The organism is Pyxidicoccus xibeiensis (assembly GCF_024198175.1).
In the GTDB taxonomy this organism is placed as follows: Bacteria; Myxococcota; Myxococcia; order Myxococcales; family Myxococcaceae; genus Myxococcus; species Myxococcus xibeiensis.
The window spans coordinates 54541-110537 of record NZ_JAJVKV010000019.1 but is presented as its reverse complement, the minus strand read 5'-3'; the positions used below and the strand labels follow the sequence as shown (position 1 = coordinate 110537).

Here is a 55997-nt window from a genome sequence, read left to right as displayed (position 1 = left end):
CTGCTCAGCCGCGTGCTGGAGCGGCCGGAGTTCGAGGGCACGAAGCCGGAGGAGCTCAACGCGCTGGTGGAGACGAGCGCGGTGCGGCTGGCGGAGGCCCGGGATCTGGAGGACGTGCTGGCCTCGCTGCGGCGCCGGCTGCCGGACCACAAGAACCGGATGCTGGCCTTCGGGCTGGCGGCGGCGGTGGCGCTGGCGGACCAGCGGGCCACGCGCAACGAGCTGGGCCTGCTGAAGACGTTCCAGGCCGCGCTGGGCATCTCCGAGGACGAGGTGGCGCAGATCATCGACGTCATCGAGAACGGCGGCAGCCTGGCGGAGGCGCTGGGTGAGCCGCTCGAGCGGCTGTTCGCGGAAGTCATGGTGCTGGTGAGCGCGGCGGACGGGCGGCTGAAGGAAGCCGAGGCCCGGGCGCTGGTGGAGAGCTTCGCGGCGGACCCCCTCTTCGAGAACGTCAGCCCGGAGCGCGCGCAGAGCTTCGTGAGCGAGTCGGTGGCGGCGCTGGCGGCCGAGGGGCTGCCGCAGCGGCTCCAGGTGCTGGCGCACGGGCTGAATACCCACCCCCAGCGGGTGAAGGCGTTCCGGCTGGCCACGAAGATTGCCCACGCGGGCGGCGAGCCGAGCCTGGCGGAGCAGCGCATCCTGGACATGCTCCAGGCCACCTTCGGTCTGGCCGACGACGAAGTGGCGCGACTGGGCAGGGAGGGGTAGTTAAGGGGGGGTATGACCCTGCAAGTCCCCTCCACGTCGCGACACTCCTTCCGCTTCGGGCTGCCCCCCTCGCTGGGCAATGAGACGGCGCGGGAGCGCGCGGAGCGGCTGGCGGCGTTCCTCCAGCGGGCCCTCGGCAAGCTGGTGGAGGTCAGTGTGGCGCCCAGCTACGAGACGCTCGCCAAGGACCTGCTGTCCGGGCGTGCGGACGCGGCCTGGGCGCCGCCCTTCGTCTGCGCGCGGATGGAGGCGATGGGCGTGCGGGTGGTGGTTCGCGGGGTGCGCCGGGGGATGTCGTCGTACCGCTCCGCCCTGGTGTGCCGGGCGGGCGCGGCGCTGACGGTGGACCGGCTGAAGGGCACCACGGCGTCCTGGGTGGACCGGGATTCGGTGGCGGGCTACCTGCTGCCCACGGCGTACCTCAAGGCGCAGGGGCAGGAGCCCTCGCGGGCCTTCTTCGCGCAGCACTTCACGGGCTCGTACCGGGGCGCGCTGGAGGCGGTGCTGGATGGCAAGGCGGACGTGTCGAGCGTCTTCTGCCCTCCGGCCTCCACGGGGCTGACGTTCGCCACGGGCGTGGAGGACGTGCTGGGCCCCGGGGCGGGGCGGCGCTTCGAGCTGATTGCCTACACGGACGAGTCACCCAATGACGGGGTGCCCGTGGCCATGGGGCTGCCGCCGGAGCTGGTGCAGACGCTGGAGGGCACGCTGCTGGGGCTCCAGGCGTCGCCGGACGGGGCCGCGCTGCTGAAGGACATCTTCAACGCGGACCGCTTCGAGCCGGCGCCGCGCATGGGCTACCGCGCGCTGTACCGCGTGGCGCTGGCGAGCCTGTAGGCGCCCTTCGAGTGGGCTCAGGCGGCTTGTCGCGCCGGGCCCAGGCTCGATGGACTTCGACCGCCTGCCAACGTGCGTCATGCGTGGCCGGCGCCTTTTCATTTTCCTGCTCAAATGCTCAGGGCAGGATTCGCGCATGACCGAGCTCAAGACGTACGAAGGCGGCTGTCACTGCGGCAAGGTGCGGTACGAGGTGAAGCTGGACCTGACCCAGCCGATGATTGCGTGCAACTGCTCCATCTGCGGGAAGACGGGCAGCGTGCTGGGCTTCGTGCCCGTCGACAGCTTCACCCTGCGCTCCGGGGAGCAGAACCTCACGGACTACCAGTTCAACAAGAAGGTCATCCACCACCTGTTCTGCTCGACGTGCGGCGTGCGCTCGTTCGCTCGCGGCACGGGGCCTGACGGCAAGGAGATGCGCGCCATCAACGTGCGCTGCCTCGACAACATCGACCTCGAAAAGCTGAACGTGATGAAGTTCAACGGCCGGGACCGCTAGGACCTCGGGCTCCTCCCGTCAGAGGAGCCGGTCCATTCCGCGTATGACTCCTGTGAACTCGCGCACCCTGCGAATGGCGAGCAGGGTGCCCGCGACGTAGGGGGTCGCCCCGGGGCCCCCGTCATAGGCCAGGGTCAGTCGCTCATCCTGCTGTCCGAAGCGGATCTCCAGGCCGATGGTGTAGCCGGGAAGGCGGACCGAGTGGATGCGGGACTGGTTCACCGCCGCTCCCCGCGCGGCGGCGTCACCCACGGTCTTCTCCACCGGCACTTCGACCTCGGGAGGCCGGACTTCCGAGAGCCGCCACGCCAGCTCTCGGGCCGTCCCGCTCGGGGCGTCCATCTTCCCCGCGTAGGCGCTGTCGATGATTTCCCACGATGGCAGGTGCCGCGCCGCCTCGATGGCGAAGCGCTGGAGCAGTGCGGCGGTGATGGCGAAGTTGCCCACCGCGAGCACGCCCAGCCTGGCGCTCCTGGCCGCCCCATCGATTTCGCGAATGTCCTCGTCGGTCAGTCCCGAGCTGCCAACGACCACGTGTCGGCCTGCACGGACCGCCGCCAGCACGTTGTCCTTCACGGCCGCGGCACTGGTGTAATCGACGAAGACGTCCGAGGGGACGGCCAGCGCCTCTTCGACGGAGCCGCTGATGGTCAGTCGCCCCAGGGGTTCTCCCCGGGCTCGGCGAGCCACCGCCGCCACCAGCTCGAGGTCCTCGGCGGCTTCGATGGCCGCCGCGAGTGGCTGTCCCACCCAACCCGTCACTCCCGCGAGGCAGACGCGAATCATCGAGCCTGAATACCGCGACTCGCACTCTCAGTGGCCGTCACTGCCAGAGATCGGTGCACTGCAGAACAAGGGCATCACGGACCCGCTGCAGAGGCGTACCGGGGCCGTTTGAGGCTGTGCCGGGCGTGGCGCCTATAGTGGGCCATGTCCGTCGAGTCGTCCGTCCACATCGCATCCCCTGACACGGGTCTCCCTGCCTCACCCGAGCCCCTCAGTCCCGAAGAGGCCCACTACCTCGGCTCACGACAGGCCTTCCTGTCCCTGTCCCCGTCGCGTGGCTCCTGGCTGGTTCTGCTTGGCTCGCTGGTGTTCTTCGTGCTCGTGGCGGCGCGTGAGCGCTCGGCCTGGCACGTGGCGCTACTCACGGCGGTGCTGTTCATCCACGAAGCCGGGCACTGGGTGGGCATGCGCATCTTCGGCTTCCGGGATGTGCAGATGTTCTTCATCCCGTTCTTCGGCGCGGCGGTGTCCGGGCGCAACGTGGGCGCGGTGAGCTGGCATGAGGCGCTGGTCCTCCTGCTGGGGCCGCTGCCGGGGATTGTCCTGGGCGCGGTGCTCGGGGCCGTGGGTGTGGCCACCTCCTCGGCGGACCTTGGCGCGGCGGGGTTGCTGTTCCTCGCTGTCAATGGCTTCAACCTGCTGCCGGTGGTGCCGCTGGACGGTGGGCGGCTCTTCCAGGTGTTGCTCTTCAGCCGTCACCGGCACCTGGAGGTCGCCTTCTCGGTCTTCGCGGGGCTGACGATGCTCGCGCTCAGCATCCCTCTGGGATGGGTGATGGGGTTGATGGGGATGTTCACCCTCTTCGGGCTGATGCCCCAGGCACGGCTGCTGCGCGAGGTGCATGCGCTCCGGCGCTCGGGCCTGGGCTTCCCGGCCGAGTCCTCCGCGCTGGATGAGCCCGCCATGCGCGCGCTGTATGCCTCTTCGGCGGCGCTGCTGACCGTCAGCGGCGAGCATGAGCAGCCCGAGGCCGTCTACAAGGAGCGGGCGCGGGCCATGCAGCGCCTCCACGAGCGGGTCCGCCAGCAGCCCCCGACCTGGGGAAGGAGCTTGCTGCTGGCCACGCTCTGGGGCGGCGGCCTGGTGGTGCTCTTCGTGGGCCTGGTGCTCTGCGCGGTCGCGATGAAGGGCTAGCCCGGCCGACACTCCCACTCATGCAGAAGCAGGGCCCCTCAAGCCACGGGAAGGCCGCTGCTTCTGCACGTGCAGAAGCAGGACGCTTGAGTCGCGCTCCCGTTGCGGAGGGGAGAACGGCGGCTGGCCGTCTCATGAATGAGACGATGAGACCAACCGCTGGACGAGTCACCGCCAACGTCGGTTGTAAACAGGCGTAACGACACGCGTCCAGCGCTGGCTCGGCACATGCTCTTCCAGGCTGCGTCGCAATCACGCGGCGCACTTGAGTAGGCAACCATGGAAACCAACAACAGCAGCATCCCTGCTCCCGCGCTCAACCTCTCCCTGGAGCAGGTCCACAAGCGCATCCTGAAACTGGCGGAGCAGGGGCATCGCAACGCGTACCAGATTGGCCGGCTCTACAACTATGTCGTGGACAGCGAACTGGCACAGGAGGGGGGCTTCAAGGACGCCAGGGATTTCTTCAGACAGCGGGTCAATGTGGTCAGCCAGGCAGTGCTGTCGCTGAACGGCGCCGTGGCGCGGGTCTTCACCGAGGAGCTCGCGTTGAAGTACGGGATGCGCAATCTCTATACGTTGTTGGCATATGCGAAGCTGGCGGGCCTGACCGTGGCGCAGGATGAGCCGGGGGCCCTGCCCATCGCCGTGCCCCAGAAGGACGGGACGTTGCTGTCCAAGCCCTTCGCAGACTGCTCCGTGGAGGAGCTGCAGAATGCCATGAAGCACAAGCGGTCACCCCCGGTCCCTCTTCCGGAACAGGACGTGGCCCGCGTGCAGCGCTACCGCGACAACCTGCAGCGGCACTTCGCCGACAGGCTCAGCATTCGTGTGGATGCACGCAATCACCTGGGGGAACTGCTCATCACCCTGCGAGACATTCCGGAGAAGGACATGAGGCGGCTGGGACTGGTCCTGGTGGACGAGTCTGACCTGGCGATTCCTGGGTCGCAGGTCCACGGCTCGGCGCAGAACGAAAACATCCCGTCCCCAGCCTCTTCGGCGCAGGTGCAGGGCGCGGCGAATGACGGCAACGCGAGGGTTCCAGCCCTCTCGGTGGCTCAGGCGGATGATGGGACCGCCGCCTCTGCGGACGTGAAGGGCCAGGGGCCCTCCGCGGGCAGCCCCATGCCTCCCCCGCCTGCAAGGCAGGAGCGGGGCGGGCCGCGCACCGAGAAGCAGGGAATTGGCGGCTTCATCCGACGCATCGCGGGCGCATAGCGCAGTGGCGAGACTGCCGAGCGTTCTCGTTGTCTCGCCCGGCAATCAGCGGACGGCTGGGTGTGTCCCGGGACCGAGGCTGCGCTCGTTGCGTGGCCGACGTGGGCCGTCTCGCTAGCGGAACTCGTCCACGATGAAGACCCCTGCGCGGTAGGAGTCGAGGACGGCGGTCCCGGGCTTGGACTCGGGCCGCTTCCGCAGTTGCCCCAGTCCCAGGCGGGCGACCGCACACAGGGGCATCTTGTTGCCGCCCTTCACCTGCTGGGCCTCGTAGTACCGGATGGGGCTGCTCGATTGATTCGCGTCGATTTGAACCAAAGCAGCTTCGCCGACGAACATACGCAGGTAGTTCATCGCCTCCCTTGCCTTTTCGGAACACTCCTGCGGCCCAGGTGTCCCATCCGGGCGTAGAGCCACGCCGCTTGTCGCAGTGCCTGCGCAACCAGAGGACGCCACGCAGAGGACAGCGCAACCCAGGAACGCGAACTTGGTGGATTGTGAAGGGCGTCTGCACCACCGCGCCCGAGGCCAGCAAGGAGGCAAGAGCGTGGTCCTCCGAGGTCTCTTCCTTGCGGAAGCGCTCGACCTCCTCTGTCAGGGCCTTCTCCTGCTTGAGGGCATTGCTCAGTAAGCACACACGGGGAGGTTCCCCCCTCATGTGGAGTCACCCTATCGATAGACGGTTTGCGCGAGAGACGCGGGACGGCTGGCGCTACCGCTCGTCATCCCCGTGGCCGCCACTGCTCCGGGGAGGTGCGCGCCTCGGGGCAGGGGCATCCGCGGGCGCCGTCCTCGCGGGCTTCGCTGAAGCGGGCTTCGCGGCGGGAGCCGCCAGCGTCGGAGCCTTGCCGGGGCCGGCACCCTGGCCCTTGCCCTGCGCGGAAGACACTGGAGCCGCCGAGGCCGACGAGCCACCGCCCTTGCCGTGAGCAGCACCCACGGGCGAAGCCGAGGCCGACGAGCCGCCCTTCACGGGCGAAGCCGAGGCCGAAGAGCTACCGCCCTTCACAGGCGCTGCCGAGGCCGACGAGCCACCGCCCTTCACAGGCGCCGCCGACGGAGTCGACCCGCCACCCTTCACGGGCGCCGCCGCCGCCGAGGAGCCACCGCTCGGCCGTGCCGGCTTCGACTCCGCAGGGGGCGCCGCCGCTGCCAGCTTCGCCGCCAGCCGCGGGTCGTAGTGGATGACGGTGGGCTCGGCGGCGAAGCGCTCCTCCTCCAGTTCCTCCGCGTACAAGTCACGCATGAACGCGGCCAGGTGCGCGGGCGTGGAGTGCAGCTTCTGCTGCATGAGGAACTCCTCCAGCGCCAGCTGGACCTCTCCGGCGGAGGAGAAGCGCTCGTCGCGCTTGCGCGCCAGCGCCTTGAACACAATCGCGTCCAGCGCCTTCGGAATGTCCGGCACCACCTCCGACGGCGGAGGAATCTTCGCCCCCACCACCGCCTTGAGCGTGGCGAACTCCGTGTCGCGCTTGAACAGGCGCGTCTGCGTCAGCAGCTCGTAGAACACCGTCCCCAGGCCGAACACGTCCGAGCGGTGGTCCAGCGGCTCGCCCCGCGCCTGCTCCGGGGACATGTACGCGTGCTTGCCCTTGATGGTACCCACCATCGTCTGGGACAGCTTCCCGGACGCCTTCGCCACCCCGAAGTCGATGAGCTTCACACCGCCGTTGAAGCCCACCAGCACGTTCTGCGGCGACACGTCGCGGTGGATCAGCGCCAGCTTGCGTCCGGAAGGGCTGCGCGCGTTGTGCGCCGCGTCCAGCCCCGCAGCCGCGTCCGCGATGATGCGGCACTTGAGCCCCAGGGGGATGGTCACCTTGCGCTGCTGCGCCCGCTGGCCCAGCGGCCCCACCGCCTCGCCGTGCACGTACTCCATGGCGATGAAGTACTGCCCGTCCACGTCGCCCAGGTCGTAGATCTGCGCGATGTTGGGGTGGTTGAGGTGCGCGGCGATGCGCCCCTCGTCGAGGAACATCTCGATGAACTCGCTGTCCTCGGACAGGTGCGGCAGGAGCCGCTTGAGCACCAGCAGCTTCTGGAAGCCCACCGGGCCCTTCTGACGGGCGAGGTAGACGGCCCCCATGCCGCCAACGGCGATTCTCCGGAGGAGCTCATAGCGGCCGAACGTTTCCACGACGGCCGCCACGATAGCCGCGCCGGGCCCGGGGGAGGAAGCCCGCGGCGCGTCATTTCCCGCGCCGCCCGGACTCCCCTGTCAACCCCCGGGTCCGTGAATCCTCTACGGCGCGGTCGGCGGCACGCGGCACACGCTGCGGTAGCGCACCTCCACGGCCTGGCCGGGCGTGGGCACCGCGTCCGTGTTGAAGACCACGGAGTTGCTGCCCGCGTCATACGTCCACCGGGTCGCCGGCACCGCCTGCCCCTGCACGCGCACCGTCATCTCCGTGGTGCCGGTGGGCGCCGCGGTGAGCGGGAAGTCCGCCTGCAAGTCACCGGCGCGCTGGATGACCGACTCCAGCAGCGGGCGGTAGTCCGAGTCGCAGATGGAGGCCACCTTGCCGCCCGTGCCCGTCGCCACGGAGACGAAGCGGTCCGCCTCGTCGCCCGCGGTGGAGCAGCGGTTGTCCGTGGGCACCAGCGCGTAGAGCTGGCTGCGGTGGGACATGCCCGTGCCCTTCAGCGTCTGGAGGAACTGGATGTAGCTGTCCGGGCTGAAGCCGGAGTTGTCGTCCTCGTCCGCCAGCACCACCACCGCCATCCGGGCCGCCGCGCGGGTGAAGCCCGCGTTGCCGTCGTTCGTCTGCGCGGTGCGCGGGTCGTCCGCCTGCTCGGACAGCGGCGCGGACAGCGCCTGGCGCATCGTCTCCAGGCCCTGCACCAGGTTGTGGCACATGCCCACTCCCAGGTTGTCCTGGATGTCGACCGCCGCGGTGGCGCTGTTGCCGGACACCACGCGCGGGTTGCTGCCGTCCACCGGGAACAGGCGCCCGGCCTCGCCGCCGTTGGCCCCGCCGCCGCACTGCGCCCCGCGCGCCACCAGACCCGTGCTGGTGACACCGACGCGCACGTCCACGCCCCGGTCCTTCGCGTGCTGCAGCCAGGAGGGAATGGCCGCCCTCAGCCGCTCCTGGTACGGCGACATCGTCGTCGTGTTGGACACCACGAAGAGCACGTCCAGCTGGCTGTCGGTGCCCTGCGTGTAGCGGTCCACCTGGATGCCCTCGTGGTTCGTCTCACCCTGCAGGGCGATGAGGAACGGCTCGGGCTCGCTGTCGGCACGCACGTACAGCGGGGTGAAGTGCTGCCCCAGCACGTTGCGCGCGTAGTTCACCTCCAGCTCGAAGCCCTCGCCCGGCCCCAGGACGCGGGGCAGCGCGACGGGGTTCTGCACGGAGAACTGGCGGCTGGTGCCGTTGCCCAGCGACACGTCGGACACGGTAATCGGCTCGCTGCACCGGTTGGCCACGTACGTCGTGCGCGGCGCCGCGGCGCAGTCGTAGCGGATGGGCCCGAAGTCCACGAAGGCCGGCGTGGCCACCAGGCAGCTCGCCCGCGACACGCCCTTCAGGGGCAGCGTCACCGTGGGGTAGGCCGGGTTGTTCACCGTCATCCGCAGCTCGCCCGTGAAGGTGCCCTCCGCCGGAGGCCGGAAGGCCACCATGGCGCTGAAGGCCGTGTCGTAGACGACCACGCCGCCCGTCAGCCGGCCGCCCGGCATGAAGAAGGCGCCCCCGCCGTCATTGGAGATGTGGATGTCCTTCACCGCGCACTCGGCGCGGCCCGGGTTGCGGAAGTAGAAGCCCAGCACCGCGCCGCGCCCCGGCACCACGTTGCCGAAGTCCATCGCCGGCTGCGGCAGCAGCTCGTACACGCAGGGGCCGCTGGCGCGCGCCCGGCCGGTGAGGACAATCTGCCGCTCCGGGCTGAACATGTCGTCCGAGCGCACGTTCAGCGTCGCCGTCCAGACGCCCTCCGACTTGGGCTCGAAGTAGACCTTCAGCTCCAGCGCGTCGTTGCCGGGGGCAATGGTCAGCCCGGGCGAGTCCAGCGTGGGCCAGGTGCCGCCGCTCCACGCGTAGCGCTGGGTGCCGCGGGTGGGCACGTCCACGCTGAACTGGGCGCTGGCGCCGTCCGCGCGCACGCCGGTGAAGGTCAGGTTGCCGTTGCTGCCCGCGTTGGTGATGCGGATGACCTTCTCCACCTTGCCGCCCACCGGCAGCTCGCCGAAGTCCAGCGCTACGGGCGTCACCGCCAGCGTGGGCCGGCCGCCGCGCGCGTCCAGAATCACCTGCGACTGCCGCGCCTTGTCGGACGTGTAGTGCACGGTGAGGTCGCCCACGTTCGGGCCCGAGAAGCGGGCGGCGAACTCCATCTTCATCTCCACCGTCTCGCCCGGCTGCACCGTGGTGCCCTCCGGCTTGGAGAGCGGCACGAAGGCCCTGTCACTGGTGACGAGCTTGGAGATGCTCACCGGGCGCCAGGTGATGTTGCGCGCGCGGGTGTACGACTCCGTGCGCTCGTGCACCGGAATCTGGTCGAACGGCACCGGCGCCGGGTCGAACGCGAAGGCGTTGGCCACCGAGTTGCCCTTCAGGTCCACCACCGAGGGCGTGCAGTCCTCGCACGAGCGGACCTCCAGGCGCGCGCCCATGGCCCCCAGGCCCCGGGGCAGGTACTTCGTGCTCACCTTCGCCGACGCGTTCGGCGGAATGGTGATGGTGTCCGGAGTGAACGGGTCCGGGCTGTCGCCCCTCACCGCCAGCGTCAGCGGCAGGTCCACCGGGTTGGTCACCGTCACTTCCAGCGTGCGCTCGCTGTCCACCTCGAGCGTCTCGTAGTCCAAGAGCGGCGGGTACACGCCGATTGGCGTGGGCGTCCCAAGGCCCATCGCCCGCACCTGGGCCTGCGCGCCCTGGTTGGCGTCCGTCGTCACGCTGACCGTCTCCTCGGTCAGCCCTTCCCTCAGCGGGTGGAACCGCACGTGCACCAGGTGGGACTCACCCGGCATCACCCGTCCACCGCCCTCCCCGAGCTCCACCTGATAGGAGGGGTTGCCAGCGAGTCCCAGTGCGTCGAGCGCGAAGAAGGGCACGTACCCGACGTTCCGGATGCGCACCTGCTTCTCCCGCCACTCGCCCACCGGCACCTCGCCGAAGTCGAGCACGTCAACGTCCAGCACGGCCGTTGCCTGCACCGCGCGGGTCTCATCCCCCTCGTGGCATGCCACCCCGGTGGTGGCGAGCAACGCCAGCGCGAACACACGCCCCTTCAGCCCCATCCTCATCTTCCGCTCCCCACCCTTCTCCCCACACGCACCCAACAGGGTCTGGTGCGTGATCCACCGCGCCCTCCGTAATCAATTCGCGTACCAACCCGTCCGGGCCTGGAGGGGCTCGTGAAATCAGGGGGTTGGGGGAGCGCGCGCCGGGCGTGACGGGAGGAAGGAACTCTCTTGCCCTGGAGGGTGAAAGAGTTTTCCCGACCTTTTTGGAGGGTGTTCAGGGTCCGCGGATGAAGGCGGAGACGGCCTGGGCGACAGCTTCCGGCTGCTCCAGGTGGACGTGGTGGCCCCCGGGGATGACGAGCGGCGGCGGGACGAGCGTGGGAAGGGCCTCCAGCCGGCCGCGCAGCAGGGCCTCGTCCGGCGCGAGGCCGTCGGTGGCGCGCAGCAGCTGCACGGGGCAGGTGACGCCGGCCTGGAGCGCCCGCCACTGCGCCTCGTCATAGGCCTGGCCGAAGCGGCGGCGGTGTCGTGGATCAAACGTGAAGGCCACGCCGCCCTCGAAGGGCTCGGTGCCATGGCGGGCCAGGTGCAGCGCGGCCGGCTCCGGCAGGGACGGGTTGTTCTCGCGCAGGCGCGCGGCGGCGTCCTCCACGCTGGCGTAGCGCTTGCGGTTGGGGGGCCGGTGGACGTCGTCCAGGAAGCCGCGCAGCCGGTCCAGCGACGCGCCCGGCGTGCCTCCGGAAGGGCCCAGGCTTTCGATGAGGAACACGCTCTTCACGCGCTTGGGGCGCGCGGCGGCGTAGGCCAGGCAGACGATGCCGCCCAGCGAGTGCCCCACCAGGTGCACCGCGTCCAGGCCCAGCCCGTCCAGCGCGCACTCCACGTCCAGCACGTAGTCGCTGAAGTGGTAGGTGCCGCCGGGGCCCACGTGGCCGCTGCGCCCCATGCCCCGGAAGTCCAGCAGCGCCAGGCGCCACGCGTCGGGCAGGTGCGGCAGGACAGCGTCGAAGCTGTGCGAGTGGTCCAGCCAGCCGTGGAGGAACAGGACGGCCGGCGCGCCCGCGGGGTTGCGCTGGCGCACGTGCAGGGGCAGGCCCTGGGCGTCGACGGTGAGCGACTCGATGGGGTGGGGCACGGGCGTCTCCTGTCCCGTGCCTTAGCCGTTTCGAGCCCGAGTGAGAACCGCCAGGTGTGGCCGGCGGGGAGGTGGCGGGGTCTTCAGCGAGACTCGGCCGGCGCGCGCGGCGGGCCGCCCGTGTCCGGCCTGGAGAGAATCATCGCCAGCTGCTTCGCCTGGTTCTCCGTGGCGCAGCGGTACTCCTGCATCTTCCCGTTCTCCTTTTCGATCCGGAGAACCCAGACATCGTCCTCTTTCGTCACACTGGGTCGCTGAGACATTTGGCGGTTCCTCCCCACCGTGGGGTGGAAGCATGTTTCATGCCTCACACAGGCCTTGCGCCAAATACGCGGAATCCCGGCGCCGCACCCCACAGCTGTCGGGCGGGGTGACAAAAACTGTGCAGCGTTGCGACAATTTTTGGAGCCCGGGCTGCCATTCCTTGCGTAGTACCCCAGTGAGGGTCGGAATCGACCCCGGCCTGGGACGGATTGCCTTCTAGGGCACGTCTGGCCACTCCCAGGCGGAGCGGTAGCCGTCGGTGGCCTGGGTGCCTTCGATGAAGCGCGCGTAGAAGGGGTGGCCGCTGAGGGTGGCGGAGTCGCCCACGACGAAGAGGTGCCGGCGCGCGCGGGTGATGGCGACGTTGATGCGGCGCAAGTCGTTGAGGAAGCCCAGCTGCCCCTCCCCATTGGAGCGGGTGAGGGAGACGAGGACGGCGTCCTTCTCGCGGCCCTGGAAGGCGTCCACCGTGTCAACCTCGACGTCGGGGTGGAGGGCCTCCACGCGCTCGCGGAGCCGGTGGGCCTGGGCGCTGTAGGGCGTAATCACGGCCAGCTCGCGCGGGGCCAGGCCGGCGGCGAGCAGGGCGCGCACGCGGGCCTCGACGAGCTCCGCCTCGCCCGCGTTGAAGAGGCTCTTGGTGGTGGGCTCCACCTCCTCCTCGAAGCCCTTGCCGGCGGTGTCGAGGAAGAGGACGGGCGGGGCGTCCACCTCGGCGCCGGGCGTGAGGACGTCCGCCAGCGTGCGGTCCGCCACGGAGGGGTGGGCGCGCAGCTCGCCGCCGTACATCTCGCGCGAGGGGAAGTCCATGATGCGCGCGTTCATCCGGTACTGCTCGCGCAGCATGCGCTTGACGCCCTCGCCGTGGTCCTTGAGCAGCCGCTCGAAGAGGCTCACGCCGAGGCCGGCCTTCGCGGCCTCCTGGGAGAGGACGGTGGGCGGCAGCTGCTGCGGGTCTCCGGCGAGGATGACCCTGGGCGCGCGAAGGAAGCCGAGCAGCGTGAGGGGCTCGGTGGCCTGGGTGGCCTCGTCGAGCAGGGCCAGGTCGAACTTCTCGTTGGAGAGCACGCCGGTGTCGAGGCTGGCGAGGGTGACGCAGACGACGTCGGCGCGGGCGAGTACGGCGCGCACGGCCTTCCTCTCCAGGGCGCGGGCCTCGTCGAGCATGCTCTTGGCCTCGGTGGTGGAGGCGCGGGCATTGGCGAAGCGCTCGCGGCTGCGCCCCTGGGTGCGCTGGCGGCGCGCGTAGCCGAGCAGGGAGTACGCCTCGTCGAAGAGGTCTCGGGAGACAACGCGGTCCGGGTGGTCCTCCACGACGATGTCCAGGGTGTGCTCCTGGAGGCGCGGGGCGACGCGGGCCGGGTGGCCCACGCGGATGGCGCGCAGGCCCTTGTCCAGGCAGAGGTCCAGCAGGTGGTCCACGGCGGCGTTGCTGGCGGCGGTGCACAGCAGGCGCTGCCCGCGGGCCACGGCCTGGGCGGCGACCTCGGCGAGCACGGTGGACTTGCCGGTGCCCGGGGGGCCGTGGACGAGGAAGAAGTCCTCGGCGGCCAGGGCGCGGGCGGTGGCGTCCTGCTGCTCGGGGTTGAGGGGGCGGGTGGGCTCGAAGTCGCGGGGCGTGTCGAAGCGGGGGGGCTCGTTGCCCAGGACGACCTCGCGCTTGTGGCGCTCGGCGCCCTTGTCCAGGGCCTTGATGCGCTGGAGGCCGGCGCGCAGCCTGTCGTAGGTGACGTCGTTGGGGACGACGTCGAGGCGGAGCAGGCCCTCGTGCACGTAGGGCGGCGGGGACTTGTCGAAGGCAAGCTGGATGCGGGTGGCGGTGGCGCGCGAGACGAGGGCGCGGGCGGGCTCCTTCACCTCGGCGCGGCGGGGCAGGACGGCCACGAGGTCGCCGTTGTGCAGGCGGGTGGGCAGGGGGCGCCTGTCGGTGCGGCCCAGGGTGACGAGGAAGCGGCCGCCGAGGCCGACCTCCTCCTCGAGCGACTCGAGGTCGAGGACGGACAGCCCGTGCTCCTCGCGCTCCTGCAGGGAGAGGGACTCGGCGAGGGCGGCCAGGCGGGCTTTCTCGGCCTCGCGCTCCCGGGTGAGGAGCGAGCCGAGCTGGTCGAAGAAGGACACGTCACGGGCCATGGGCACGTCATGCCACCAGGCCGGCGCGGCGGCCAGCGTCACGGAAGGGCCGTGTCGCGGGCTAACGCTTCTTCTTTGTCCGGGATGATGCCTGGAGGTGGCGGCACAGCAGGTCCACGAGAGCGCGGAAGGAGGGGAGCTGCTGGAGGATGCAGTCGCGGACGGCGCGGAGCTGCTCGCTGGTCACGCTGGAGAGGATGGCGTCTCGTTCCAGGAGGTCCTTCTTCACCGTGGCGAGCTCGATGCGCTTCGGATCGATGCTCGGGTAGCAGGCGTGGGCCGCAGTGAGGACGCTCTCCATGTTCTGCTTGAGCAGGACGATGGAGAGCCGGCCCGACGGTGGGCTGCCTTTACGAATCTCCTGCTCCACGCGCTCGTCAGGTGCGGTCTTCGCGAGCTTGAGCAGGTGGCGGATCTTGTCGTTGTCAAAGACCGCGATGACCGGACGCCCATCCGGTGCGATGTCTTCCAGTTCCTCGCGGCACGCCTTCAGTACGTTGGCGTAGCCCTTCAGGGGACGGTAGTCCCTGAGTGCTGCCTCGATGAAGTGCCGCTCCTGGCTGGCGAGCCCATCGGCCACGCAGGCCTTCACGAGCGCATGCAGGCCGAAGCCCTGGCGCGGGCCGCGCTGGTCCTCGTAGAGCACGCACACGCGCTGCATCAGGCTCGCTCCTTACGAGTGAGCACGGAGGCCTCATGGCCCGCGCCGCGGATGTCGCCCAGGCCCCGGTAGCGCTCGAGCCACTTCGAGAGCGCGTTCGGGTCGGGCCGGTACAACCGGGTGGCCCGGTTCTCGTCCAGTTCACAGAGGACGACGGCGCGAGCGGGGTCGGACAGCCCGTCCAGCAATCGATCCGAGTGGGTCGCCACCAGCACGGGGAAGTCACGGGCCATGGCCTCGAACATGTCCAGCACGCGCATGAGCAGGCGTGGGTGCAGGTGTAGATCGGGCTCATCGAGCGCGACGAGCGCGGGAGGTGTCGCGCGCAGTCGGAAGAGCGCCACGTAGGCCAGGTAGGACAGCATTCCGTCCGAGAGCTGGGAGGCGGGAATCTGGCGGTCGAGGTTCTTCAGCTTGAGCGACAAGCTGATGCTGCCTCCGCCCGGGTCGGCCAGGGTGGCTACATCTTCAATGTCCTCACCCAGGCCTAGCCGGAGGTAGCCAAGCGTCCGTTGCCATTCCTCCTGGCTGTAGTTGTTCTTTAGTGCATGGAACGCATTGGCCAGGTTGATGCCCAGCTTTTCGAGCCGGCCCGCAGGTGCAAGCGGAGAGGGGATGCGCATCGCGGACTTGCGGTCGAGCGCGCGGGCTGCCCATGCCGGTGTGACCTCGAACGGCAGATGGACGTGAATCTCCCTCAGTGCCGCCGTCACGACCTTGACGGCATCGTCGCCTGTCGAGTCTGGGCTGTATAGCTCCGTCTGGGACAGGAGCGTCTTGTCGATGGGGATGTCACCACTGTCAACTGTGCCGCTGTCACCCTCGTAGAGTTCGTAGACGTCGACTTGGCGCCGTACCGCCAGCACTGATGGCTTGCTCCCGGTACTGCGCTTTGAGCCATGGGAAGAGCGCTGTGCGGCCCCAGTCCGAGCGCTCGAGGCCTTGCGAGGTTTGTAGCTGACCTCTTCTTGCAGGCTGGCGAATGAACCAGCAGGCGAGAGCGTGAGATCGTAGTCGACAGACGAATAGCGATGTCCACGCCATGAACTCGGGCCCAGCGTCACGCCCAGCCTCAGATGAGGAGCGCCCTGACGGAGGAGCCCCGGCAGTCCTCCATGAATACTGTAGAGTTCGTCCAGGAACCGCTCACTCGTGGCTCTGCGAAGGAGCTCGCAGGCCTCGATGATGCTGCTCTTGCCGCTCCCGTTTTCGCCAATGAGGACCGTGAGTCCGTCGAGCCTGAGGCGCAGCTTCTCGATGGTGCGGAGCCCTTCAATGCGGAGTTCGGTGATCGGCATGGGGGCGTGGCGTGGCTTGGAGAGAAAGACAGCTTGCGCCTCCCTTATTACACCAGCCGCCATGGTACGTCGCGCCTCCTGCGGTCGTACAACGAAGCTCGGGCGGATGGGACGGCGGGCCGCCCAGAGGGGGAACACACGTGACGGGAACCAACAGCCCGGCAGGCATCATCGAGGCCGTGCGCAAGCGGCCGGGCATGTACGTCGGCGACACGGGTGTCTACGGCCTCCACCACCTCGTCTACTTCCTCCTGGACGCGGTCTTCTCGGAGGCCCGACGAGGGGAGTGCGGCGACTTCTCGCTGGAGGCCGGTGTGGACGGTTCCATCTCCCTCTTCTCCACCAGTCGCATCGTGCCTCCAGGGGAGTTGGTCGGTATGGCGGTGGGACATGCCTTCTACATGCAGCCGGAGACCTACGATTGGGGCTGGAGCAACAGCGTTCCCGTCGCCCTCGCGCTTTCGTCCCGCTACCAGGTGGACCTGTGGAGCGAGGGGCGTCAGTGGTGCCTGCTCGGAGAACAGGGGCGTCCCGTGGACGAGCCCCAGGAGGTGACGCCCGCGGAACCGCTGCCCATCGAGGCCTCGCGGGGGATGCGCATCCGCGTCGTCCCCGATGCCACCATCTTCGACAAGCCCGCCTTCGACACCGAGATGCTCTCCCGCCGCTGCCAGGAACTGACGACCCTCGCACCCGGGCTTCGCGCCCGCTTCACGGACCATCGAACGGGCCAGCACGCCCTGCTGTACTACCCGCGAGGCCTCACCCAGTGGCTCGAGGAGCGCATCCAGGGCCTGCCGCGCGTCCATCCCGAGCCGCTGTCCTTCGACGTTCAGTGGGAGGGGCTTCGGGTCCGGTGCACGCTCCAGTGGTGCGAAGTGGACGGGAGCGTGTGGTCCTACGCAAACACGGTGCGGACGCGTCGGCAGGGGGTGCACGTGGACGGGGTCTTCCTGGCACTCCGAGGCGCGCTCTCAGAACTCTCGGGAGAGCGGGTCCCCGTCTTCTCCCGGCCCCGGTTGGAGCGCGGGTTGATGGCCATCATTTCCGCGGACGGTCCCGAGGAGCGCATGTCCTTCAAGGGGCCTACCAAGGACCTGCTCGCCACCGAGGGCCTGAAGTGGGCCGTGCGGAGGCTGCTCCGCCCCGTGCTCGTAGAGGCTCTCCGCGAGCATCCACTAACGCCCTGGCTGCTGGAGCAGGGGAGGGTGCCGCGACGGCGCGCATCTCCCTGAGCGCGGGCGCGTACGCCGGAAACGGCGGGGCCGGCGCTCCACGGAGGGAAGCACCGGCCCACGCCAGCCACGGTGACGACTACAGGAACTTGCCGCCGCTCACGACGAGGCCGTAGTCGGCGTCAATCGCCGTCGTCTCCAGGCGCGCGTCCTGGACGAGCTCGTCCGCCAGCACCTCCACCTTCCAGGTGCCCGCCGCCGGGTTCGCCAGGAAGACGTTCTCCACCGTGTCGACCTTGTTGGACACGCCACCGGCCGTGGAGACGTTGCCCGCCGTCAGGCCGTTGTTGCCCCAGTACACGACGCCCGAGGGCGACGTCACCCGCAGCGACAAGTCATTGATGCGCGCCCGGGCGGCGCCCACCGTGCCCGCGGGGTCGTTGTAGACCATGGTGACGTTCAGCTCCGTCTGCCCGGTGGCCACGGCGACGTTGTACGTCTTCGTCGCCAGCGGGGTGAGCACGTCCGTCTCGTTGACGATGCTCGTCACCGCCGCGCGGTCCAGCAGGCGCTTCACGTCCGCCGTGCCCCAGCCCTGCTTGTTGCGGTCCAGGTCGGCATTGCTGCCGCCCGCCAGCCAGTTGTAGCGGTGCGCCATGTTGATCATCAGCGCCTTCGCCGTGGCCATCTGCGGCCGGCTGGCGAAGACGTCCGCGCCGCCGCCGAAGCCGGCCCACACGCCGTTGTGCCACATCTGGAACAGCAGGCCGAAGTGGCCCGCCGTCTCCGGCGTCGCCGCGCTGGTGCCACCGAAGTTGGTGTAGGACGTGTTGCTCGCATTGCTGGCCGAGCGGATGGCGTCGTAGTAGTACGACAGATCCGGCTTGATGCGGCCGTCCGCCGCCGGGCCGATGCTGGCGCCCCCGTTCCACCGGTCATCCGTGCGGACGGCATTGTCGAAGTGGTACATGCCACCCACGGAGACGATGTTCTTCGCCCACGCCTGCGGGCGCGAGTTCCGCGTGCCGGAGTTGCTCTGCGACTGCGTGCTGAGGATGGGGTGCTTCAGCAAGTAGTCGTCCACCTCGGCGGAGATGGTGGTGTACGTGGTGCCCAGCGCGCTGCCCACGCTCGACGTCTGGAACACCGCGCGGTACGGGCCCGCGGGGTTGATGAGCTCCTGGTTGATGGTGTAGCGCGACTTGGTGCCGCCGAACTGCGTGGACTCGCTGTAGAGGAAGAAGATGCCCTGCCCGGACGGCAGGATGCCGCGCGCGGCCGGGTCCACGCCCCGGGCGAAGTTGATGCTGTAGCAGGACGTGCCGTGAGCACTGCCGGCGGTCGACGTGCTGTGGATGATGGGCGGGGTGGCCCACTCCTGGTGCGTGGTGCGCAGCTCGGTGTCGAAGATCTCCCCGCGCACGCCCTGGCCCGTCCAGCCCTTCACGGTCTCCAGGTGGTTCGCACCGCCCACGATGCGGACGTTGTTCACGTCCACCTCACCGGGCCCGCCCCACCGGTCGATGAACTGCACCGCGTTGGAGCGCACCAGCTTCTCCAGCTGGGCCTGGTTGAGGGACGCCTCCACGCGCCAGCCGCCCGGCTCCACCAGCTCCACGGTGCCGCCCAGCTTGCGGACCAGCTCGGCGACCTCCTCCTGCCGCTTCGCGCCGTGCTCTCCCACCATGATGGAGTAGCGCTGCCGCTCCAGCCGTGCCGTGCGGCCGAGCATGGCCTCGCGCAGCGGCGCCTCCACGCGGTACTCCGGGTGGTACGGGCCCACCCAGCGCACGTAGGGCAGCTCGCCCACGCGCTTCTGGGTATCCGGGCTCATCTCCACGAGGAAGGTGTGGTCCGTCAGGAAGCGCAGCACCTTGCCGCCCGCGGCCTCAATCTCCGAGCGGAACTCCGGCAGCGGCGTGCCCTGGAACTGCACCAGCTGCAGCGTGTTGTCCGGGTCCGCGGACAGCAGGCCCGTCACCAGCGGCCTCGCGCCGCGCACCGGGTCGAACCGCACGTGCTCCAGCTCCACCTGGTACGTGGTCGCCTGCACGCGGCCCATCAGCTCCACGCCGCCCCGGCTGTAGGCGAAGAAGTCCTGGCGCGCGCCGTCCGCGCCCAGCTCCTCCCACGTGTGCAGCTGCACCGCCGTGGAGGGCACGTCCACCGTGCGCAGCCCGCGCACCGCGCCGTCCGTGCGGTGGAAGACGAGCCCGGCGCCGGTGACGAGCGCGAAGCGGCCGGCTCCGCCCTCGAAGCCTCCGACGAGGCGGGCGCCTTCCGCCTCCGTGGCCTCGACGACGCGCGCGGGCGCCAGCGCGGAGGCCGGACTCGCCACGCCGGGACGGGCGTCCGGCTGCGACGCCGCGAGCGACGGCAGCGGAAGGACCAGGCCCCAGCCCAGGGCCAGGACGGAAAGCGGGCGCCAGCGGTCGGCATACGATGCGAAGGGAGTCTTCATCTCGGTGTCTCCTTTGCTGCGGGCGAGGTACGACAGCTCTAGAAAACCGGCAAAACAAGAATGAATAGATAATGCCGGCATTCCCGATGTGTCAACGCACGCAGGAGGTCGGGCCGCGGTGCGGACCCGTGTGGTGCGCTCGGGTGTCACGCGGGCCTGTCACGCCAGGTTGGCCCGCTGCCCTTCAGGGGCTCGCGAGGTGCGCGCGGGCGGAGCGATGACGTGCGAAACGGCCAGTCCTACTGAAGGAGCAGTGCGTCAGGCGCGTGCGTGGCGCGGCGTCCGGAAGGGCTCACCATGGAACTGGTCGTGTTCATCGGTCTGCAGGGCTCCGGGAAGAGCAGCTTCTTCAAGCAGCGCTTCACGGACACGCACGCGCTGGTGAGCAAGGACCTGTGGCCCCACGCGCGCCGGAGGGAGGCGCGGCAGCAGCGGTACATCTCCGAGGCGCTCGCGGCGGGACGCTCGGTGGTGGTGGACAACACCAACCCGTCGCCCGACGTGCGCGCGCCCCTCATCGCCCTGGGGCGGGAGCATGGCGCACGCGTCGTCGGCTACTACTTCGCCTCGGACCTGAAGCAGTGCCTCGCGCGCAACGAGCAGCGGCAGGGCCGGGCGCGGGTGCCGGAGGTGGCGCTGTTCGCCACCGTGAAGCAGCTGCGGCGGCCGAGCGCCGCCGAGGGCTTCGATGCCCTGTACCACGTGACGTTGACCCCGGAAGGCGTCTTCCGGGTCGAGGACTGGAAAGAGGAGAGCAATGGAACCGGATGAGCTGGCGACCCGCATGCGACAGGGTGAGGTGTTCCACGGCCTGCGCCTGCTGCCGGGGGCGTGGACGGTGCTGCGCGTGGATGGCCGCGGCTTCTCGCGCTTCACCGAGGAGCGCTTCGAGAAGCCCTTCGATGCGGCCTTCCACCAGGTGATGGTGCGCACCGCCAGCGCGCTGCTGGAGGACCTCCAGGGCGTGTACGCGTACACGCAGAGCGACGAAATCTCCGTCCTCTTCCCACCGGACTGGTCGCTGTTCGACCGCTCCATGGAGAAGCTCGTCTCACTGTCCGCGGGCCTGGCGAGCGCGACCTTCACGCACGCCGCGGGCGTGCCCGCCATGTTCGACGGCCGCGCGTGGCTGGGGACGAACGAGCGCGCCGTGCTGGACTACTTCCTCTGGCGACAGGCGGACGGCAGCCGGTGCGCGCTGCATGGCTGGTGCTACTGGACGCTGCGCAAGGAGGGGAAGACGGCGACCCAGGCCACGCGCGAGCTGGATGGCCGCAACGTGGGCTTCAAGAACGAGCTGCTCTTCCAGCGCGGCATCAACTTCAACGAGGTGCCGCTCTGGCAGCGGCGCGGCAGCGCCGTCTTCTGGGAGCACTACCTGAAAGAGGGCGTGGACCCGCGCAGCGGCCAGCGCACCCAGGCCTCGCGCCGGCGGCTCAAGGTGGACGCGGAGTTGCCGATGAAGGAGGCGTACGAGGACTACCTGCGCGGCGTGCTCGCCGCGTCACCCCCGGCCCCCGCCTAACCCGCGGTGCCCGTCCTCGCGGACAGCGGCAGCACCTTCCACAGCCGGGGCTTGTCGTACTGGGGAGGAATCATCCCCAGCGGCCAGCCCTCGGCCGTGACTTCCCCGTACTGGTAGCTGCGCCCGCCATGCTTCAGCCGCGTGCCGGTGCCGCCGGGCAGCCCCACGCCCACCGCCGCGTGCGCCAGCGGGTCCGAGTAGAGAATCACCGCGTCGATGCCGGCCTGGCGCAGCAGCATCACCGCCAGCACCGCCTTGGAGTCGCAGTCCCCGCTGTCCAGCGCGGGCACCAGCGCCGGAGGAATGATTCCGAAGGGCTCGTCCTTCGGCAGCTCGTAGCGGATGCGCTGCACGAAGCCGAGGATGAGCTTCGCGGCCTGCGAGGCGTCCAGTCCGCGCTCCCGGATGGAGGTGACGAAGCGGTCGCCCAGCTCGCGCACCGGCTCCTCGTTGGTGCGCATCAGCTCCTCGTAGATGCAGCGCATGTCCGCCGAGCACCCGGCCGGCGCGTGGTAGGTGAAGCGCTCGTTGCCCAGCGAGCGGTAGCGCAGCCGCCGGCCGAGGGACTGGTGTCCCTCGTCCAGCTCGGCGGTGAGCGCCTTGCCCAGCCCATAGGCCACGTGGTGCTCCGGCGGGCTGATGCCGTCCACCCGCCACTCGTAGTTCCGGGCGTCCTGCGGCGGCGTGCCGGGCGGCAGGAGCACGGCGCCCACGTCGACGACGCGCACGCTGCTGGGGAAGCCCGGCACCGGGGCGCGGACGTCCAGGTCCGCCAGCCGCCCGAGCATGCCCAGCCCGCAACAGCAGAAGCAGCTCGCGAGGCCGATGCCCACGAGCAGCAGCTTGAAGAGGGTCTTCCAGGGACTGGCGCTGGAGGAGGCCATGGGCGCACCCACCGTCACGTCACGCCGGCGCGCGCAGCGCCCCCTCGGGGAGCTGGGGGAAGGGGATGAGGCCGTTGAGCGCCGCCTGGAGCCCGGGGGCCGTCAGCAGCGCGAGCACCAGCAGGATGGCGGAGAGGATGAGCGCGGCGGCGAGGTTGCCCTTGCGCACCTCCGCCAGTTCGTCGATGCCGGGCGTCATCCGGTCGAACAGGAGGATGCCGAGCGCGAGCACCGCGACGCCCACGCCCAGCGACAGCCCCACGTGCAGCACCGCCACCGCGAGCAGCTTGCCCACCATCAGCGGCTGGAAGGGCGGGGTGCGCACGGTGAGGTCCACCGCGTCCGACGTCGCCTGCACCGCGTGCTGCACCAGCAGCCCCAGCGCCATGAGGCTGGAAGCATGGACGACACCGGCGGCGGTGTTGCCCTGGCGAAGCTCCTCCACCGGGTTGGTGCCGAGGATGCGGCTGAGGCCGCGAAGCCCCAGCCAGATGCCGAGCGCGGCGACGAGGCCGCCGAACACCACCTTGACGAGACCGACGAGCAGGAGGACGAGGTCCATGAGAGCGCAGGGTACGGGCGCGGCGGAAGGGCCGCCGCGCCGCGCACTCTATACTCTCAGGGCCTGCCGAATGCCTGCGTCCAGTAGTGCCGGTAGGTGCTGGAGGGCGCGTAGTAGTAGCCGACGCCCAGCTGGGTGAGGCCGGGGTTCATGATGTTGTTGCAGTGCCCGGTGCTCGACATCCACCCATTCACCACGGCCGCCGCGGTGGAGTACCCGGCCGCCACGTTCTCCGCGGCGCTCCGGTAGGTGTAGCCGGCCAGCGTCATCCGCTGCCACGGCGTGGAGCCATCCGAGCCCGTGTGGCCCATGAAGTTGTTCGTCCCCATGTCGCGCGAGTGCTTGCGCGCCGCGCAGCGCAGCCGCGTGTCCAGCGTCAGCGCGGGAGCGGCAGGCTTCGCCACGCCACCACAGGTGGCTCCGGCCGCGCGCCGCTGGTTGACGAGCGTGAGCACCTGGGCCTCCAGGTTCGCCCACGCCGGGTCCCACGTCGTCACGTCATCGCAGTACGCGAAGGCAGAGACGGCGCCGGACGGCTCGGCCGTCTCCACCGAGGGGACGAGCGCGCCCTCGCCTTCGTCGGAGGGAGTCTCGGGGGCACCGCAGCCACCGAGGACGGCGGCGCCAACCAGCAGCAGCGAGAGGGGGCGGAAAGCCATGTGCATTCCTGTCATGTGAGGGGTGGAAGTGGCCGCCTCGGGGGAGACGGCCACCTCCATCCTGCCTGCATGACGCCCTGCACGCGAAGAGGGACCCGCCTGGGGCCTGGATGCCAGGGTGGTTCGGTGACACCACCCGATTGCAGCCGCAATTCATTGTCCCCAGGCACCGCCACTACTCGGGCGGCCCACGCCTCGGAGGCGGTTCGTCCTTCATGCGCAGGTACTCCTCGTCTGTGAAGACGCGGCTGCGGGTGAGGAAGCGCACTCCGAGTGGCGCCTCCAGGCTGAAGCCCGCGCCGCGCCCGGGCACCACGTCCAGGGTGAGGTGCGTGTGCTGCCAGTACTCGAACTGTGCACCGCCGATGTAGACGGGGCAGCCCTCCACCTCGCCCAGGAAGACGTCCCGCTGGCCCACGCGGAACTCGCCCTGCGGGTAGCACATGGGAGCGCTGCCGTCACAGCAGCCTCCCGACTGGTGGAACATCAAGGGCCCGTGCGAGGCGCGCAGCTGGCGGATGACGGCCGCGGCCTCGGGCGTCACCTCCACCCGGGCCACCATCAGAAGAAACCCAGGGCCTTCGGGCTGTAGCTCACCAGGAGGTTCTTGGTCTGCTGGTAGTGGTTGAGCATCTTGAGGTGATTCTCGCGGCCGATGCCCGACTGCTTGTAGCCGCCGAACGCCGCGTGCGCGGGGTACAGGTGGTAGCAGTTGGTCCACACGCGCCCGGCCTCGATGGTGCGGCCCGCGCGGTAGGCGGTGTTGATGTCCCGCGTCCACACGCCGGCACCCAGGCCATAGAGGGTGTCATTGGCCATGCGCATCGCGTCGTCGAAGTCCTTGAACGTCGTCACGCTCACCACGGGCCCGAAGATCTCCTCCTGGAAGATGCGCATCCGGTTCTGGCCCTGGAACACGGTGGGCGCCACGTAGTAGCCGTCCTTCAGGTCGCCGGAGAGCTGCACGCGCTCGCCGCCCGTCAGCACCTTGGCGCCCTCCTTCTTCCCGATGTCGAAGTAGCCGAGAATCTTCTCCAGCTGGTCGCTCGACGCCTGGGCGCCCAGCGTCGTCGTCGGGTCCAGCGGGTTGCCGGGCTTGATGCGCTTGACGCGCTCGAGGGCACGCTCGATGAATGGGTTGTAGATCTTCTCGCTGACCAGCGCGCGAGAGGGGCAGGTGCACACCTCGCCCTGGTTGAGGGCGAACATCGCGAAGCCCTCCATGGCCTTGTCCAGGAAATCGTCGTCCTGGGCCATGACGTCGTCGAAGAAGATGTTGGGGCTCTTGCCGCCTAGCTCCAGCGTCACGGGGATGAGGTTCTCACTGGCGTACTGGAGGATGAGCCGGCCGGTGGTCGTCTCACCGGTGAAGGCCACCTTGGCCACGCGGGGGCTGCTGGCCAGGGGCTTGCCGGCCTCGACACCGAAGCCGTTGACGATGTTGAGCACGCCTTCCGGCAGCAGGTCCTGGATGAGCTCGGCGACGAGCAGAATGGTGACGGGCGTCTGCTCCGCGGGCTTGAGCACCACGCAGTTGCCCGTCGCGAGCGCCGGGGCGAGCTTCCACGCCGCCATCAGGATGGGGAAGTTCCAGGGGATGATTTGCGCGACGACGCCGAGCGGCTCGTGGAAGTGGTAGGCGATGGTGTCGTTGTCCAGCTCGCCCGCCGAGCCTTCCTGGGCGCGGATGCAGCCGGCGAAGTAGCGGAAGTGGTCGATGGCCAGCGGCAGGTCGGCGGCGAGCGTCTCGCGGACCGGCTTGCCGTTGTCCCAGCTCTCCGCCACGGCGAGCATCTCGAGATTCTGCTCCAGGCGGTCGGCAATCTTGTTGAGGATGTTGGCGCGCACGGTGGTGGAGGTCTTCCCCCAGGCGACGCGTGCGGCGTGGGCGGCATCCAGCGCCTTGTCGATGTCCTCGGCGGTGGAGCGCGGCACCTCACAGAACGCCTTGCCCGTCACCGGGCTGATGTTCTCGAAGTACTGCCCGCGCACGGGCTCCACCCAGCGACCGCCGATGAAGTTCTGGTAGCGGGACTTGAACTTCACCTTCGAGCCGGGCTGATTGGGGGCGGCGTACACCATGGTGCTCTCCTTCAGGGGTGGGCTGCGGGTGGATGCGCCGCCGTGCCAGAGCACCCTGCATGCCAGCGCACACTCCGCCGACGTCGCGGCGCGTCGTGTCCCGGTCTGCAACACCGTCGCGGACAGGAGTGGCGCAGGGTGCAACACATCTGCCTCGCGGGCGTGAGAGCCCGCAGCCAAAGGCGACAGTGGCGCTCACGAGCGGGGCGGCAGCACGATGCCGAAGCGCTCGACCATGCGATAGAGGGTGCTCCGGGCGATGCCCAGCCGGCGTGCGGCCTGCGCCACGTTGCCACCACTGCGCGCAAGCGCGTCCTGGAGCGCGCGGGCCTCCAGCTCTCTCAGGGCCCGGGGTGCATCCCCAGTGTTCGGAGCTGCCGCGGGAGCGCTCCAGTCGGCGACAGGCTCCGCGCCCCTGCTCGGCGGCACGGCCCCGGGAGCCTCCGGCTGCGACCTCCTGCCCAGCTCGGGTGGCAGGGCCGCCACATCCAGAATCGCGGCGCCCGCTGCCCGCACGAGCGCCAGGCGCAGCACCGTCTTCAGCTCGCGCACGTTGCCGGGCCACGCGTGAGAATGAAGCCGGTCTAGCGCGCTCAGCGACAGCACGGGCCGAGTCTGCCCGGCGGACTGCGCCAGCTCCGCGAGCAGCGCCCGGGCCAGCTCCGGGAGGTCCGAGCGCTCCCGCAGCGGAGGCAGCCGCAGCGTGGCGCCCTGGAGGCGGTAGTACAGGTCGGAGCGGAACGTGCCATTCCGCACTGCCGCCTCGAGGTCCCGGCAGGTGGCCCCGATGAGGCGGAAGCGCGCATGGCGCACGCGCGACTCACCGACGCGCGAGTAGCTTCCATCCTCGAGCACGCGGAGCAGCAGCACCTGGAGCGCGGCGGGCATCTCGGCGAGCTCATCGAGGAAGAGGGTGCCCCCGTCGGCCGCCGCGAGCTTGCCGTCCGCGCCGCCCGTCCGCGCGCCCGTGAAGGCGCCCGGGGCATGGCCGAACAGCTCGCTCTCCAGCAGCGCGGGCGAAAGCGCCCCACAGTTGACGGCCACGAAGGGGCCACTGGCCACGGCGCTGGCGGCGTGCAGGGCCCGGGCGAGCAGCTCCTTCCCGGTCCCCGTCTCCGACAGCAGGAGCACCGGAATGTCCGTGGGGGCGAAGCGCGCCGCCTCCGCCAGGGTGGCGCGCAGGTGCGGGTCGCTGCCCTTGAGTGAGACCCAGGGGCCCTTCTCCGGCGCGGCGGCCGGCGGCACCTCCACGCGAGGCGCCGGAGCAGGTCTCGCACGGGACACGAGCGGCTCCATCCGCGCGAGCACCGCCAGCGCCGCGCCGTCCCCGCCCTCGCTCACCGTCTCGGCATGCACGCGCCAGGGCGTGCCACGGACGTTCGCCTCCAGCGGCGCTCCCCGCAGCGACGCTTCCTTCAGCTCGCGCCAGGAGAGCCCGAGCACCGCGGCCCACGCCCGGTCCGCGCCGGACGTGGCCTCGTCACCCAGCAGGGCTCGCGCGGCGCCGTTGGCCTGGCGGACCCGCCCCGGTGACTCGATGAGGAGGACTGGCCCATCCTCACGCGACAGGCGTGACTCCACGCCACTCCTGGCCGTGGCGGCCACGCGGGCCCAGGCCAGCTCGCGCAGCCGGGCCTCGACGGCGTACGCCATGCTCGCCACCGTCACCAGGACGAGCGGATCCGCCGCGCCCGCGGGCCCGGTGACGTCCAGCACCGCCAGCAGCTCCCCAAAGGGGTCATGCACCGGCGCGGCGTAGCAGACGAGGCCGTGGTGCCGGTGCGCGTAGTGCGCCGGTCCCACCACGGCCACCGCCGAGGACTCCGCCAGCGCGGTGCCGATGGCGTTGGTGCCCCGGGACGTCTCGTCCCAGCAGGCGCCCTCGATGAGGCGCACGTCGTCCGCGTGGGAGCCGAACTCCCCGCCCGAGCCACGCGTGGAGAGGATGACGCCGTCCCGGTCCGCGAGCAGCGCCACGCGGCCGGACGGCAGGGGCGCGGAGGCGAGCGCCTCCATCATTCCCCCGACCTCGTGCCAGACCGGCTCGAGTCGCGCGCGCCGCTCGACGAGCTCCAGGTGTCCCACGCTCGGGCCCTCGCCGGGCAGTCCGGTGCAGGGCGCGCCCAGGGCGCGTGAGCGTTGCCAGCGGCTCAGGATGGGGTGCAGCCCGCTCCCTGCGTCGAGCGCACCGACGAGGAACTGCTCCCAGAGGAGCGGAGAGGCGCTGAGAGTGAGGGTCCCCACGCCTTCATTATTCGGCCAGCCGCCGCGCCGCCGGCAACCCGGCCGCCGTACGAATCTCCGACTCTGGACTGACGCAATGCGCCGTCCGAGCGCCGTGCGTCAGGGCTTCGTCGGGGGTTCCCACAGGCGCTCTCGCGGCAGCGCCAGCACGGTGGCCGCCGAGGCATGGAGCGAGTCCGGAGCCAGCCGTCCGTCACGAGCGGCCCGGCCCAGCCAGTCCTGGATGGCGCCTCCGGTGCGGTCGAAGCCGTCGGCCTTGAGCAGGCCATGGAGGCCGGCGGCCAGCACGTGCATGCCGTCGTCGGCCTTGCGCCAGCGCTCGCCGGCGGGGATGGCGACGCCGAGCCGCTCGTTGATGAGCTGCTCCAGGGCCTCCGCGGTGTCCTCGTCGAAGAGGCCTTCGAGGGTGGTGTACCCGAACTTCGGGTCGTGGTCGGCGACGATGCGGGCGAGCAGCGAGTCGCGGCGCAGCACCGCCAGCGCGTCGACGATGTCCGGGTGCTTCACGTCGAAGGGCGGGTGCAGGATTTCGTGCGCCGCGTTGCGGATGACGAGCGCGTCGGGATAGTCGAGGTGGGTGAGGAACCGCTGGCCGATGACCTTGATGCCGTGGGGCTTGGAGAAGTGCATCAGGTCGATGGCGATGTCCGGCTGGAGCTGACGGCCCAGCAGCCGCTCCTGCTCGGCGATGACGTCCACGCCGGCCAGGCGCTGGTGCAGGGCCTCCTTGCGCCGCTCCACCCGCTCACCGACGACCTCCTGGCGGAGCGCGGGGAAGCCGGCGGTGGCCAGCGCCTCGAACACGCGCGCCAGCGCCGGTCGCGCCTCGAGGAACCAGGCCCAGGCCCCGGCGTCCCAGTACGGGCTGGCGCGGTAGCCGGGCAGCAGCTGCTGCTCCGCATCGGCGAGGGCGCCGCGCAGCTCCGCGAGCGTCCCGGTGGGGCCGGCGGAGAAGACCACGCAGAGGAACGGACCGAGCAGCCGGTCCTGGCTCGAAGAGGAGGCCTTGAGCTGCTGGATGGTGGACACCGCCTCGGGGGCGAGCCTGGGGCCGATGCGGGCCAGCTCCTCCGGGTAGTAGCGGGCGTAGAAGGGGTCCGCGGACAGGGGCCCCAGGAAGCAGAGCAGGTCCAGCCCCTCGGAGCCGGAGACCTTCCAGCGGGTTCGGGACGAGGCCGGGGCACCAGGTGCAGGGAGGCTTCGGGAGGCGCAGCCGACAGCCGCGAGGAGCGGCAGGTGGAGCAGGGCAGTGAGGCAGTCGCGTCGGTTCATGGCCCGCGTGTAGCCGCTACCGGCGTGCCACTCTTGAATCCAGTTGACCTCCGGCCGGCGTTCCGCGCCTCAGCGCGGCCGGCGTGCGTCCCGTGAGGGCGACCACGTCGCGAGTCATGTGCGCCTGGTCGGTGTAGCCCAGGGCGAGGGCGAGCTGGGCCAGCGGCAGGGGTGAGCCGGGAAGCATCCGCCACGCCTGGAGCGCACGCACCTCGGCACGGTAGCGCTTGGGCGACACGCCGTAGGCACGCTTGAACCCGCGAGCGAGGGTCTCCGCCGCCAGGCCCAGGGCGTCCGCCTGCTCCGCCAGGCACAGCGAGGGGTCGGCACGAAGTGCGGCAGCGAGCAGGTCCGGCCAGTCCTGCTGCTGGCCCGTCGCCGGTCCCAGCGACGTGGAGAGGAGGTCCGCCGCGGCCCGGGAGTCGCGCTCGGCCGCCCTCACCACGGCATCGACGTCCCGGAGCATGGCGACCGACACGTCCGGCACCGCGGCGGGAAGCGGCAGGTTCAGCACGACGGCGCCGCGGGTGCCGAACTGGTCGGCATGGGCCTCGAAGGGGCGATGGAAGACCACGGAGCCTGCGCCCAGGTGGAAGCGCCCCGCGTCTCCGGCCTCGACATAGCCACCGGAGACGACGACGGCGGCGTACCCGCTCACATGGAGGTGGCGCTCCATCCGCGTTGCCGCCTGGAACTGCTGCCGGGCGGGCGGTCCCCGGGTGCTCGTCGGCTTGGGCATCGCCCGGAATTGAACCACGTCGGAGGGGTTGGCGCTGCGTTGCCTTCGCGCCTACGGTGCGCGGTCCACGGCTGACGAACAGTCCGGGTTCGAGGAGCGCATGTCCGCCGCCAGCAGTGAAGCAGGGGCCGGGGAGCAGGGGATGGGTGCGATGAAGCTCCTGTGGCGCAACAAGGCGTTCCGCTCCCTGTGGTCCGCGCGGGTCATCTCCTTCACGGGGGACTCGCTCAGCCTGGTGGCGCTGATGCTCCATGTGGCTGGCACCACCGGCCAGGCGCTCGCGGTGTCGCTGCTGCTGCTCGTGGGGGACTTCGCTCCCGCGCTGCTGGGCCCCGTCACCGGAGCCATCAGCGACCGGTTCGACCTGAAGCGGGTGATGATTGCCTGCGAGCTCATCCAGGGCGCGCTGCTGCTCGTCATCGCGCTCACGCTGCCGCCGCTGCCGGTGTTGCTGGCGCTGGTGGGCCTGCGCGCCGTCGCGGGCCAGGTGTTCCAGCCCGCGTCCCGGGCGGCGGTGCCGGCGCTGGTGCAGGGGCGCGACCTGGAGACGGCGAACTCCACCCTCGGCTTCGGGACCAACGCTGCCGAGGCCCTGGGGCCCTTCCTCGCGGCGGCGATGTTCCCCTTCATCGGTGTCCGGGGCGTGCTGCTCGTGGATGCCGTCTCGTTCCTCGTCTCGGCGGTGGTGCTGGCCTTCGTGCCGCCGCTGCCGCCAGTCGCTTCCGGAGAGGAGGGCGCACCCACGTCCTTCTTGCAGCAGGCGAAGCAGGGGCTGGGCTACATCTGGTCGGCGCCCGCGGTCCGCGTCATCGCCCTGGGCTTCTGCGCCGTCGTCGCGTTCAACGGAGTGGACGACGTGGCGCTGGTGGTCCTCGCGAAGGAGACCTTTCGCGCGGGCGACTCGGCGGTGGGGCTGCTGCTGGGCTCCGTCGGGGTGGGGCTGGTGCTGGGCTATGCGCTGCTCGCGCGCTACGGCGCACGCGCGTCGATGCCGGTGCTGCTCATTGCCGGGTTCGCCGTGAGCAGCCTGGGCAACCTGCTCACCGGGCTGGCCTGGGCCGTCTCCGCCGCGCTCGCGATGCAGGCGGTGCGCGGCGTCGGAATCGCGGCGATGGACGTGGCCACCAACACGCTCATCCAGCGCGTGGTGCCGCCGGGGATGCTCGGCCGCGTCTTCGGCAACCTGTATGGCGCCATTGGCGTGGCCGCGGCCCTGTCCTACGTCGGCGGCGGCCTGTTGCTGGATGCCACGTCGGCCCCGGTGACACTGATGGTGGCCGGGGCCGGGGGGACGCTGGCCACGCTGGTGGTGGCGTTCGCCCTGCCGGCCGCGCTGCGCAGGAGCACGATGTCATGACGGAAGCGCCGGAACCGTCAGACCGTGGAACCCGGGGTGCACGGCCTTCACGTACGCGTATCGGGCGAGCGCCCCCACCACTTGCCTTCGGATGTCCCCATGATGCCCTTCCTTCCGAATCCCGATGATGAGCTCGGCACGCACAACCCGCTCCTCCTCACCGTCGACAACCTGCTCAGCGCCGAGGAGTGCCGCGCGATGATTGAGCGAATCGAGCAGGAAGGACCGACGGCGGCGCCCATCACCACGTCGGCCGGGTTCGTCATGCGTCCCGACATCCGCAACAACACCCGGGTGATGTTCGACGACGTCCCGCTGGCGACAACGCTGTTCGAGCGCATCGCGCCACACCTGCCGCGCCGGCTCGAGGGCAAGTGGGAGGTGTGCGGAGCGAACGAGCGCCTGCGCTGCTATCGCTATGAGGCGGGTCAGTACTTCGCTCCGCACTTCGATGGCGCCTTCGTGCGCAACCACAATGAACGGAGCCTGCTCACCTTCATCGTCTACTTGAATGACTGCCCGCATGGCGGCGCGACGAACTTCTTCGCGCTCGAGCAGTCCGTGAAACCCCGCATGGGCACCGCCCTGCTCTTCAACCACCATCTGTTCCACGAAGGCGCGATCGTCACCGAAGGACTCAAGTATGCGCTTCGCACCGACGTCATGTATCGGCGTGTGGGGGCGTGACGGCCTGCTTCAGCCTGGCGAGGGTGAAAGCCCCTCGCCGTGGCGGCTCCAGCGCTCCTGGAGCCGCGGGAGCACGGCGCGGAAGGCGATGAACCACAGAGCGCCCGCGACCAGGTCGACGGCGTAGTGGTAGCGCAGCACCACGGTGGACAGGATGATGGCCACGGCCACCGGCAGCAGCGCCCGGAAGCGGCGAGGGTGCTCGCGCCGGTCATGTTCGAGCAGCACGAGGGTGATGTACGTGTGCAGGCTCGGGAAGATGTCGAACGCGGAGGAGCCGCTCGCCACCACGGCCGCGTTCAGCCGGGTGAGCCACCCGCCCTCGATGGGCACGGTGAAGAGCTCCGGGAATGCTACCGCCGGACCGAGCCCCGGCAGCAGGTAGTACCCGGCGATGCCCGGCACATACGCGGAGAAGACGTAGGTGAAGAAGCGCTCCGCCCGCGCGCGGGGCCCCACGACTGCCCACGCCATCGCGAGGTGCAGGTACGCGTGGAACGCGAGGTAGCTCGCGCTGAACACCTCGTTCACCCACGGCGTGCTCCACTGCTGGAGCCACGCCGACGGCGTGACGCCGAACACGAGCACATCGGCGGCGAGCAGCCACCCGTCCCGGGCCGGCAGCCCCAGGGCGGGGATGGTGTGCTTCACGGACGCGTAGAAGAAGAACGTCGCGGCATAGGCCAGGAGCAGCCGCACGCGGAAGGCGTGGGCGAGCCCGTCCAGGCGAGCGAGCACCGCCACGCTCGCGATGAACAGGACCGTGGCCCCGAGCACCCGTGGAGTGATGGCGGCGTCGAGGCCCGCGACGACCAGCAGGGCCACGGAGAGCGCCACGCCGAAGCCGGCCAGCAGCGCCTCGTGCGGATACGGCCGCTCAGGCATCCGGCGTGACGCGCTTCAGCTCGCGCATGAGCGAGCCGCTGACGACGCCGCGCACGAACGAGAAATAGGACGGGATGAAGGGAGCCCCCTGCGCCACCAGCTCCGAGCGCAGCGTCCGGTGCAGCTCGGGGAGGTTGTACCAGGGCACGCGCGGATACAGGTGGTGCTCCAGGTGGTAGTTCTCGTTGCACATGAAGAAGCGCGTCACCGGGTTGGACAGGATGGTGCGCGAGCCCCGGACGGGGTGGTTGCTCTCCGGCAGGAACGTGTGCTGGCTCATCCCCCGGATGTTCACGAGCGTGTTGATGACGAGCATGGGAATCACCCACGCATGGAGCAGCACCGTCCCGGGCACGAAGGCCGCCGCGAGCGCGGCGCCCACCGCGAGCAGCGTCACCTCCAGCGCTATCCATCGGCGCTCGGAGGACGTCCCGTGCTTCCAGCCGAGGATGGGAATCATGGTGATGTACGCGGGGTAGCCGAGCAGCAGCCGCCCGATATGCATCAGCAGCTCCAGCCAGCGCCGCCCGGTGTAGTTGCCGTAGTGGTCCGGGTCCTTCCCTCCGCCCAGGTCCACATGGTGCCGGAGGTGCAGCACCTTGTAGGCCGCGAAGTTCTGGAGCACGGGGAGCGCGCAGGCGATACCGCCCAGGCGGTTGAGCCAGCGGCGTCGTGACAGGCTGCCGTGGACGGCCTCGTGGGTGAACAGGCTGATGCCGTGGAGCGACGCCGCGGCGACGACGTACAGCACCACGCGTGCGAGCCACTCCGGTGCCGAGGAGGAACCCGTCGCGAGCCGGACGGAGAGCACCGCGGCGACCGCGTAGAACGCGATGAACAGGACAAGCCGGGGAACGTGCCGGAAGTCGACTTGTTCGAGTGCACGCAGCGTGGAGGGAGTGAGGGGAGCGGTCGGAAGCGGCATGGCTGTTCCGGGAGGAGGGGACGATGCCATACAGTCGGCGCCTCCGTCGACGTCACCTCCCGTCGCCGAATGCTTCCCGTGAGCTCAACGCCGTACCGACTGAAGTTCGCCGTCGTCCGCGAGGACCCCGAGCTGGAGCTGGCGCTCGTCGCACGCACGAAGGCGCGAGCCGTCCTCACCGTGGCCTCCGGAGGCTGCACCCTGCTCACCCTCGCCCGGCGTCACCCGGAGCTGGACCTGGTGGGCTTCGACTTCAACCCGCGCCAGCTCGCCCACGTGCGGGAGAAGGCACAGGGCCTGGGCCGTCTGCCGCTGGAGCGGTTCAGCGTAGGCGACGCGGACCCGGCCGGGCTGAACCAGCGGGGTGAGTTCGAGGGACTGTTCCGCACACTCCGTCACTTCGTCGAGGAGTTCGTCGCGCCGGCCTCCGAGCTCGCGGCCTTCTTCGCGCCGGCCACCTCCGCCGGGGAGCGCGGCGCGCTGCTGTCCCGCTGGTTCGGCTCGCCCTACTGGCCGGTGGCGTTCGACCTGGCGCTGGCGGCTCCGTTCCTTCACGCGATGTTCGGCCCGTCGGCGACGCAGCATGCGGAGCCCGGCTCGTACCCCGGCTACTTCCGGTCCGTCTTCGAGCGGGGGCTGCGGCGGGAGGACGCTCCGCGCAACCCGTTCCTCCAGCACGTGCTGCTCGGCAGGTACCTTCCAGAGGATGCCCCCGAGTACCTGCGCGCGGACCGCCCGCTGACGCTGTCGCTCGTCGAGGGCTCGCTCCCGGACGTCCCGGGGCTGGGGCGCTTCGACGTCGTCTCGCTCTCCAACATCTTCGACTGGTCGGACGACACGCTGGTCGCGAGCTGGGCCGCGCTGCTCTCCCGCGAGGCCCGGCCCGGCTGCGCGGTCCTCTGCCGGCAGCTCAACAACCGCCGGGACCTACGGCGCTTCTTCGAGCCCGCCTTCGAGTTCGACGACGCGCTCGGCGCGGAGCTGCTCGGGAGGGACCGCAGCCTCTTCTACGAGCGCATCGAAGTCGGATTCCGACGATGAGCGGCGTGCGCTACGTGGTCGTCCGCCCCGACTCGCTCGGGCCCTATGTCGAGCGGCTGCGCCAGCTGGAGCAGGGCATCCTCTATCCGCTGGCGGATGGGGCGGACCACTTCTTCATCGACCACGGGCCCGACTACCACCCGTTCTTCTCGTCCATGGGCGAGGCGTACTTCCTGCTCGCCCTGCGCGGTGACACGCTGCTCGGCTCGGTGACCGGCGTCGCCCGGAAGGCCGTCCGGGGCCGCCGCTCCATCGACTCGCTCTACATCTGCGACCTCAAGGTGACGGCGTCCGCGCGCGGCACGGGGCTGGCGCGAAGGCTCATCCTCCAGGGGCTCATGCACCTCTTCCGCATTCCGGCCCTGCGCCGCACCCGGCTGCTGTACGGCGCCGCGATGCGAGGGGCGCGGGGTGATGTGATGCACACGGCGCGCGGCTGGAATCCGCTGCGGATGGGACGGCCCGCGAGCCGGCTGGCGCTCTACTTCGTCCCGCCCTCCCGGCTCGCGGAGCTGGACGCTCGGGGCGGGCCCGGGCTGCCACCGGGGGAGGGACTGCTCCTGGGGCCGGCGCCGGGGCGGAGGCTCGAAGGGGCGGGCTGGTGCACCACGGCCGGGAGCAAGGACCTCCAGCGACTGTCGACGCGCAGTCCCTGGCCGCTCGTGCACCTCGCGGCGCCGCCCGAGGCGTGGCCCCACGGCTGGGCGGAATACCTGCGCACCTGCGGTGAAGAGCTCGTGGCCCGGGGCGGGGACGCGCTCGCCTGCTTCAGCGTCGATGAGCGGCTGGTGGGCCACACGGAATGGTTGCGCAGCGCGGGCCTGGCCCCCGACTCGGTGTGCACCGTCTATTCTCTCGACCTCTCCTTCCCGGTAGAAGCGACAGCATGGGTGCACCTTCCGTCCTCCGAAATCTGAAGCTGCGCCATCACATCACCGGACTGAAGGCGGAGTGGAATGCGCTGGAGTCGCCCTACCTGCGCGCGCTGAGGGACGGCTCGTTAGCGCGCGAGGCCTTCATCGAGACGCAGCTCCAGTTCTTTGGCGCCGTCTCGCACTTCTCCCGGCCCATGGCCCTGCTGGCGAGCCGCCTGCCCCGGCCCGACCAGCGGCTGCCCCTCGTGGAGAACGTCTTCGACGAGCACGGGCGCGGAGACCTGGGACACGGCCATGAGCGCACGTTCCTGCTGCTCCTGGAGCGGTTGGGCGCCGACCTGAGCCGTGTCCGCCGGAGCGGGACTTGGCCCGAGGTGCGCGCCTTCAACGCCGCGCTGACGGGCCTGGCCGCGTTCGACCCGCCGCTCACCGGGCTCGCGGTGTTCGGCGTCATCGAGGACCTCTTCAGCGCCATCTCGCTGGAGCTGGGGCGCGGCATCGTCTCGCGCGGGTGGCTCGTGGCCTCCGAGGTGGCGCACTACCCGACGCACGCGACGCTCGACGAGGAGCACGCGGAGGGCTTCTACCTGCAGCTCGACGGGCCCTACGGAGAGGACGCGCGAGCGGCGGAGGAAATCGAGCAGGGGCTCGCGCTGGGAGGGCACCTCTTCCTGCACCTCTATGACGACCTCTACCGGGGACGCGGGCGCCGCGGCTGAGGCGCGGCAGCGCACCCATGGACGACAAGCGCTACCGCATCCCGGCGGGGCTCCACCGGGTGGAGCAGGACATCGAGAAGAGCCGCTTCATCACCACGGCCGCCCACGCGCCGACGGTGGAGGAGGCGAAGGCCTTCATCGCCCGCGTCCGCGACGAGTTCCCGGATGCGAACCACAACTGCTGGGCCTACGTCGTGGGGCCTCCGGGCTCCACGGCGCAGGTGGGCATGAGTGACGACGGCGAGCCCCACGGGACGGCGGGCCGGCCGATGCTGACGGCCCTGCTCCACGGCGGTGTCGGGGACGTGGCCATGGTCGTCACCCGCTACTTCGGGGGAACGCTGCTGGGGAAGGGCGGGCTGGTGCGGGCCTACACCTCGGGCGTCCAGCAGGCGCTGGAGGGCCTTCCCACCACGGAGCGTGTGCGGAAGGTCCGACTCGCCGTCGAGCTGGAGTACGCGAGCATCGACGGCCTGCGCCGGCTCCTGCCCTCATACGAGGTCCAGGTGGTGTCGGAGGAGTACGCGGCCACGGTGGGCTACCGCCTGGAGCTTCCCGTCAGCCGCGTGGAGGACTTCAAGGTGGCGCTCCTGGACCTGACCCAGGGACAGGTGCTCATCGAGGCGGAGGAGCCCGAAGGTTGACCGTGGGCCCCGCAGAGGGGAGCCTCCACGGCGATGAGCGCAGGCCCCGACCTCTTCTCCGCTTCCGTCGATGTGAACCGCTTCGCGCCGCTGGCCGAGCGGATGCGCCCGCGCAAGCCCGATGAGTTCATCGGGCAGGCCCACCTGCTCGGCCCTGGCGCTCCGCTGCGCCAGCTCATGGAGCGCAAGGCCATCGTGTCGTCCCTGTTCTGGGGCCCGCCGGGCGTGGGCAAGACGACGCTGGCGCGCATGCTCGCCTCCAGCGTCGAGGCGGAGTTCGTCATCCTCTCCGCGGTGTCGGACGGCATCCCCCGCATCCGGGAAGTGGTGGCCGAGGCCGAGCGCCAGCGCAACCAGTACTCCCGGCGCACCGTCCTCTTCGTGGACGAAATCCACCGCTGGGCGAAGAACGTCCAGGAGCAGGCGCTGCCCCACGTGGAGAGCGGTCTGCTCGTCCTGCTGGGAGCCACTACGGAGAATGTCAGCTTCGAGGTGCGCCCCGCCCTCATCAGCCGGTGCCGCGTCTTCCAGCTCAAGGAGCTCACCCTGGCGGACATCCAGGGTGCGCTCACGCGGGCGCTCGACGACGCGAAGCGGGGGCTCGGGGCGCGGAAGCTGACGGTGGGCGAGGAGGCGCTGACCCTGCTGGCGAAGGGAGGCGCGGGCGACGTGCGCAAGGCGCTGGGCGCACTGGAGTTCGCGGCCAGCCTCACCGCCGACGGTGGGGAGATAACGCCCGAGCTGGCCCGCGAGGCGGTGGGTACCAGCCTGTCGCGCCACGACAAGGACGGGGACGAGCACTTCGACCTGCTGAGCGCGCTCCAGAAGTCGTGCCGGGGCTCCAACGCGCAGGGCGCCATCTTCTGGGCGGCGAAGCTGCTCCAGACGGGCGATGTGGTGTCGCTGTGGCGCCGGCTCAAGGTGATTGCGGTGGAGGACGTGGGCATGGCGATGCCCGAGGCCATCGGCATCGTCCGCGCCTGCGAGGAGAGCTTCCACTCCATCGGCATGCCGGAGGGGCGGCTCTTCGTGGCCCATGCCGTCGTCACGCTGGCGACGGCGAAGAAGAGCAACCGCGCCTACCAGGCGATGAACGCGGCGCTGGAAGCCCTGGAGCAGCACCCCAACGCGGCCCCGCCGCTGCACCTGCGCAACGCCCCCACGGAGCTGATGAAGGAGCTGGGACACGGGCAGGGTTACCAGCCGCCGTGGACCTTCAAGGACCACTACGCGCCCGGGCAGACGTACCTGCCCGCGCCGCTGGAGCGTGCCGTCTTCTACCGTCCGAGCAAGGAAGGCTACGAAGCGGAGGTCCACGAGCGGATGACGCACTGGTGGCGCGAGGACAAGGCCGCCAAGGGCGAGTAGCTTGCTGCCAGGCGACGCGGGCTCGGAGGAACCCATGGCCTGGTGGAACCCCTTCAAGAAGACTGACGCGCAGACCGCTCCCGTGAGCGCCGCCCCGCGGGCCTCGACCTCGAAGGAGCTGGAAGAGCGCCTGCTCCGGGACCGCATCATCATGCTCGGCACCCCCATCGACGACGAGATAGCCAGCCGCGTCGTCGCGCAGCTGCTCTTCCTGGAGAGCGAGAGCCCCACGCGGAGCATCCGCCTCTACCTCAACTCCCCTGGCGGCTCGGTGACCGCGGCGCTCGCCATCTGCGACACGATGGAGTTCGTGAGGTCGGACGTGTCGACGACGTGCGTCGGCCAGTGCTCTGGAATCGCCGCGCTCATCCTCGCGCTCGGCGCGCGGGGCCAGCGCTTCGCCATGGCTGGCAGCCACTACCTCCTCACGCCCCTGACGGGCGGCAGCAGGCCGGGGGATGCGGCGGTCATGGACCGGATGCGCCAGACCTTCGCCGAGCGGCTGGCACGCGCCACGGGCCAGTCGGTCACCCAGGTGCTGCTGGACTGCGAGGCGGAGCGGCGCATGAACGCCCAGGAGGCCAAGGACTATGGGCTGGTGGACGGAGTCGTGGACAGGCCTGGGGGCTGACGCAGCGGCATGAAGCGCCAGCCAAAGGCCCACATCGGGACGGCCGTGGCACCGAAGCCCGCGCCCAGCCCGTACAGCACCTCGTCGAGCGGCACGCCCAGGAGCCTGCCCGGAAACAGCAGGCTGGGCCTCCACGTGCGGTCGAAGACTCCGGGCACGAGCGCGGCGAAGACGAGGCACAGCCCCAGGTAGATGAGGGCCGTCAGCAGGGCTCCGAGCAGGCTGGGAACCGCCAGATCACGGCGCGCGAGCAGCAGGGCCGTGGAGACGGACACCATGGCCACCACCGCCGCATAGAGGATGGGCACGCCCGCCGCGAGCAGTGCGCCCGTCACCGCCAGGGCGGCAGTGAAAGCTCCCGCGGCGCGGAGCCAGGGCCGTGTGACGGGCAAGCCCTGGGGCACGGGCGTCCGGCGGAACACCACCGCATAGGACGATGACGAGAAGGCCCCCAGCCCCACGACGAACAGCACGTCCTCGATGCCGAAGCCGATGAGGTCCGCGAGCCCGAAGAGGAACCGGGGCGTCCAGTACTCCGGATAGAAGAGCCACTCCGTCGCCGCGAACGGCAGGGAGGTTCCAGCGGCTCGCAACATCAGGGGGCGCAGGTCCGGGCGCGTGAGCCAGAAGCTGACTCCCGGCACCAGGAACAGCAGTGACAGGACGAGGAACTCGTACCGCACGCGTGCCTCAGCCCAATGCGAGGCCGACGAGGGGAAGGCAGACCATGGCCGTCGTCGCGCCAATGGCCGCCGCCACGCGCAGCAGCATGCGCCGCGAGCCGGGCGGAGCGGGACGTGTCAGCACCACCCCTACGGCCGCCAGCGCGGGCAGCAGCAGCCACGCGTCCGCGCGCAGGCCCACCGCCGCCAGCCCGAGCGGCGCGAGCGCCAGCGTCAGGGCATTCAGCGCCAGGATGACCCACGCGGCACGCTCACCGCCCACGCGCGCGGGCAGGGTGAGCTTCCGGCTCTCGCGGTCGGACGGCTCGTCCGGCAGCGCGGTGGCGATGGCACAGGCCAGGTGCGTGGGCAGCAGGCACGCGACGAGCCACCAGGGAAAGCGGCCGAGCGCTCCTCCCTGCGCGAGGTACCCATAGAGCGGGAGCACGCCGCTGACGCCCACCATCTGCAGCAGCTCGCCCCCGCCCCGGTACGAGAGCCGCAACGGCGCGTAGCTGTAGGCCCACAGCAGTGCCAGCGCCACCAATGCCAGGGGCACGAGCAGCGGCACGCCACGCGTCACCGCGAGCCCCACCGACACCAGCAGCAGTCCCACCGCGCAGACGAGCGCGGCGATGCCGAGCGCACGCGCCGAGAGTCGCCCCTCCACCAGCACCCGCGAGCCGCCGGAGAACACGGTGGCCGTCCGGTTGCGGCGGTCCGTCTCCTGGTCCGCCCAGTCATTGGCGTAGACGATGAAGAGCTGGTCCAGCACGCCGAAGAGCTGCACTCCGACCAGCGTTGCCATGTCCAGCGGGTGCCCCGACAGGCGGACCGCGACCAGCTGTCCGAGCAGCAAGGGCAGCGCGATATAGGACTGCGACGGCAGCCGCGAGGCCTGGAGCCAGGCCCGGAGGGCCGTCATGGACGCCCCTCGCGCGACAGGCCCAGGCGGCGGGCCGCCTCCGTGCGCAGGTCGGCGAAGGGCAAATCCCACCGGGGCTCGCCTTCCAGCCGCCACGCCTTCACGGGGATGTGGCCCTCCCGCGCGAGCGCCCGGTGCAGCCGCGTCTCCTCGTCCGGCTCCCGCGCGAAGCCGAAGGGGTTGCGGTACTCCACGCCCTGGAGCTGCGAGTACTTCGCGTCGTTATTGGCGATGAGCGCGAGCAGCGACTCCCGCCGGCCCTCCAGGTACTCGAGGAAGGCCGCATCGAAGGGGCGGATGGCCGCGCGCTGCTCGGGCTCACGCATCACCCAGCGGGCCCAGTCGTAGCCGAAGAGGAAGTCGTGCGCGTAGCGGAAGCGCAGCTCGGACTTGACGCCGAAGCCGTGGCACAGCGTCATCACCCTGCGGGCGAAGGCCTCCATCTCCCGCGGCCCTCCGGCGTCCCACAGACAGCGGGCCGGGTAGTCGAGGTCCCAGAAGATGTTGTGCGGGAAGTTCTCCACCAGCGCCTGGACGATGTCGCAGAGCCCCTCGGTGAAGGCCCGCAGGCGCACGACGTCTTCCTGTCCCGCCGCCACGCGCTCCGCCAGCTCGCGCGGAGTGGGGGCACGCTCCCGTTCTGGAGAGAGCGAGGCGCGCGCGCCAAGCAGCGGCTCCAGCGCCTCCAGCCGGGCGCACAGGGCATCAGGCAACGGGTTCATGAGGCCTGCGCTCCGAGCGGGCCCCGGCCGACGAGCAGCAGCATGCCGGACAGGGTGAGCGTCCCCCACCAGATGGCGCGGTGCAGCTCCAGCTTGTACGCGGACTGCGCGCCGAAGGCATTCGTCACCGCGTCCGGGCTGCGGCGCCAGGCGCGCACCCCGAAGAACAGCACCAGCGAGGCGGCGGGAATCACCGCGGCCGGCGGAGGCGCCTCGCGGGCCATCCACGGTGCCCCGAACCACAGCAGCGAGCCCAGCACCAGCAGGGCCTCCGAGCCCCGGCGGGCCGCGGCGTTGCCTCGCAGCGACGCCCAGGTGCGCTTGCCTCCGGCGCGGTCGCTCTCCTCGTCGGACAGCCCGCTGGCCAGCGCGCTCGACAGCGCCATCGCGAGCATTCCCGGCGCCAGTGCCACGAGCCACGCCGGCGCCCACTGGCCGCACTGCGCATACGCGTGCAGCGCGGGGAGCACGCCACCGACGCCCACCATCTCCAGCAGCTCGCCGCCGCCCCGGTAGTTGAGCCGCAGCGGAGGCAGCGTGTAGGCGATGAAGACGAACAGGGCGAGCGCGGCGATGGGCAGCAGCAGCGGGCGCTCCAGCACGGCCCCGGCGACGGCGGCTATCAGCAGCGCCACCACCCCGGCGCCCAGCCCCGCGACGAGCAGGGCCCTGGCGGGGAGGATGCCGTCCGGAATCGTCTTGGGGGAGCCGGCCCTGGGGAACATCTGGCGCTTGAGGGCGTCCACCGTCCTGTCGCCCCAGTCGTTGAGCAGGACGATGAAGGCCACGTCCGCCACCATCCACAGCACACCGAAGGCGAGCGCCCGCGCGGAGGGGCCTCCCGCATGCACCGCACCCACGGCCTGTCCGAGGACGGCCGGGACGAACACCTTCGGCCAGCTCGCGGGCTTGAGGGCGTACCACCAGCGCTCCGCGAGGCCCATCGACTCGACATGCATGAGTCCCGTCTCCCTGAGGACGGGAAACATGTGCTGTTCCCCGCTCGCTAGCAAGGAAGGCGGCAGGCCCCTGTCGAACCCTGGCGGAAGCCGCCAGGGCCCTGGGAAGCCGGTGTCGGGGGACTGCGCTTCAGTACTTCAGGCCCGGCACGAGCGCGCCGGTGGTCCACCCGCGGTTGTGGGCGCTGAAGATGCCCACGCCGTAGGCGCTGCCCTTGGCCTCGATGGTGCGCCCGTCGCCGAGGCTGATGGCCACGTGGCCGGGACGGAAGAGCAGCGCGCCGCGCGTGCGCAGCGCCTCGGCCACGGAGATGGTGGTGCCCTTGTTCTTCACGTGCGGGAGCTGGTTCATCGTCCCGTCGGGGATGCTGACGCCGGCCTGGTGGGCCGCCCACTGGACCAGCTCCGAGCAGTCGAAGGCCTTCGGGTTCTTGTCGTTGAGGTTGACCTCGGCGCCGAAGATGTAGCGGTCCCCTGCCTGGGACAGCGCCTTCTGCACGAAGGTCTCCGCGGTGCCGCGACCGGTGGGGCCCGGGTTGGAGGGGGGCGGCTTCGCACCGCCCGCGCGCAGGGCGCCCCACGTCTTCGGCCCGACGATGCCGTCCGCCGTCAGTCCCTTGGCGCGCTGGAAGGCCAGCACCGCGGCCTTCGTCTTCGGACCGAAGTCCCCATCGGCTTTGCCGGGGTTGAAGCCCGCGGCGGCCAGCCGGCGCTGCAGGTCCGCCACCACCGGGCCCTTCGAGCCCATGCGCACGGTGGCCGGCAGCGCGGAGGCAGCGGCAGTGGAAACTTTGCGAGAGCCGGTAGCGGAGACGTTGGGGGACATGGGCAACTCCAGCAGGCGTGGGGGGCGGCCTATTTTTCCTGGATTGTCGGGAGAAGATGTCCAGGGTTGCGTGGACCTGGCGCGATTTGCGCGACCTGTCTCCCGGCGTTCACTGCTTGCTCGGCCGCGAGCGGCTCCGTATCTCCCACTGAGGCCCTCTTCCCCGGAGTCCCCATGGCCGCCCCCTCTTCGCAGTCAGGCTCCCCCAACCGGTTGGCCCGTGAGCCGTCTCCGTACCTGCGCCAGCACGCCCACAACCCGGTGGACTGGTTCCCCTGGGGCGAGGAGGCGCTCGCCCGCGCGAAGGCCGAGGACAAGCCCATCCTGCTGTCGGTGGGCTACTCGGCCTGCCACTGGTGCCACGTCATGGCGCACGAGTCGTTCGAGTCTCCGGACATCGCCCGGCAGATGAACGAGGGGTTCATCAACATCAAGGTGGACCGCGAGGAGCGGCCGGACCTGGACCAGCTCTACCAGGGCGTGGTGCAGCTGATGGGGCAGGGCGGCGGCTGGCCGCTGACGGTGTTCCTCACGCCGGACCTGAAGCCCTTCTACGGAGGCACCTACTTCCCGCCCGAGGACCGCTTCGGACGCCCCGGCTTCCCCCGGCTGCTGGCGTCGCTGCGCGAGGCGTGGGCGCACAAGCGGGAAGAGGTGGGCAAGCAGGCCCGGCTCTTCGAGGAGGGCCTGGGCGAGCTGGCCGCCTACGGCCTGGACGCCGCACCCGGCACGCTGTCCGCCGGGGACGTGGTGGAGCTGGGCCGGCGCATGGCGCAAGAGGTGGACCCGGTGCACGGCGGGTTCGGCGGCGCGCCCAAGTTCCCCAACCCGATGAACGTGGCGCTGCTGCTGCGCGCCTGGCGCCGCGGCGGTGGCGCGCCGCTGAAGGACGCGGTGTTCCTCACGCTGGAGCGCATGGCGCTGGGCGGCGTCTACGATCAGCTCGGCGGAGGCTTCCACCGGTACTCGGTGGACGCGCGGTGGCTGGTGCCGCACTTCGAGAAGATGCTCTACGACAACGCGCAGCTGCTGCACCTGTACGCGGAGGCGCAGCAGGTGGAGCCCCGGCCGCTGTGGCGCAAGGTGGTGGAGGAGACGGTGGAGTACCTGCACCGGGAGATGACGGACGCAGGCGGCGCCTTCTACGCGGCGCAGGACGCGGACAGCGAGGGCGAGGAGGGGAAGTTCTTCGTCTGGCGCCCGGAGGAGCTCCAGGCGGTCCTGCCCCCGGCCTGGAAGGACCTGGTGCAGCGCCACTTCCGAATCACGCCGGAGGGCAACTTCGAGGGAGGCGCCACGGTGCTGGAGGTGGCGGTGCCGGTGGAGGACCTGGCGCGCGAGCGTGGGGTTCCGGTGGCGGAGCTGGAGCGGGAGCTGGCCGCGGCGCGCACGGCGCTCTTCGAGGCGCGCGAGCAGCGGGTGAAGCCGGGGCGCGACGACAAGATTCTCGCGGGGTGGAACGGGCTGACGATTCGCGGGCTGGCGCTCGCCGCGCGCGTCTTCGAGCGGCCGGACTGGGCCCGGCGGGCCGCGGACGCGGCGGACTTCGTGCTCGCGAAGCTGTGGGACGGGACGCGGCTGGCGCGCTCGTACCAGGAGGGACAGGCGCGCATCGACGGCTTCCTGGAGGACTACGGCGACCTGGCCTCGGGGCTGACGGCGCTCTACCAGGCCACCTTCGACGTGAAGTACCTGGAGGCAGCGGACGCGCTGGCGCGGCGCGCGGTGGAGCTGTTCTGGGATGCGCGGAAGGGGGCGTACCTCACGGCGCCCCGGGGGCAGAAGGACCTGGTGGTGGCGACGTATGGGCTCTTCGACAATGCGTTTCCCTCGGGAGCCTCCACGCTGACGGAGGCCCAGGTGGCGCTGGCGGCGCTCACGGGTGACAAGCGGCACCTGGAGCTGCCGGAGAAGTACGTGGCGCGGATGCGTGAGGGGCTGGTGGGCAACCCCATGGCCTACGGGTACCTGGGGCTGGCGGCGGACGCGCTGCTCGACGGCGCGGCGGGCGTCACCTTCGCCGGGACGCGCGAGGCGGTGGCGCCGCTGCTGGCCTCCGCGAACCGCGTGTATGCGCCCACGTTTGCCTTCGGCTGGAAGGAGCCCGGGGCGCCGGTGCCGCCACTGCTGGCGGAAATCCTCGAGGGCCGTGAGCCCGTGGGAGACAGGGGCGCGGCCTACCTGTGCCGGGGCTTCGTCTGCGAGCGGCCGCTCACGGAGGCAGAGGCGCTGGCGGGGCGGCTGGTGGCGGCTCCCACCGGGGCCTGAGGTTCGACCGGGCCCCGGTGGAGGTGTGGGCGCTCAGGGGTGCGCCGTCGCTTCGGCCTCGGCTTCGAGCCCGGGGTACTCGTAGGTGTCCGAGCGGGCCATGGTCGCGTCGAGGTCGGAGAGCGTGAAGTCATCCACGGTCATCGTGCCGACGCGGTCCAGCGACATGCCGAGGCTGAGGAAGCGGGCCGCGCTGGGGGCCGACGGCGTGGTCCACTCGGCGCGGGTGTAGCTGCTGGTCGCCGGCAGCAGGGGGCCCTGGGTCCAGTAGTCCCAGACGCCCGAGCTGTTGCGGTAGTACGCCTTGAAGCGGACCGACGTGGTGGACTTGTACCAGGCGGAGATGCGGTAGCGGTGGCCGGTGACGGCGGCCGGGGCGCACGTGCCGCTGTCCTGCGTGGAGAGGAGCTTGCGGTCGCCGCTGGAGATGCTGGTGATGCGCAGCTGCTGCGCCCAGCTCCCGCTGTGGGCATCGGACGTGCGGCTCCACGTGAAGGTGTTGGTGCCGAAGCCACCGCGCTGCCAGCAGTCCGGTGTGCCGTCGCCGTTGCTGTCCGTCTCCAGCGAGGGGTTCTTGAACAGCTGCGTGGGGCTCACGACGGGAGGTCCGCTGACAGGCGGCCTCAGCGTCCCGCCGATGACGGTGTCCATGAGGGCGACGGTGGTGCCTCGCGTGGCGCGGAGGGCCAGCCAGTCGAGGAACGCGGCGAGCGTGGCGGGCGAGGTGGAGTAGGTCTGGGCCGGGTTGCAGGGGCCACAGATGTGGTGGAAGACGATGGGCACCCAGCCGCCGCCGTTGTTCTCGGCCTGGGTGACGTAGGCCTGGAGGGTGGACAGGCTGGTGGTGTCCTGGACGGAGCCGTGGGTGCGAATCGCGAAGGCATCCGCGGGAGGGACGGGCTCGGCGTAGGGATTGCCGCTGCTGCCGGAGGGGCTGCGCAGGCCGCCGCTCTCCCGGGCGGAGTTGTAGTTGCAGTCGATGACAATCTGCCGGGTGACGGAGTCCTTGTCGCCGAACGGGTAGGCGAACGAAGTCACGCGGAAGCCCGCGTTGAGCAGGGCCACGCGGTCGTTGCAGATTTCGCGTCGCTGGTCGTCCGGGGACAGCTCGGTCAGGCGTGGATGGGAGAGGGTGTGGCCGCCAATCTCGTGGCCGGCGTCCTGGAGGGCGCGCACCTGCTCGAGCGTGAGGCGGCCGGACTGTCCCAGCTTGCCGCTGTTGATGAAGAAGGTGCCGCGCATGCCCCTGGCCTCCAGCATGGCGGCGGCCTGGAACTGACTGGCCAGACAGTCGTCGAAGTTCAGCGAGACGACGACCTGCCCTGGCGCGAGAGCGATGGTTCCCATGGTGTCCCCCTTTGAGTGGACGGTTCTCTTCGCTGGGAGGGAGTCACCGGGGGGCGGGTGTGACGCTGCCTGTCGGAGCCGCAGGGGCGCTCGGCCAGCGGGGAAGCTCCGTGGCCTGAGGCGCGAACGCACGCGGGGCGCGGAAGGCCTTCTCAGGCCCCGCGCCCCGCGGTGTCACTCACGTCTGGCGATGAGAACTAGAACAGCCGGATGGTGTCTGCCTGGCCACCGCCCCGGACGCTGCGCAGCGACTGGGCGTTGCCGTAGACGTTGGCTTCGGTGCAGTTCCCCAGTGCGCCGATGTAGCGCACATTGATGCTGTCCGCGGCGCCGCGCGGACGCACGATGATGCCGCTGAACGCCACCAGCGTGTTGCGGTCATCCGCGTCCAGCGGCGTCTCCGCCTGCTTGAAGCCCACCGTCAGGGTGAGGCCATCCGCGGACACCTCGGCCGTCACCGTCTCCGACGCGTTGTTGCCCGCCACGTCGGTGACGAAGCGACCCATGACGCCATCGTTGTCACGGTCGAACGTGGACAACTGGGCCACCTGGCAGTCCGCCGTCCGGGGCGCAATCTCCACCGGCCGGTTGAAGGTGACGACCAGCTTGCCAGTCTGGCCATGCAGGGTGTCCGGGTCGTCCGCGTTGGAGAACACCGCGTAGAAGTTGTCATCCGTCGAGGCAGAGGTGCTGACGGACATCGCCTGCTCCGGCTGGCTCATGCCCGCGGTGATGTCCGACTGACCCGACAGCACGCGGCCGTCCACCGCGCCGGGCAGCACCGCCTCGCAGTGGTACGTAGCGCCATTGACGAGCTGCGCGCCCGGGATGACTGCGAGGCCGTTGGCATCCGTGACGGCGCTCACCGTCGTGCTGCCCGTGGCCTCCGGCGGCAGGAAGTTGCCCGCCGTCTGCAGCAAGTTGCCCTGCTCCAGCCGGTACTGGCAGTTCACCTTCGCGTCCGGCACCGCGCGGCCGTTCAGGTTCACCAGGAAGCGGTAGTCCACCGCGAAGCCCGTGGGGAACACGCGGAGGTTCACCACCTCCTGCGCGCCCTCGTGCTCGAACTCCTCGTTCCACGTCTGCATCGTATAGCGGCCCAGGAACCGCTCGTAGCCCGGCGCCTGCGCGATGATGGGGAACTCCTCGCCCAGCGGGATGCCATCAATCTGATAGCAGCCGTCCGCCTCGATGGAGTTCTCCTGGTTCAGGTCGCCCGAGCCACACGGCTTCGCCCGGCGGAACTCACCCTCGATGATGGCGTACACCTGGGACTTCGACTCGTCGTCGTCCTCCAGGTTGTTCTTGCCCTCGTCCGCCTTGAAGAAGTTCATGCGCTGGCCGCTCTGGCCATCCACCACGAACCCCACGATGCGACCCTCGCCCCCGCTGCTGCAGCCCGTAGCCGCCGCGAGCGAGAGCACCACCACTGCCTTCTTCAGATTTTTCATGGATTGGCCCCCCTCTGATGTTGTTGAGGCTGGCCGCTGAATAGTCCAACACACGACGCCTTGCTAGAGCCCTCCAGGCGGGGGCTCGGCGCTACCCAGGTCGAACCGACCCCCACGCGCGGTGCGGGCTTGCACTCACTTCACGTCCGTCACCTTCAGCGCGCCGATGAGGGGCGTAATCTCCGCGTTGCCCTCTTCACCGAAGGCGAAGTGGGTCGCATCCGCCACCGGCTGGTTGAAGGTGGGGTCCAGCTGGGTCCACTCACCCACGAAGGCCTCCACCCACTCGTGCCAGTACAGGGCGGGCACGCCGTCCGCGTTCATCATGTAGAGGACGCCGTCCACGCGCCGCGCCGGAATCCCCGCCGAGCGCAGCATCGCCACCGCCAGCAGCGAGTGCTCCGTGCAGTCCCCGCGCTTCTGGTTCAGCACGTCCGTGGCCCGGTCCGCGCTGGCCCCGTAGTCCTTCTCCAGGTTCTTGAACACCCACGCGTTGACCTTCTGGGCCGCCGCGTACGCGTCCTTCTCCTCGCCGATGACCTTCTTCGACAGCTCGACGATGGCCGGGGCGTCGCTCTCCACGACGAGGGTGGACTTGAGGTTCTCCCCACCGTCCGGGTCCACCAGCGGCCGGGGCTGGCGCGTCTTCGGCGCCGCGGCCGACAGCGTCACCTCCACCCGTCCGTCCGGCAGCGCCTTGAACTGCTGCCGGTACGTCTGCACGCGGAACTTCTCCGGCAGCCCCTGGACGACGAGGGTGACGCGGCCGGGCACCGCGCGCGCGGCCTCGGGCAGCGCCCTGGGCAGGACGATGCGGGTGAGGCCGAACACCTCCACCAGGTCCAGCCGCCTGGCGACGGCCTCCGTCTCCTTGCGCGCCTGCATCGTCGTGCCGAAGTCCACCAGCACCATCTCCCCGCGCTGGGTGACGTAGGCCGTCACCGGCACCTTCTCCTTCTCCGACAGGGTGCTGGCCTTGCCCAGCTTCACCTTCACCCCGTTCACCACCCGCTGCTCCGGCGGCTCCACCGTGGTGACGATGCCGTACGTCTCCAGGTCCAGCCCGTCCAGCGTGAAGCCCCCCACCTTCGCCTTGCGCAGCAGGGCCAGGCGCGCCGGGTCCGCGTCCTCCACCCGCTCCTTCGCGGGGGGCAGCGTCTTCAGCGTCTCGTCCGGACGGCCCGGACGCTTGCGCACCACGCGCACGCCCTCGGGCGTGGCCGTGCCCACCAGCGTCTGGTCGCCGCCGTCCCCCTGCTGCGTCACCGTGAAGGAGAGGAGCTGCCCGCCGGGCTTTGCCTCGTAGACGCGCTCCTCGCGGTGCACGCGCTCGGACACCCGCGTGCCCACCATGGCCTTGAAGACGAGCTGGTTGGTGGCCTTCGCGCGCGCGGGCTCGCCCGGCAGCAGCTCCAGGTCCGTGAAGAGCCAGCCCACCTTCTTGTCCATCAGGTAGAGGCCAAAGTACTCGCCCCCCTTGGGGCGGGCGGCCTTCACCACGTCCGACACCGCGGCCTTCGCCGGGGCGGCCTTGGACGGGGGAGCCGCGGCTTGCGCCAGGGCGGACGGAGCGCCCGCCAGCAGGGCGCACAGGGACACGACGGCCAGGGACGTCAGTCGGAGCGGACGGGTCATCACGCCCCTTCTAACGAGGGAAGGGGCCTTTGTCTTCAACCGCCCGGCGCGCCGTGTCCTCGCGGAACCAACAGCGGGGACTACAGCCGCTTGGTGAGGATGATGAGGTCGTCCCCGACTTTGTAGAAGTCGCGGATGCGCGCCTCCTCACCGTACTTCATGGACGCGTAGAAGCCGCGCGTGGGGCCGTAGGCCTCCGTGGCGCTCGTCTCCACGCGGATGAGGCGGCCGTTGCGGCGGCGCAAGTCCCCCTCCATGGCGGACACCAGCGCGGCGCCCACGCCCTGTCCCCGGACCTCGGGAGCGGAGGCAATCCAGTACAAGTCGTATGTGTCCTCCGTCATGGGCGTGGGGCCGTAACAGACGTAGCCCACCAGCTGCCCGCCGCGGTCGGCGACCACGATGGAGTAGTCCGTGTTGCCCGGTGTGAGCGCGATGTCCGCCAGCTCGATGGCGACCTCAACCTCCTGCGGCGAGAAGGTTTCGATCTTTCGAATCAGCGCGGCGAGGGGCTCCCTGTCCTTTGCGACGATGGGCCGGATGTCCATGTGCTCTCTCGAGAGCGACCTCCACCAGCCGGGCGGCCAGGGCCGGGTAGTCCATGCCAGCGGCCTTGGCGGCCTTGGCGTACCCCGCGCCCGGGTGGAGGTCGCAGTTGGGGTTGATGTCGATGACGTAGGGCACGCCCTCCGGAGACACCCGGAGGTCGACCCGTCCATAGTCCTGACAGTCCAGTGCTGCAAAAGCTTCTATTGCCACCTGCACACAGCGGGCTTCCAGCGCCGCGTCCAGCTGGCACGGGCCGCTCGTCGTGTCGCGATACTCCGGCGAATCCTCTTCCCACTTCGCGGTGTAGGAGACGATGTTGGGCCGGTCCTCGAAGGTAGGACCGAAGTGCATCTCCATCAGCGGCAGCGGCTGGCGCGGCTGGTTGCCCAGCAGCGGGACGTAGATTTCCCGTCCCGGGATGAACTGCTCCACCAGCGCCGGCTGGTGGAACTCGCGGAGCACCGCGTCACACGCGCGGACCAGCGCGGCGCGCTCGTACACCACCGAGCTGTCCGTCACGCCCACGCTGGCGTCCTCGCGCGCGGGCTTGACGATGAGGGGCCAGGGCAGGTCCACGGCCAGCGCGTCCTCCAGGCGCTGCACCACCCGGAAGCCCGGGGTGGGCACGCCGCGGGCGCTCAGCACTTCCTTGGCCTTGGGCTTGTGCAGCGCCAGTCCGAGGGAGAGGGCGGACGAGCCGGTGTAGGCCAGCCCCAGCGCGTCCAGCAGGCAGGGGACCGCCATCTCGCCGCGGCTGTCGGCCGCCAGGGACTCGCAGAGGTTGACGACGAGGTCCGGCTGGCGCCGGCGCAGCGTGTCCACGAAGTCCAGCCGGTCGCCCTCGATGGCGAGCGGCTCGGCCAGGGTGTCGCCGGTGGAGAGGACCTCGGCCAGGGCCGAGGCGACACGCACCACATCCTCGCGGGCCTCCCGTCCGGGGTCGTCCTCGAGGAGGTCGTGGTCGCGGTTGTGCAGCAGGATGATGTGCATTCGTAGGTGCCGGGAGGGTTACCACGTCCCCTGCATTGATCCCAGTCCGTGCGTGACGGTTGGCTACCTCCTGGGCTACCTCCCAGAAGGGTATGAAGTACGGTTGGCTACCTCCCGCGGGGGTAACCAGGAGTATGGAAAGGGAACCATGCGCATCCGCGATCCCATCCACGGCACCATCCCGGTCAGTGACCCGGAGAAGGCCGTCATCGACAGCCGCCACTACCAGCGGCTGCGCTACGTGCGGCAGCTGGGCTTCGGGGACCTCGCCTTCCCTGGGGCCACGCACACCCGCCACATCCATTCCCTGGGCGCCATGCACGTCGCCTCGCGCGTCTTCGGGGCGGTGGCCGCGCGCTCCACGCTGCCGGACGAGGTGCGCGAGCGCTTCTGTGCCGCGGTGCGGCTGGCGGTGCTCTGCCATGACCTGGGGCACATGCCGCTGTCCCACGCCTCGGAGCGCATTGCGCCGAAGCGCTCGCTCTTGCGTCTGCCCTCCTGGCTGGACGCCACGGCGGAAGGGGAGCTGGCCACCCACGAGGACTACACCGCCAAGATTCTCCTCGACAGCTCGCTGACGCCCATCATCGAGCGGCACTTCGGCTCGCTGGGCATCACCCCCATGGCGGCGGTGGCGCTGATAACGGGCGCCCGGCCGCCGAAGGACCCGGGCTTCACGCACCAGGGCGTGGACTGGGCGCCGCTCCTGCGCGCCATCGTCTCCGGGGAGCTGGACGCGGACCGCATGGACTACCTGCTGCGGGACTCCTTCTACACGGGAGTCAACTACGGCCGGTACGACATGGACTGGATCATCGGCAACCTGAACCCGGCGGTGAAGGACGGGCGGGCCTACCTGGCGCTGAGCCGCGCGGCGGCGTTCGCCTTCGAGGACTTCCTGCTCAGCCGCTACCACATGTTCGTGTCGGTGTACCTGCACCACACCTCGGTGAACTTCGACTACATGCTGCGGCGCTACTACGAGGAGTCGCCCGGCGAGTTCGAGATACCGGCGGACCCGGAGGACTTCCTCCTCTGTGACGACGCGGCGCTCTGGTACGCGCTGCGCCGCTCGAGCAACCGGTGGGCGGAGCGCATCAGCCGGCGGCAGGGCTTCAAGCTGCTGGCGCAGTTCACCGAGCGCGACACGGGGTACGACCTGGACGTGCTGCGCAGCGCGCTGGTGTCCCACAACTTCGAGCACTACGTCGTCGAGTCGCAGAACGTGCTCAGCAAGTACACCTCCGGCCCGGGGGGCGGGGGGCCGAGCCTGTTCATCATCGACGCTTCCACCGGGCGGCTGACGGAGGTGGCTCGCTACACGCCCCTGTACCAGCGCTACAGTGGCGCGGTGCGCCTGGTGCGGCTGTACGTGCGGCCGGACCAGGCGGACAGGGCACATGAGCTGATGGGCCGGCTGCTCGGCCAGACGGTGCAACCATGAGTGAGCGTCTCCCCGGTCTGGGCCTCGGCCTGGACGCCATGCACACCCCCAGCGAGCCCCGCGCGTCCGCGGTGGCCGTGCTGTACCGGCGCGTCGGCCCGGGCGTGGAGGTGTTCTGGGTGAAGCGCGGCAGGCAGCTCGCGTTCGCGGGCGGCTTCTACGCCTTCCCGGGGGGAAAGCTGGACGCGGCGGACGCCGACGTGCCGGTGAAGGGCGCCACCGGAGAGGAGGCGGCGCTGCGCTCGGCCGCCGCGCGTGAGCTCTTCGAGGAGGCCGGCGTGCTGGTGGCCGAGGGCGCGGAGGCCCTGCCGCCCGAGCGGGTGGGCGCGCTGCGCAAGGCGCTGCTGGCGGGGGAGCAGGGGTGGGGAGAGCTCCTGAAGGCGGAGGGGCTCACGCTGCGGGCGGAGGACTTCCGGGCGGCGGGCCGGTGGGTGACGCCGCCGTCCCAGCCGGTGCGCTTCGACACGCGCTTCTACCTGGTGGAGGCGCCGGAGCACGCGCGGGCGGAGTGGTGGCCCGGGGAGCTGGCGGAGGGCGCGTGGGTGAAGCCCGCGGACGCGCTGGCGCGGTGGGGGGACGGCACGGCGCTGCTGCACCCGCCCGCGCTGCACGCCTTCCAGGTGCTGGGCAGCTTCACGGACGACGCGGACGCGCGGGCGCGGATGACGACGCCGCCGTACTGCCCGGGCTACGTGGCCCAGCGCATCGAGTTCCAGCAGGGCGTGCGGGTGATTGCCCTGGAGACGCCCACGCTGCCGCCGGCCGCGCATACCAACGCGTACGTGCTGGGCAGCGGCGAGCTGCTGATTGTCGACCCGGGCGCCGCGGACGTGAAGCAGTACGCGAAGCTGCTGTCGCTCCTGTCGGGGCTGAAGTCGGAGGGGCTGCGTCCGGTGGCGGTGGTGCTCACCCACCACCATGGGGACCACGTCGGCGGTGCGCGCGCGGTGAAGGAGCGGCTGGGCGTGCCGCTGTGGTGCCACGCGCGCACGGCGGACCGGCTGGACTTCCCGGTGGAGCGGCTGCTGGAGGACGGCGAGGTGCTGGAGCTGGCGGGCGACGTGCCGCAGCGCTGGCGCGTGCTGCACACGCCCGGCCACGCCCAGGGCCACATCTGCCTGGTGGATGCGCGCAGCCGCGCGGCGGTGGTGGGCGACATGGTGGCGGGCCTCGGCACCATCGTCATCGACCCGCCCGAGGGGAACATGCGCGACTACCTGGCGCAGCTCACGCGGCTGCGGGACTGGCCCGTCGGCACGCTGTACCCGGCGCACGGGCCGCCGATTCCGGACGGGCCCGCGAAGCTGGACGAGTACCTGAAGCACCGCGCCCAGCGCGAGTCGCTCATCCTCCAGGCGGTGCCGGCCGAGGGCGCCACGCTGGCGCAGGTGGTGGCGGCGGCCTACGCGGACACGCCGCCCCTGCTGCACCCGGTGGCGGAGCGCAGCGCGCTGGCCACGCTGGAGAAGCTGATGGAAGAGGGGCGCGTGCGCGAGGAGTCCTTCCAGTACTTCCGCGTCTGAGTCAGAAGCGGCCCATCAACCCCAGGCGCGGGCCGCGCTCGGTCATCGCCGCGAGCGGAATCACCCGCAGGCTCTGCGAGGCCCGGGGCGCGGGGGCCTCGGGCTGGGACAGCTCATAGCCCGTCGCGGCGCCCGCCACGGGCAGCACCAGCAGGGCCAGCGCGAGCGCGTCGTCCTCGGCGCTGGCCCCCATGAGGAGCGAGCCCAGCAGCGCGCCGCCCCAGCCCACCAGGCTGCCGCCCGCGGTGGCGAGGAACTGGCCCCTGCCGCCCATCAGCCGCCCCCCCAGCCACGTCCCGGTGGGGATGCCAACCAGCACTCCGGTGAAGCCGCCCACCAGCGAGACGACGCGGCACTCGTCACAGCCCACCGTCGGTGCCGACAGCAGGTAGCCCGCCACCAGGCCCAGGGTCCCCACCACGACGCCCCCCGCGGTGCCGCCCACCAGCTCCACGGCCACCCGGGGCACCGGGTCCTCCGGGCGCGCGGCGGCGACGCTCGGCCGGGCCCCCTCGGGGGCGGGCGGGGGAGTGCGGGGGGCCTCCTCGTCGGGAGGCGGCGTGCGGGAGGGGGTGTCGGACGTCCCCGGCGCGGGCACGGGGATGAGCGGCGGGGGCGTCAGCTCCGGGGTGGGCGCCTGGGCCGGCTCCTCCTGGGGGACCTCCTGGCCGGAGGCCATGCCGCTGCCGGTCAGGAGCAGGACGGCCAGCCAGGTGGAGAGCACACGCGAAGGCTTCACCCGGGCCACGCTACCGCATGGCGGGGCCGCCGTCGCCTCAGCCGGCGGAGGCCTCGGACACGCGCTGCGCCCGGCCCTTGCGGCGCAGCAGCACCAGGGCCAGCGGCACCCCGGCCAGCACGACTTGTGGAACGAGCGACACCGCGTCCGGGTAGAGACCCAGCAGGTCCACGGTGACGAAGGGCACGGGCACCAGCGGCAGCGCGCCCACCTCCTGCAGCGAGTGCAGGCCCTTGCCCAGCAGCATGACGGCGGTGGCGACGAGGATGACGGTGGACACGTTGAAGAGCGTCTTCATCGGCAGCCGGTAGCCCATGCGGTTGACGAAGAGGACCAGCGCCAGAATCGCCACCACGCCGAGCAGCGAGCCCCACGCCACGCCCGCCGGGGAGTCCAGCGCGAGCCCCTGGAGGAAGATGGCCGTCTCGAAGCTCTCGCGCAGCACGGCGGTGAAGGCGATGAAGAACAGGCCCGTCATGCTGCCGCGCCCCAGCGCGCCCTGCATCTTCTGGCGCAGCTCGCCCATGAAGTGGCTCATGTTGGAGCGCGCGTTGAGCCACAGCGCGGCGTACACCAGCATGACGACGGCCAGCAGCGCGGCCACGCCCTCCATCCACTCGCGCTGCGCGCCGGCCAGCAGGTGCCGGCCCAGCACATAGGCGATGGCGCCCACCACGAGCGCGGACACCCAGCCGGCGTGCACCACGCGCACGTGCTGGGTGGCCTGCATCTTCCGCAGGGCCGCCAGCAGCGCGCCGACGATGATGGTGGCCTCGAAGCCCTCGCGCAGCAGGATGAGCAGCGTGAGCCACATCGTGGACACCAGGTCCGTGGCGCTGCCCGAGCCGCGGCGCGCCTGGTCCAGCAGCGACAGCAGCTCGCGCCCCTCGTCCTGCAGGTGGGGGCTGCCGCTCTCCGCCGCCAGCCGCGTCTGGAGGAAGGCGCGCTCCAGTTTCGCCACCAGCGCCGCGTCGCGCGAGCTGAGCTTGGGCTCCACCGGCTCCAGGCCGTTGAGGTACGCGTCCAGCATCGCCGCCTTGGCGGCCGCGGGGTTGCCGGCGGCGCCCTGGCGCATGGCCTCCTGCACGCCCTCGCGCGCCGCCAGCAGCGAGCGCTCCTCGTCCACGGTGGGCAGCTTCCGGCGCAGGCACGCCAGGTGCTCCGGGCCGAAGGCCTTCACCAGGTCCTCGTCGGTGGAGTTGGCCAGCCGCTCCAGGGAGGCCTGCGGCGGGGTGCCCTCGCACGCCGGCAGGCGCATGGTGAAGACGAAGAAGGCCAGGGACCAGCGCTCCTCCTCGGAGAGGGTGGGGTAGGCCGGCATCGCGGTGCCCGGCACGCCGAAGCTGGTGGTGTTGAAG

Annotated in this window: 50 protein-coding genes and 1 pseudogene (2 of these 51 only partly in view); 19 read left to right on the top strand and 32 right to left on the bottom strand. The window is 70.7% G+C overall.

What is annotated here, in order from left to right; translation table 11 throughout:
• The 3 genes from LXT23_RS44395 to LXT23_RS44385 form a co-directional block, all read left to right on the top strand.
• Window positions 1–711, top strand: the 3' portion of a protein-coding gene (locus LXT23_RS44395) for a tellurite resistance TerB family protein (protein WP_253986577.1). It extends 114 nt beyond the left edge of the window; only the last 711 of its 825 coding nucleotides appear in the window; its start codon lies off the left edge, out of view; its stop codon occupies window positions 709–711.
• A 12-nt stretch (window positions 712–723) separates the two neighbouring features.
• Entirely contained in the window at window positions 724–1548 is an 825-nt protein-coding gene (locus LXT23_RS44390) for a phosphate/phosphite/phosphonate ABC transporter substrate-binding protein (RefSeq protein ID WP_253986576.1), read from the top strand.
• 136 nt (window positions 1549–1684) lie between these two features.
• A complete protein-coding gene (locus LXT23_RS44385; RefSeq protein ID WP_253986575.1) occupies window positions 1685–2047 on the top strand; it encodes a GFA family protein in 363 nt (120 codons plus the stop codon).
• 18 nt (window positions 2048–2065) lie between these two features.
• Here the strand turns inward: LXT23_RS44385 and LXT23_RS44380 are convergent, their stop codons facing one another.
• The gene (locus LXT23_RS44380) at window positions 2066–2833 is read right to left on the bottom strand and encodes a 4-hydroxy-tetrahydrodipicolinate reductase (protein ID WP_253986574.1); all 768 of its coding nucleotides are present in this window, start codon (window positions 2831–2833) and stop codon (window positions 2066–2068) included.
• A gap of 144 nt (window positions 2834–2977) precedes the next feature.
• Between LXT23_RS44380 and LXT23_RS44375 the strand changes: the two genes are divergently transcribed.
• Together LXT23_RS44375 and LXT23_RS44370 are read left to right on the top strand one after the other, a co-directional pair.
• A complete protein-coding gene (locus LXT23_RS44375; RefSeq protein WP_253986573.1) occupies window positions 2978–3967 on the top strand; it encodes a zinc metalloprotease in 990 nt (329 codons plus the stop codon).
• Between the two features lie 279 nt (window positions 3968–4246).
• A complete protein-coding gene (locus LXT23_RS44370; protein WP_253986572.1) occupies window positions 4247–5188 on the top strand; it encodes a hypothetical protein in 942 nt (313 codons plus the stop codon).
• Between the two features lie 114 nt (window positions 5189–5302).
• On the opposite strand, the gene LXT23_RS44365 is transcribed toward LXT23_RS44370, so the two are convergent.
• The 8 genes and pseudogenes from LXT23_RS44365 to LXT23_RS44335 form a co-directional block, all read right to left on the bottom strand.
• Complete coding sequence (locus LXT23_RS44365; RefSeq protein WP_253986625.1) at window positions 5303–5665, bottom strand: hypothetical protein; 363 nt, start codon at window positions 5663–5665, stop codon at window positions 5303–5305.
• A gap of 16 nt (window positions 5666–5681) precedes the next feature.
• Window positions 5682–5789: pseudogene (locus LXT23_RS50915) on the bottom strand (DUF2381 family protein); the annotation flags it as partial.
• A gap of 111 nt (window positions 5790–5900) precedes the next feature.
• The gene (locus LXT23_RS44360; protein ID WP_253986571.1) at window positions 5901–7325 is read right to left on the bottom strand and encodes a serine/threonine protein kinase; all 1425 of its coding nucleotides are present in this window, start codon (window positions 7323–7325) and stop codon (window positions 5901–5903) included.
• A 105-nt stretch (window positions 7326–7430) separates the two neighbouring features.
• Complete coding sequence (locus LXT23_RS44355) at window positions 7431–10436, bottom strand: choice-of-anchor D domain-containing protein (protein ID WP_253986570.1); 3006 nt, start codon at window positions 10434–10436, stop codon at window positions 7431–7433.
• 214 nt (window positions 10437–10650) lie between these two features.
• Window positions 10651–11511 (bottom strand): alpha/beta fold hydrolase, encoded by an 861-nt coding sequence (locus LXT23_RS44350; RefSeq protein ID WP_253986569.1) that lies wholly within the window; start codon window positions 11509–11511, stop codon window positions 10651–10653.
• Window positions 11512–11991: 480 nt separating this feature from the next.
• Complete coding sequence (locus LXT23_RS44345) at window positions 11992–13905, bottom strand: AAA domain-containing protein (protein ID WP_253986624.1); 1914 nt, start codon at window positions 13903–13905, stop codon at window positions 11992–11994.
• A 61-nt stretch (window positions 13906–13966) separates the two neighbouring features.
• Window positions 13967–14566: a hypothetical protein gene (locus tag LXT23_RS44340; protein WP_253986568.1), complete on the bottom strand. Its 600-nt coding sequence runs from the start codon at window positions 14564–14566 to the stop codon at window positions 13967–13969.
• The gene (locus tag LXT23_RS44335) at window positions 14566–15927 is read right to left on the bottom strand and encodes an AAA family ATPase (protein ID WP_253986567.1); all 1362 of its coding nucleotides are present in this window, start codon (window positions 15925–15927) and stop codon (window positions 14566–14568) included. The genes LXT23_RS44340 and LXT23_RS44335 overlap by 1 nt, the downstream gene beginning before the upstream one ends.
• A gap of 77 nt (window positions 15928–16004) precedes the next feature.
• Between LXT23_RS44335 and LXT23_RS44330 the strand changes: the two genes are divergently transcribed.
• Window positions 16005–17099 (top strand): DNA topoisomerase subunit B, encoded by a 1095-nt coding sequence (locus LXT23_RS44330; protein ID WP_253986566.1) that lies wholly within the window; start codon window positions 16005–16007, stop codon window positions 17097–17099.
• 79 nt (window positions 17100–17178) lie between these two features.
• Here the strand turns inward: LXT23_RS44330 and LXT23_RS44325 are convergent, their stop codons facing one another.
• Window positions 17179–19500 (bottom strand): S8 family serine peptidase, encoded by a 2322-nt coding sequence (locus LXT23_RS44325; protein ID WP_253986565.1) that lies wholly within the window; start codon window positions 19498–19500, stop codon window positions 17179–17181.
• Window positions 19501–19797: 297 nt separating this feature from the next.
• Here LXT23_RS44325 and LXT23_RS44320 point away from each other — a divergent pair, with 297 nt between their 5' ends.
• Window positions 19798–20271, top strand: a complete 474-nt coding sequence (locus tag LXT23_RS44320; protein ID WP_253986564.1) for an ATP-binding protein — start codon at window positions 19798–19800, stop codon at window positions 20269–20271.
• Entirely contained in the window at window positions 20258–21025 is a 768-nt protein-coding gene (locus tag LXT23_RS44315) for a tRNA(His) guanylyltransferase Thg1 family protein (protein ID WP_253986563.1), read from the top strand. Before LXT23_RS44320 ends, LXT23_RS44315 begins: the two co-directional genes overlap by 14 nt.
• Here LXT23_RS44315 and LXT23_RS44310 read toward each other — a convergent pair.
• The 8 genes from LXT23_RS44310 to LXT23_RS44275 all read right to left on the bottom strand — a co-directional run bounded on the left by LXT23_RS44310 (window position 21022) and on the right by LXT23_RS44275 (window position 29467).
• A complete protein-coding gene (locus tag LXT23_RS44310) occupies window positions 21022–21909 on the bottom strand; it encodes a transglutaminase-like domain-containing protein (protein WP_253986562.1) in 888 nt (295 codons plus the stop codon). The genes LXT23_RS44315 and LXT23_RS44310 overlap by 4 nt on opposite strands.
• 19 nt (window positions 21910–21928) lie before the next feature.
• Window positions 21929–22471, bottom strand: a complete 543-nt coding sequence (locus LXT23_RS44305) for a DUF350 domain-containing protein (RefSeq protein WP_253986561.1) — start codon at window positions 22469–22471, stop codon at window positions 21929–21931.
• A 56-nt stretch (window positions 22472–22527) separates the two neighbouring features.
• Window positions 22528–23130 carry a CAP domain-containing protein gene (locus LXT23_RS44300; protein WP_253986560.1) on the bottom strand — a complete coding sequence of 201 codons (603 nt, stop codon included), beginning with the start codon at window positions 23128–23130 and terminating at the stop codon, window positions 22528–22530.
• Window positions 23131–23305: 175 nt separating this feature from the next.
• The gene (locus LXT23_RS44295; protein ID WP_253986559.1) at window positions 23306–23692 is read right to left on the bottom strand and encodes a DUF779 domain-containing protein; all 387 of its coding nucleotides are present in this window, start codon (window positions 23690–23692) and stop codon (window positions 23306–23308) included.
• A complete protein-coding gene (exaC, locus tag LXT23_RS44290; protein WP_253986558.1) occupies window positions 23692–25212 on the bottom strand; it encodes an acetaldehyde dehydrogenase ExaC in 1521 nt (506 codons plus the stop codon). Before exaC ends, LXT23_RS44295 begins: the two co-directional genes overlap by 1 nt.
• 195 nt (window positions 25213–25407) lie before the next feature.
• Entirely contained in the window at window positions 25408–27456 is a 2049-nt protein-coding gene (locus tag LXT23_RS50545) for a sigma-54-dependent Fis family transcriptional regulator (protein ID WP_253986557.1), read from the bottom strand.
• A gap of 99 nt (window positions 27457–27555) precedes the next feature.
• Entirely contained in the window at window positions 27556–28728 is a 1173-nt protein-coding gene (locus tag LXT23_RS44280; RefSeq protein ID WP_253986556.1) for a hypothetical protein, read from the bottom strand.
• Window positions 28729–28744: 16 nt separating this feature from the next.
• Window positions 28745–29467, bottom strand: coding sequence for a helix-turn-helix domain-containing protein (locus tag LXT23_RS44275; protein WP_253986555.1), 723 nt, complete (start codon window positions 29465–29467; stop codon window positions 28745–28747).
• Window positions 29468–29567: 100 nt separating this feature from the next.
• On the opposite strand from LXT23_RS44275, the gene LXT23_RS44270 reads away from it, so the two are divergent.
• A complete protein-coding gene (locus LXT23_RS44270; RefSeq protein ID WP_253986554.1) occupies window positions 29568–30824 on the top strand; it encodes an MFS transporter in 1257 nt (418 codons plus the stop codon).
• Window positions 30825–30923: 99 nt separating this feature from the next.
• Window positions 30924–31511: a prolyl hydroxylase family protein gene (locus LXT23_RS44265; protein WP_253986553.1), complete on the top strand. Its 588-nt coding sequence runs from the start codon at window positions 30924–30926 to the stop codon at window positions 31509–31511.
• A gap of 9 nt (window positions 31512–31520) precedes the next feature.
• Here the strand turns inward: LXT23_RS44265 and LXT23_RS44260 are convergent, their stop codons facing one another.
• On the bottom strand, window positions 31521–32396 hold the full coding sequence (locus tag LXT23_RS44260) for a phosphatase PAP2 family protein (protein WP_253986552.1): 876 nt from the start codon (window positions 32394–32396) through the stop codon (window positions 31521–31523).
• Entirely contained in the window at window positions 32389–33321 is a 933-nt protein-coding gene (locus LXT23_RS44255) for a fatty acid desaturase family protein (RefSeq protein ID WP_253986551.1), read from the bottom strand. The genes LXT23_RS44260 and LXT23_RS44255 overlap by 8 nt, the downstream gene beginning before the upstream one ends.
• A 78-nt stretch (window positions 33322–33399) precedes the next feature.
• Between LXT23_RS44255 and LXT23_RS44250 the strand changes: the two genes are divergently transcribed.
• From LXT23_RS44250 to LXT23_RS44225, 6 genes are read left to right on the top strand one after another with little or no spacing between them, the layout of a single operon-like run.
• On the top strand, window positions 33400–34362 hold the full coding sequence (locus LXT23_RS44250; protein WP_407692958.1) for a DUF3419 family protein: 963 nt from the start codon (window positions 33400–33402) through the stop codon (window positions 34360–34362).
• The gene (locus tag LXT23_RS44245) at window positions 34359–35279 is read left to right on the top strand and encodes a GNAT family N-acetyltransferase (RefSeq protein ID WP_253986549.1); all 921 of its coding nucleotides are present in this window, start codon (window positions 34359–34361) and stop codon (window positions 35277–35279) included. Before LXT23_RS44250 ends, LXT23_RS44245 begins: the two co-directional genes overlap by 4 nt.
• Entirely contained in the window at window positions 35249–35956 is a 708-nt protein-coding gene (locus tag LXT23_RS44240; RefSeq protein ID WP_253986548.1) for a TenA family transcriptional regulator, read from the top strand. Before LXT23_RS44245 ends, LXT23_RS44240 begins: the two co-directional genes overlap by 31 nt.
• A gap of 17 nt (window positions 35957–35973) precedes the next feature.
• Window positions 35974–36600 (top strand): YigZ family protein, encoded by a 627-nt coding sequence (locus tag LXT23_RS44235; protein WP_253986547.1) that lies wholly within the window; start codon window positions 35974–35976, stop codon window positions 36598–36600.
• A gap of 33 nt (window positions 36601–36633) precedes the next feature.
• Complete coding sequence (locus tag LXT23_RS44230) at window positions 36634–37968, top strand: replication-associated recombination protein A (RefSeq protein WP_253986546.1); 1335 nt, start codon at window positions 36634–36636, stop codon at window positions 37966–37968.
• Window positions 37969–38002: 34 nt separating this feature from the next.
• Entirely contained in the window at window positions 38003–38599 is a 597-nt protein-coding gene (locus tag LXT23_RS44225) for a ClpP family protease (RefSeq protein ID WP_253986545.1), read from the top strand.
• Here the strand turns inward: LXT23_RS44225 and LXT23_RS44220 are convergent.
• The 5 genes from LXT23_RS44220 to LXT23_RS50540 form a co-directional block, all read right to left on the bottom strand.
• Window positions 38557–39282, bottom strand: a complete 726-nt coding sequence (locus LXT23_RS44220) for a lycopene cyclase domain-containing protein (RefSeq protein ID WP_253986544.1) — start codon at window positions 39280–39282, stop codon at window positions 38557–38559. The two genes, LXT23_RS44225 and LXT23_RS44220, sit on opposite strands and share 43 nt — an antisense overlap.
• 7 nt (window positions 39283–39289) lie before the next feature.
• The gene (locus LXT23_RS44215) at window positions 39290–40186 is read right to left on the bottom strand and encodes a prenyltransferase (protein WP_253986543.1); all 897 of its coding nucleotides are present in this window, start codon (window positions 40184–40186) and stop codon (window positions 39290–39292) included.
• On the bottom strand, window positions 40183–40908 hold the full coding sequence (locus LXT23_RS44210; protein WP_253986542.1) for a ferrochelatase: 726 nt from the start codon (window positions 40906–40908) through the stop codon (window positions 40183–40185). Before LXT23_RS44210 ends, LXT23_RS44215 begins: the two co-directional genes overlap by 4 nt.
• On the bottom strand, window positions 40905–41867 hold the full coding sequence (locus LXT23_RS44205) for a prenyltransferase (RefSeq protein WP_253986541.1): 963 nt from the start codon (window positions 41865–41867) through the stop codon (window positions 40905–40907). The genes LXT23_RS44210 and LXT23_RS44205 overlap by 4 nt, the downstream gene beginning before the upstream one ends.
• 130 nt (window positions 41868–41997) lie before the next feature.
• Window positions 41998–42615 (bottom strand): C40 family peptidase, encoded by a 618-nt coding sequence (locus LXT23_RS50540; protein WP_323379154.1) that lies wholly within the window; start codon window positions 42613–42615, stop codon window positions 41998–42000.
• A gap of 252 nt (window positions 42616–42867) precedes the next feature.
• Between LXT23_RS50540 and LXT23_RS44190 the strand changes: the two genes are divergently transcribed.
• Window positions 42868–44961 carry a thioredoxin domain-containing protein gene (locus tag LXT23_RS44190; protein ID WP_253986540.1) on the top strand — a complete coding sequence of 698 codons (2094 nt, stop codon included), beginning with the start codon at window positions 42868–42870 and terminating at the stop codon, window positions 44959–44961.
• 33 nt (window positions 44962–44994) lie between these two features.
• On the opposite strand, the gene LXT23_RS44185 is transcribed toward LXT23_RS44190, so the two are convergent.
• The 5 genes from LXT23_RS44185 to LXT23_RS44165 form a co-directional block, all read right to left on the bottom strand.
• On the bottom strand, window positions 44995–46308 hold the full coding sequence (locus LXT23_RS44185; RefSeq protein WP_253986539.1) for a polysaccharide deacetylase family protein: 1314 nt from the start codon (window positions 46306–46308) through the stop codon (window positions 44995–44997).
• A gap of 197 nt (window positions 46309–46505) precedes the next feature.
• Window positions 46506–47759, bottom strand: coding sequence for a hypothetical protein (locus LXT23_RS44180; protein ID WP_253986538.1), 1254 nt, complete (start codon window positions 47757–47759; stop codon window positions 46506–46508).
• A gap of 135 nt (window positions 47760–47894) precedes the next feature.
• Window positions 47895–49394: a transglutaminase-like domain-containing protein gene (locus LXT23_RS44175; RefSeq protein ID WP_253986537.1), complete on the bottom strand. Its 1500-nt coding sequence runs from the start codon at window positions 49392–49394 to the stop codon at window positions 47895–47897.
• An 80-nt stretch (window positions 49395–49474) separates the two neighbouring features.
• Window positions 49475–49942: a GNAT family N-acetyltransferase gene (locus LXT23_RS44170; protein ID WP_253986536.1), complete on the bottom strand. Its 468-nt coding sequence runs from the start codon at window positions 49940–49942 to the stop codon at window positions 49475–49477.
• Complete coding sequence (locus LXT23_RS44165) at window positions 49854–50933, bottom strand: D-alanine--D-alanine ligase family protein (RefSeq protein ID WP_253986535.1); 1080 nt, start codon at window positions 50931–50933, stop codon at window positions 49854–49856. The genes LXT23_RS44170 and LXT23_RS44165 overlap by 89 nt, the downstream gene beginning before the upstream one ends.
• A gap of 148 nt (window positions 50934–51081) precedes the next feature.
• On the opposite strand from LXT23_RS44165, the gene LXT23_RS44160 reads away from it, so the two are divergent.
• Both LXT23_RS44160 and LXT23_RS44155 read left to right on the top strand, forming a co-directional pair.
• Complete coding sequence (locus tag LXT23_RS44160; RefSeq protein ID WP_253986534.1) at window positions 51082–52377, top strand: HD domain-containing protein; 1296 nt, start codon at window positions 51082–51084, stop codon at window positions 52375–52377.
• Window positions 52374–53900 (top strand): MBL fold metallo-hydrolase, encoded by a 1527-nt coding sequence (locus LXT23_RS44155; RefSeq protein WP_253986533.1) that lies wholly within the window; start codon window positions 52374–52376, stop codon window positions 53898–53900. Before LXT23_RS44160 ends, LXT23_RS44155 begins: the two co-directional genes overlap by 4 nt.
• A gap of 1 nt (window position 53901) precedes the next feature.
• Here LXT23_RS44155 and LXT23_RS44150 read toward each other — a convergent pair whose 3' ends face one another.
• The gene (locus LXT23_RS44150) at window positions 53902–54639 is read right to left on the bottom strand and encodes a GlsB/YeaQ/YmgE family stress response membrane protein (protein WP_253986532.1); all 738 of its coding nucleotides are present in this window, start codon (window positions 54637–54639) and stop codon (window positions 53902–53904) included.
• Between the two features lie 37 nt (window positions 54640–54676).
• On the bottom strand, window positions 54677–55997 hold the 3' portion of the coding sequence (locus LXT23_RS44145; protein ID WP_253986531.1) for an FTR1 family protein. It continues 530 nt past the right edge of the window; 1321 of the gene's 1851 nt are visible here — the last part of the coding sequence; its start codon lies off the right edge, out of view — the gene reads right to left on this strand; the stop codon is at window positions 54677–54679.

Coding starts and splice junctions, on each gene's coding strand:
- LXT23_RS44270 (WP_253986554.1), top strand. CDS start 29,568: ATGTCCGCCGCCAGCAGTGAAGCAGGGGCCGGGGAGCAGGGGATGGGT.
- LXT23_RS44235 (WP_253986547.1), top strand. CDS start 35,974: ATGGACGACAAGCGCTACCGCATCCCGGCGGGGCTCCACCGGGTGGAG.
- LXT23_RS44325 (WP_253986565.1), bottom strand. CDS start 19,500: ATGAAGACTCCCTTCGCATCGTATGCCGACCGCTGGCGCCCGCTTTCC.
- LXT23_RS44255 (WP_253986551.1), bottom strand. CDS start 33,321: ATGCCGCTTCCGACCGCTCCCCTCACTCCCTCCACGCTGCGTGCACTC.
- LXT23_RS44175 (WP_253986537.1), bottom strand. CDS start 49,394: ATGACCCGTCCGCTCCGACTGACGTCCCTGGCCGTCGTGTCCCTGTGC.
- LXT23_RS44170 (WP_253986536.1), bottom strand. CDS start 49,942: ATGGACATCCGGCCCATCGTCGCAAAGGACAGGGAGCCCCTCGCCGCG.
- LXT23_RS44295 (WP_253986559.1), bottom strand. CDS start 23,692: ATGGTGGCCCGGGTGGAGGTGACGCCCGAGGCCGCGGCCGTCATCCGC.
- LXT23_RS44340 (WP_253986568.1), bottom strand. CDS start 14,566: ATGCAGCGCGTGTGCGTGCTCTACGAGGACCAGCGCGGCCCGCGCCAG.
- LXT23_RS44215 (WP_253986543.1), bottom strand. CDS start 40,186: ATGACGGCCCTCCGGGCCTGGCTCCAGGCCTCGCGGCTGCCGTCGCAG.
- exaC (WP_253986558.1), bottom strand. CDS start 25,212: ATGGTGTACGCCGCCCCCAATCAGCCCGGCTCGAAGGTGAAGTTCAAG.
- LXT23_RS44265 (WP_253986553.1), top strand. CDS start 30,924: ATGATGCCCTTCCTTCCGAATCCCGATGATGAGCTCGGCACGCACAAC.
- LXT23_RS44385 (WP_253986575.1), top strand. CDS start 1,685: ATGACCGAGCTCAAGACGTACGAAGGCGGCTGTCACTGCGGCAAGGTG.
- LXT23_RS44210 (WP_253986542.1), bottom strand. CDS start 40,908: ATGAACCCGTTGCCTGATGCCCTGTGCGCCCGGCTGGAGGCGCTGGAG.
- LXT23_RS44300 (WP_253986560.1), bottom strand. CDS start 23,130: ATGGCTTTCCGCCCCCTCTCGCTGCTGCTGGTTGGCGCCGCCGTCCTC.
- LXT23_RS44160 (WP_253986534.1), top strand. CDS start 51,082: ATGCGCATCCGCGATCCCATCCACGGCACCATCCCGGTCAGTGACCCG.
- LXT23_RS44245 (WP_253986549.1), top strand. CDS start 34,359: ATGAGCGGCGTGCGCTACGTGGTCGTCCGCCCCGACTCGCTCGGGCCC.
- LXT23_RS44370 (WP_253986572.1), top strand. CDS start 4,247: ATGGAAACCAACAACAGCAGCATCCCTGCTCCCGCGCTCAACCTCTCC.
- LXT23_RS44375 (WP_253986573.1), top strand. CDS start 2,978: ATGTCCGTCGAGTCGTCCGTCCACATCGCATCCCCTGACACGGGTCTC.
- LXT23_RS44180 (WP_253986538.1), bottom strand. CDS start 47,759: ATGAAAAATCTGAAGAAGGCAGTGGTGGTGCTCTCGCTCGCGGCGGCT.
- LXT23_RS44240 (WP_253986548.1), top strand. CDS start 35,249: ATGGGTGCACCTTCCGTCCTCCGAAATCTGAAGCTGCGCCATCACATC.
- LXT23_RS44380 (WP_253986574.1), bottom strand. CDS start 2,833: ATGATTCGCGTCTGCCTCGCGGGAGTGACGGGTTGGGTGGGACAGCCA.
- LXT23_RS44345 (WP_253986624.1), bottom strand. CDS start 13,905: ATGGCCCGTGACGTGTCCTTCTTCGACCAGCTCGGCTCGCTCCTCACC.
- LXT23_RS44155 (WP_253986533.1), top strand. CDS start 52,374: ATGAGTGAGCGTCTCCCCGGTCTGGGCCTCGGCCTGGACGCCATGCAC.
- LXT23_RS44280 (WP_253986556.1), bottom strand. CDS start 28,728: ATGAACCGACGCGACTGCCTCACTGCCCTGCTCCACCTGCCGCTCCTC.
- LXT23_RS44165 (WP_253986535.1), bottom strand. CDS start 50,933: ATGCACATCATCCTGCTGCACAACCGCGACCACGACCTCCTCGAGGAC.
- LXT23_RS44335 (WP_253986567.1), bottom strand. CDS start 15,927: ATGGCGGCTGGTGTAATAAGGGAGGCGCAAGCTGTCTTTCTCTCCAAG.
- LXT23_RS44390 (WP_253986576.1), top strand. CDS start 724: ATGACCCTGCAAGTCCCCTCCACGTCGCGACACTCCTTCCGCTTCGGG.
- LXT23_RS44185 (WP_253986539.1), bottom strand. CDS start 46,308: ATGGGAACCATCGCTCTCGCGCCAGGGCAGGTCGTCGTCTCGCTGAAC.
- LXT23_RS44320 (WP_253986564.1), top strand. CDS start 19,798: ATGGAACTGGTCGTGTTCATCGGTCTGCAGGGCTCCGGGAAGAGCAGC.
- LXT23_RS44230 (WP_253986546.1), top strand. CDS start 36,634: ATGAGCGCAGGCCCCGACCTCTTCTCCGCTTCCGTCGATGTGAACCGC.
- LXT23_RS44260 (WP_253986552.1), bottom strand. CDS start 32,396: ATGCCTGAGCGGCCGTATCCGCACGAGGCGCTGCTGGCCGGCTTCGGC.
- LXT23_RS44315 (WP_253986563.1), top strand. CDS start 20,258: ATGGAACCGGATGAGCTGGCGACCCGCATGCGACAGGGTGAGGTGTTC.
- LXT23_RS44225 (WP_253986545.1), top strand. CDS start 38,003: ATGGCCTGGTGGAACCCCTTCAAGAAGACTGACGCGCAGACCGCTCCC.
- LXT23_RS44205 (WP_253986541.1), bottom strand. CDS start 41,867: ATGCATGTCGAGTCGATGGGCCTCGCGGAGCGCTGGTGGTACGCCCTC.
- LXT23_RS44305 (WP_253986561.1), bottom strand. CDS start 22,471: ATGGACCTCGTCCTCCTGCTCGTCGGTCTCGTCAAGGTGGTGTTCGGC.
- LXT23_RS44190 (WP_253986540.1), top strand. CDS start 42,868: ATGGCCGCCCCCTCTTCGCAGTCAGGCTCCCCCAACCGGTTGGCCCGT.
- LXT23_RS44310 (WP_253986562.1), bottom strand. CDS start 21,909: ATGGCCTCCTCCAGCGCCAGTCCCTGGAAGACCCTCTTCAAGCTGCTG.
- LXT23_RS44275 (WP_253986555.1), bottom strand. CDS start 29,467: ATGCCCAAGCCGACGAGCACCCGGGGACCGCCCGCCCGGCAGCAGTTC.
- LXT23_RS44355 (WP_253986570.1), bottom strand. CDS start 10,436: ATGAGGATGGGGCTGAAGGGGCGTGTGTTCGCGCTGGCGTTGCTCGCC.
- LXT23_RS50540 (WP_323379154.1), bottom strand. CDS start 42,615: ATGGGCTCGAAGGGCCCGGTGGTGGCGGACCTGCAGCGCCGGCTGGCC.